This is a genomic window from Deinococcus alpinitundrae (assembly GCF_009982895.1).
In the GTDB taxonomy this organism is placed as follows: domain Bacteria; phylum Deinococcota; class Deinococci; order Deinococcales; family Deinococcaceae; genus Deinococcus; species Deinococcus alpinitundrae.
This window is the reverse complement of sequence record NZ_WXZL01000001.1, coordinates 109,971-164,592: the sequence shown is the minus strand read 5'-3', so window position 1 is coordinate 164,592 and position 54,622 is coordinate 109,971. Positions and strand designations below refer to the sequence as shown.

General features: G+C 65.6%; 58 protein-coding genes and 1 tRNA gene (2 of these 59 only partly in view). 28 read left to right on the top strand and 31 right to left on the bottom strand.

The features are described 5' to 3' along the window. A protein-coding gene (locus GUI70_RS00855; RefSeq protein WP_237724613.1) for an N-acetylmuramoyl-L-alanine amidase family protein crosses the window boundary here: on the top strand, positions 1–668 show its 3' portion. It extends 463 nt beyond the left edge of the window; 668 of the gene's 1,131 nt are visible here — the last part of the coding sequence; its start codon lies off the left edge, out of view; the stop codon is at positions 666–668. A gap of 67 nt (positions 669–735) precedes the next feature. Here the strand turns inward: GUI70_RS00855 and GUI70_RS00850 are convergent, their stop codons facing one another. Continuing rightward, a complete protein-coding gene (locus tag GUI70_RS00850; RefSeq protein WP_161880379.1) occupies positions 736–1,971 on the bottom strand; it encodes an aminotransferase-like domain-containing protein in 1,236 nt (411 codons plus the stop codon). A 201-nt stretch (positions 1,972–2,172) separates the two neighbouring features. Here GUI70_RS00850 and fba point away from each other — a divergent pair, with 201 nt between their 5' ends. From fba to GUI70_RS00830, 4 genes are all read left to right on the top strand, one after another. Continuing rightward, a complete protein-coding gene (gene fba / locus GUI70_RS00845) occupies positions 2,173–3,090 on the top strand; it encodes a class II fructose-1,6-bisphosphate aldolase (protein ID WP_161880378.1) in 918 nt (305 codons plus the stop codon). A 122-nt stretch (positions 3,091–3,212) separates the two neighbouring features. Beyond that, on the top strand, positions 3,213–3,608 hold the full coding sequence (locus GUI70_RS00840) for a DUF805 domain-containing protein (protein WP_161880377.1): 396 nt from the start codon (positions 3,213–3,215) through the stop codon (positions 3,606–3,608). Between the two features lie 125 nt (positions 3,609–3,733). Next, positions 3,734–4,903, top strand: a complete 1,170-nt coding sequence (locus tag GUI70_RS00835; RefSeq protein WP_161880376.1) for an MFS transporter — start codon at positions 3,734–3,736, stop codon at positions 4,901–4,903. A 351-nt stretch (positions 4,904–5,254) separates the two neighbouring features. Then, positions 5,255–6,940: an adenine deaminase gene (locus GUI70_RS00830; RefSeq protein ID WP_161880375.1), complete on the top strand. Its 1,686-nt coding sequence runs from the start codon at positions 5,255–5,257 to the stop codon at positions 6,938–6,940. On the opposite strand, the gene GUI70_RS00825 is transcribed toward GUI70_RS00830, so the two are convergent. The 3 genes from GUI70_RS00825 to GUI70_RS00815 all read right to left on the bottom strand — a co-directional run bounded on the left by GUI70_RS00825 (position 6,937) and on the right by GUI70_RS00815 (position 10,061). Beyond that, positions 6,937–7,887, bottom strand: a complete 951-nt coding sequence (locus tag GUI70_RS00825; RefSeq protein ID WP_161880374.1) for an aldo/keto reductase — start codon at positions 7,885–7,887, stop codon at positions 6,937–6,939. The two genes, GUI70_RS00830 and GUI70_RS00825, sit on opposite strands and share 4 nt — an antisense overlap. A gap of 245 nt (positions 7,888–8,132) precedes the next feature. Further along, a complete protein-coding gene (locus GUI70_RS00820) occupies positions 8,133–9,293 on the bottom strand; it encodes a hypothetical protein (RefSeq protein WP_237724612.1) in 1,161 nt (386 codons plus the stop codon). Positions 9,294–9,323: 30 nt separating this feature from the next. Then, positions 9,324–10,061: a metallophosphoesterase family protein gene (locus tag GUI70_RS00815; protein WP_161880559.1), complete on the bottom strand. Its 738-nt coding sequence runs from the start codon at positions 10,059–10,061 to the stop codon at positions 9,324–9,326. A gap of 76 nt (positions 10,062–10,137) precedes the next feature. Here GUI70_RS00815 and dcd point away from each other — a divergent pair, with 76 nt between their 5' ends. Both dcd and GUI70_RS00805 read left to right on the top strand, forming a co-directional pair. Further along, positions 10,138–10,698: a dCTP deaminase gene (gene dcd, locus GUI70_RS00810; RefSeq protein WP_161880373.1), complete on the top strand. Its 561-nt coding sequence runs from the start codon at positions 10,138–10,140 to the stop codon at positions 10,696–10,698. 64 nt (positions 10,699–10,762) lie between these two features. After that, positions 10,763–10,984: a hypothetical protein gene (locus GUI70_RS00805; RefSeq protein ID WP_161880372.1), complete on the top strand. Its 222-nt coding sequence runs from the start codon at positions 10,763–10,765 to the stop codon at positions 10,982–10,984. A 64-nt stretch (positions 10,985–11,048) separates the two neighbouring features. Here GUI70_RS00805 and GUI70_RS00800 read toward each other — a convergent pair whose 3' ends face one another. The 3 genes from GUI70_RS00800 to GUI70_RS00790 form a co-directional block, all read right to left on the bottom strand. Continuing rightward, complete coding sequence (locus tag GUI70_RS00800) at positions 11,049–11,387, bottom strand: YraN family protein (protein ID WP_161880371.1); 339 nt, start codon at positions 11,385–11,387, stop codon at positions 11,049–11,051. 97 nt (positions 11,388–11,484) lie between these two features. Further along, positions 11,485–12,033 carry a hypothetical protein gene (locus GUI70_RS00795; RefSeq protein WP_161880370.1) on the bottom strand — a complete coding sequence of 183 codons (549 nt, stop codon included), beginning with the start codon at positions 12,031–12,033 and terminating at the stop codon, positions 11,485–11,487. Positions 12,034–12,153: 120 nt separating this feature from the next. Continuing rightward, entirely contained in the window at positions 12,154–12,660 is a 507-nt protein-coding gene (locus tag GUI70_RS00790) for a GNAT family N-acetyltransferase (RefSeq protein ID WP_161880369.1), read from the bottom strand. 186 nt (positions 12,661–12,846) lie between these two features. Between GUI70_RS00790 and GUI70_RS00785 the strand changes: the two genes are divergently transcribed. Beyond that, positions 12,847–13,314, top strand: a complete 468-nt coding sequence (locus GUI70_RS00785; protein ID WP_161880368.1) for a hypothetical protein — start codon at positions 12,847–12,849, stop codon at positions 13,312–13,314. 79 nt (positions 13,315–13,393) lie between these two features. Beyond that, entirely contained in the window at positions 13,394–13,858 is a 465-nt protein-coding gene (locus GUI70_RS00780; RefSeq protein WP_161880367.1) for a methylglyoxal synthase, read from the top strand. Positions 13,859–13,941: 83 nt separating this feature from the next. Here GUI70_RS00780 and GUI70_RS23915 read toward each other — a convergent pair whose 3' ends face one another. Continuing rightward, a complete protein-coding gene (locus GUI70_RS23915; RefSeq protein ID WP_202630353.1) occupies positions 13,942–14,115 on the bottom strand; it encodes a hypothetical protein in 174 nt (57 codons plus the stop codon). A gap of 208 nt (positions 14,116–14,323) precedes the next feature. Here GUI70_RS23915 and GUI70_RS00775 point away from each other — a divergent pair, with 208 nt between their 5' ends. The 3 genes from GUI70_RS00775 to GUI70_RS00765 are packed head-to-tail and all read left to right on the top strand — an operon-like array spanning position 14,324 to position 17,213. After that, the gene (locus GUI70_RS00775) at positions 14,324–15,046 is read left to right on the top strand and encodes an SRPBCC family protein (protein ID WP_161880366.1); all 723 of its coding nucleotides are present in this window, start codon (positions 14,324–14,326) and stop codon (positions 15,044–15,046) included. After that, the gene (locus GUI70_RS00770; RefSeq protein WP_161880365.1) at positions 15,043–16,236 is read left to right on the top strand and encodes a zinc-dependent alcohol dehydrogenase; all 1,194 of its coding nucleotides are present in this window, start codon (positions 15,043–15,045) and stop codon (positions 16,234–16,236) included. The genes GUI70_RS00775 and GUI70_RS00770 overlap by 4 nt, the downstream gene beginning before the upstream one ends. Before the next feature lie 38 nt (positions 16,237–16,274). After that, on the top strand, positions 16,275–17,213 hold the full coding sequence (locus GUI70_RS00765) for a LysR family transcriptional regulator (protein ID WP_237724611.1): 939 nt from the start codon (positions 16,275–16,277) through the stop codon (positions 17,211–17,213). Between the two features lie 50 nt (positions 17,214–17,263). Here the strand turns inward: GUI70_RS00765 and GUI70_RS00760 are convergent. Both GUI70_RS00760 and ffh read right to left on the bottom strand, forming a co-directional pair. Next, a tRNA-Lys gene (locus tag GUI70_RS00760) sits at positions 17,264–17,339 on the bottom strand. Between the two features lie 92 nt (positions 17,340–17,431). Continuing rightward, entirely contained in the window at positions 17,432–18,817 is a 1,386-nt protein-coding gene (ffh, locus tag GUI70_RS00755) for a signal recognition particle protein (protein WP_161880364.1), read from the bottom strand. Positions 18,818–18,894: 77 nt separating this feature from the next. On the opposite strand from ffh, the gene GUI70_RS00750 reads away from it, so the two are divergent. Together GUI70_RS00750 and GUI70_RS00745 are read left to right on the top strand one after the other, a co-directional pair. After that, positions 18,895–19,470, top strand: a complete 576-nt coding sequence (locus tag GUI70_RS00750) for a peroxidase-related enzyme (protein WP_161880363.1) — start codon at positions 18,895–18,897, stop codon at positions 19,468–19,470. Between the two features lie 189 nt (positions 19,471–19,659). After that, positions 19,660–21,468: an alpha-amylase family glycosyl hydrolase gene (locus GUI70_RS00745; protein WP_306468247.1), complete on the top strand. Its 1,809-nt coding sequence runs from the start codon at positions 19,660–19,662 to the stop codon at positions 21,466–21,468. A gap of 50 nt (positions 21,469–21,518) precedes the next feature. Here the strand turns inward: GUI70_RS00745 and GUI70_RS00740 are convergent, their stop codons facing one another. The 4 genes from GUI70_RS00740 to GUI70_RS00725 are packed head-to-tail and all read right to left on the bottom strand — an operon-like array spanning position 21,519 to position 24,850. Beyond that, on the bottom strand, positions 21,519–22,058 hold the full coding sequence (locus GUI70_RS00740) for an NADPH-dependent FMN reductase (protein WP_237724610.1): 540 nt from the start codon (positions 22,056–22,058) through the stop codon (positions 21,519–21,521). Positions 22,059–22,062: 4 nt separating this feature from the next. Continuing rightward, a complete protein-coding gene (locus GUI70_RS00735) occupies positions 22,063–22,362 on the bottom strand; it encodes a FeoC-like transcriptional regulator (RefSeq protein WP_161880362.1) in 300 nt (99 codons plus the stop codon). Then, on the bottom strand, positions 22,359–24,596 hold the full coding sequence (gene feoB, locus GUI70_RS00730; RefSeq protein ID WP_161880361.1) for a ferrous iron transport protein B: 2,238 nt from the start codon (positions 24,594–24,596) through the stop codon (positions 22,359–22,361). The genes GUI70_RS00735 and feoB overlap by 4 nt, the downstream gene beginning before the upstream one ends. Beyond that, positions 24,593–24,850, bottom strand: a complete 258-nt coding sequence (locus GUI70_RS00725) for a FeoA family protein (RefSeq protein ID WP_237724609.1) — start codon at positions 24,848–24,850, stop codon at positions 24,593–24,595. Before GUI70_RS00725 ends, feoB begins: the two co-directional genes overlap by 4 nt. A 112-nt stretch (positions 24,851–24,962) precedes the next feature. On the opposite strand from GUI70_RS00725, the gene GUI70_RS00720 reads away from it, so the two are divergent. The 3 genes from GUI70_RS00720 (at position 24,963) to meaB (ending at position 27,839) form a co-directional block, all read left to right on the top strand. Continuing rightward, positions 24,963–25,790: a hypothetical protein gene (locus tag GUI70_RS00720; protein WP_161880360.1), complete on the top strand. Its 828-nt coding sequence runs from the start codon at positions 24,963–24,965 to the stop codon at positions 25,788–25,790. Between the two features lie 662 nt (positions 25,791–26,452). Further along, positions 26,453–26,794, top strand: a complete 342-nt coding sequence (locus GUI70_RS24180) for a Type 1 glutamine amidotransferase-like domain-containing protein (RefSeq protein ID WP_237724608.1) — start codon at positions 26,453–26,455, stop codon at positions 26,792–26,794. Between the two features lie 67 nt (positions 26,795–26,861). Next, positions 26,862–27,839 (top strand): methylmalonyl Co-A mutase-associated GTPase MeaB, encoded by a 978-nt coding sequence (gene meaB / locus GUI70_RS00710; protein ID WP_161880359.1) that lies wholly within the window; start codon positions 26,862–26,864, stop codon positions 27,837–27,839. On the opposite strand, the gene GUI70_RS00705 is transcribed toward meaB, so the two are convergent. After that, on the bottom strand, positions 27,836–28,450 hold the full coding sequence (locus GUI70_RS00705; RefSeq protein ID WP_237724607.1) for an MOSC domain-containing protein: 615 nt from the start codon (positions 28,448–28,450) through the stop codon (positions 27,836–27,838). The genes meaB and GUI70_RS00705 overlap by 4 nt on opposite strands. A 146-nt stretch (positions 28,451–28,596) precedes the next feature. On the opposite strand from GUI70_RS00705, the gene hpf reads away from it, so the two are divergent. Then, a complete protein-coding gene (gene hpf / locus GUI70_RS00700; RefSeq protein ID WP_161880358.1) occupies positions 28,597–29,154 on the top strand; it encodes a ribosome hibernation-promoting factor, HPF/YfiA family in 558 nt (185 codons plus the stop codon). Between the two features lie 48 nt (positions 29,155–29,202). Here the strand turns inward: hpf and GUI70_RS00695 are convergent, their stop codons facing one another. From GUI70_RS00695 to GUI70_RS00680, 4 genes are all read right to left on the bottom strand, one after another. Next, positions 29,203–30,108, bottom strand: a complete 906-nt coding sequence (locus tag GUI70_RS00695; RefSeq protein ID WP_161880357.1) for a bifunctional riboflavin kinase/FAD synthetase — start codon at positions 30,106–30,108, stop codon at positions 29,203–29,205. 2 nt (positions 30,109–30,110) lie between these two features. Continuing rightward, positions 30,111–30,686 carry an NUDIX domain-containing protein gene (locus GUI70_RS00690; RefSeq protein ID WP_161880356.1) on the bottom strand — a complete coding sequence of 192 codons (576 nt, stop codon included), beginning with the start codon at positions 30,684–30,686 and terminating at the stop codon, positions 30,111–30,113. A gap of 80 nt (positions 30,687–30,766) precedes the next feature. Then, entirely contained in the window at positions 30,767–31,834 is a 1,068-nt protein-coding gene (ftsZ, locus tag GUI70_RS00685; RefSeq protein ID WP_161880355.1) for a cell division protein FtsZ, read from the bottom strand. 176 nt (positions 31,835–32,010) lie between these two features. Further along, entirely contained in the window at positions 32,011–32,613 is a 603-nt protein-coding gene (locus GUI70_RS00680) for a C40 family peptidase (protein ID WP_161880354.1), read from the bottom strand. A 408-nt stretch (positions 32,614–33,021) separates the two neighbouring features. Here GUI70_RS00680 and GUI70_RS00675 point away from each other — a divergent pair, with 408 nt between their 5' ends. The 3 genes from GUI70_RS00675 (at position 33,022) to GUI70_RS00665 (ending at position 35,824) form a co-directional block, all read left to right on the top strand. After that, positions 33,022–33,678 carry a hypothetical protein gene (locus tag GUI70_RS00675; RefSeq protein ID WP_161880353.1) on the top strand — a complete coding sequence of 219 codons (657 nt, stop codon included), beginning with the start codon at positions 33,022–33,024 and terminating at the stop codon, positions 33,676–33,678. A 178-nt stretch (positions 33,679–33,856) separates the two neighbouring features. Next, complete coding sequence (locus GUI70_RS00670; RefSeq protein ID WP_161880352.1) at positions 33,857–34,531, top strand: HAD family hydrolase; 675 nt, start codon at positions 33,857–33,859, stop codon at positions 34,529–34,531. 186 nt (positions 34,532–34,717) lie between these two features. Beyond that, a complete protein-coding gene (locus GUI70_RS00665) occupies positions 34,718–35,824 on the top strand; it encodes a 3-deoxy-7-phosphoheptulonate synthase (protein WP_161880351.1) in 1,107 nt (368 codons plus the stop codon). Between the two features lie 61 nt (positions 35,825–35,885). On the opposite strand, the gene GUI70_RS00660 is transcribed toward GUI70_RS00665, so the two are convergent. The 7 genes from GUI70_RS00660 to GUI70_RS00630 form a co-directional block, all read right to left on the bottom strand. Next, complete coding sequence (locus tag GUI70_RS00660) at positions 35,886–37,019, bottom strand: bifunctional 3-deoxy-7-phosphoheptulonate synthase/chorismate mutase (protein ID WP_161880350.1); 1,134 nt, start codon at positions 37,017–37,019, stop codon at positions 35,886–35,888. A gap of 95 nt (positions 37,020–37,114) precedes the next feature. After that, positions 37,115–37,888 (bottom strand): twin-arginine translocase subunit TatC, encoded by a 774-nt coding sequence (gene tatC, locus GUI70_RS00655; protein ID WP_161880349.1) that lies wholly within the window; start codon positions 37,886–37,888, stop codon positions 37,115–37,117. 14 nt (positions 37,889–37,902) lie between these two features. Then, the gene (tatA, locus tag GUI70_RS00650; RefSeq protein ID WP_161880348.1) at positions 37,903–38,076 is read right to left on the bottom strand and encodes a twin-arginine translocase TatA/TatE family subunit; all 174 of its coding nucleotides are present in this window, start codon (positions 38,074–38,076) and stop codon (positions 37,903–37,905) included. A gap of 175 nt (positions 38,077–38,251) precedes the next feature. After that, positions 38,252–39,733, bottom strand: coding sequence for a bifunctional UDP-N-acetylglucosamine diphosphorylase/glucosamine-1-phosphate N-acetyltransferase GlmU (glmU, locus tag GUI70_RS00645; protein ID WP_161880347.1), 1,482 nt, complete (start codon positions 39,731–39,733; stop codon positions 38,252–38,254). A gap of 139 nt (positions 39,734–39,872) precedes the next feature. Next, on the bottom strand, positions 39,873–40,817 hold the full coding sequence (locus tag GUI70_RS00640) for a prolipoprotein diacylglyceryl transferase (protein WP_161880346.1): 945 nt from the start codon (positions 40,815–40,817) through the stop codon (positions 39,873–39,875). Between the two features lie 47 nt (positions 40,818–40,864). Beyond that, positions 40,865–41,098 carry a glutaredoxin family protein gene (locus GUI70_RS00635; protein ID WP_161880345.1) on the bottom strand — a complete coding sequence of 78 codons (234 nt, stop codon included), beginning with the start codon at positions 41,096–41,098 and terminating at the stop codon, positions 40,865–40,867. Continuing rightward, the gene (locus tag GUI70_RS00630; protein WP_161880344.1) at positions 41,095–41,592 is read right to left on the bottom strand and encodes a DUF456 domain-containing protein; all 498 of its coding nucleotides are present in this window, start codon (positions 41,590–41,592) and stop codon (positions 41,095–41,097) included. Before GUI70_RS00630 ends, GUI70_RS00635 begins: the two co-directional genes overlap by 4 nt. Before the next feature lie 188 nt (positions 41,593–41,780). Here GUI70_RS00630 and rpsP point away from each other — a divergent pair, with 188 nt between their 5' ends. The 4 genes from rpsP to trmD all read left to right on the top strand — a co-directional run bounded on the left by rpsP (position 41,781) and on the right by trmD (position 43,779). Continuing rightward, on the top strand, positions 41,781–42,026 hold the full coding sequence (gene rpsP, locus GUI70_RS00625) for a 30S ribosomal protein S16 (RefSeq protein WP_161880343.1): 246 nt from the start codon (positions 41,781–41,783) through the stop codon (positions 42,024–42,026). A 115-nt stretch (positions 42,027–42,141) separates the two neighbouring features. Continuing rightward, positions 42,142–42,378 carry a KH domain-containing protein gene (locus GUI70_RS00620; RefSeq protein ID WP_161880342.1) on the top strand — a complete coding sequence of 79 codons (237 nt, stop codon included), beginning with the start codon at positions 42,142–42,144 and terminating at the stop codon, positions 42,376–42,378. Between the two features lie 2 nt (positions 42,379–42,380). Next, complete coding sequence (rimM, locus tag GUI70_RS00615) at positions 42,381–42,950, top strand: ribosome maturation factor RimM (protein ID WP_161880341.1); 570 nt, start codon at positions 42,381–42,383, stop codon at positions 42,948–42,950. Positions 42,951–43,011: 61 nt separating this feature from the next. After that, entirely contained in the window at positions 43,012–43,779 is a 768-nt protein-coding gene (gene trmD, locus GUI70_RS00610; RefSeq protein ID WP_237724637.1) for a tRNA (guanosine(37)-N1)-methyltransferase TrmD, read from the top strand. Here trmD and GUI70_RS00605 read toward each other — a convergent pair. From GUI70_RS00605 to GUI70_RS00585, 5 genes are all read right to left on the bottom strand, one after another. Beyond that, on the bottom strand, positions 43,776–44,105 hold the full coding sequence (locus GUI70_RS00605; protein WP_161880339.1) for a hypothetical protein: 330 nt from the start codon (positions 44,103–44,105) through the stop codon (positions 43,776–43,778). The two genes, trmD and GUI70_RS00605, sit on opposite strands and share 4 nt — an antisense overlap. 200 nt (positions 44,106–44,305) lie before the next feature. After that, positions 44,306–45,139 (bottom strand): DUF1963 domain-containing protein, encoded by an 834-nt coding sequence (locus tag GUI70_RS00600; RefSeq protein WP_161880338.1) that lies wholly within the window; start codon positions 45,137–45,139, stop codon positions 44,306–44,308. 38 nt (positions 45,140–45,177) lie between these two features. After that, complete coding sequence (gene fumC / locus GUI70_RS00595) at positions 45,178–46,572, bottom strand: class II fumarate hydratase (protein WP_161880337.1); 1,395 nt, start codon at positions 46,570–46,572, stop codon at positions 45,178–45,180. Positions 46,573–46,662: 90 nt separating this feature from the next. Then, the gene (locus GUI70_RS00590) at positions 46,663–48,144 is read right to left on the bottom strand and encodes an Ig-like domain-containing protein (RefSeq protein ID WP_161880336.1); all 1,482 of its coding nucleotides are present in this window, start codon (positions 48,142–48,144) and stop codon (positions 46,663–46,665) included. 189 nt (positions 48,145–48,333) lie between these two features. After that, positions 48,334–49,152 (bottom strand): hypothetical protein, encoded by an 819-nt coding sequence (locus GUI70_RS00585; protein ID WP_161880335.1) that lies wholly within the window; start codon positions 49,150–49,152, stop codon positions 48,334–48,336. Positions 49,153–49,365: 213 nt separating this feature from the next. Between GUI70_RS00585 and GUI70_RS00580 the strand changes: the two genes are divergently transcribed. The 3 genes from GUI70_RS00580 to GUI70_RS00570 all read left to right on the top strand — a co-directional run. Further along, positions 49,366–51,822: a tetratricopeptide repeat protein gene (locus GUI70_RS00580; RefSeq protein WP_161880334.1), complete on the top strand. Its 2,457-nt coding sequence runs from the start codon at positions 49,366–49,368 to the stop codon at positions 51,820–51,822. Between the two features lie 82 nt (positions 51,823–51,904). Beyond that, positions 51,905–53,551, top strand: a complete 1,647-nt coding sequence (locus GUI70_RS00575; RefSeq protein ID WP_161880333.1) for a S8 family peptidase — start codon at positions 51,905–51,907, stop codon at positions 53,549–53,551. A gap of 318 nt (positions 53,552–53,869) precedes the next feature. After that, positions 53,870–54,622 carry the 5' portion of an AraC family transcriptional regulator gene (locus GUI70_RS00570; RefSeq protein ID WP_161880332.1) on the top strand. The gene runs 93 nt beyond the window's last position, so 753 of the gene's 846 nt are visible here — the first part of the coding sequence; its start codon is at positions 53,870–53,872; its stop codon lies off the right edge, out of view.

Here is a 54,622-nt window from a genome sequence, read left to right as displayed (position 1 = left end):
TGATCGATCCGGGGCACGGCGGTGTGTTTCCGGGGATGTCCAGCCGCTGGATCACCGAGAAGGCCGTGACCCTGGACGTGGCCCTGCGGGTACGGGCCAAGTTGCAAGCGCGCGGCATCCGGGTGATCATGACCCGCACCGGCGACACCCAGATCAGCGCCGATCTGACCCAGGACCTCGACGCCCGCTCCCGGCTGGCCAACAACGGTCAGGTGGGGGCGTTTATCAGTATTCACGTCAACTCGGGGCCAGACAGCGCCCAGGGCATCGAAACCTACTACTTCGGCGCGCCGCTCTCGGGCACCAGCCGCAGCACAGCGGTCTTCGAGAACGGCGGCGGCAGCCTCGGCCAGGAGCTGACCAAGCGGGCCAGCACCACCGCCCAGAACCTGCTGGGCGACCTGGTGGCGCAGGCCAAGCTGGCCTTCTCGCGCGACCTGGCCGCCAGGGTGCAGCAGAGCCTGATCAAGGCCACCAGCGCCACCAACCGAGGGGTCCGGTCCGACGCCTTCTACGTCATCAAGAACCCCACCACCCCGGCCATTCTCACCGAGATCGGCTTCGGCAGCAGTCCCACCGAAGGCCCGCTGCTGGCCTTGCCCGCCTACCGTGACCGGATTGCCGGAGCGATTGCCGACGCGATTGCCGGGTATCTGCACACGCCGTAAAGAGCAGAGAGGCGAGCAGGCCGGGAGCACTTTTCAGCCCCCGGCCCGGCTTGCTCAACCCCCGGCTTTAGCTCAGCGCTTCGGCAAACGTCTCGCCCAGCGCCTTGATGCCGCGCTCGATCTGCTCGGGCGTGGCGTTGGAGTAACTCAGCCGCATGGTGTTCTCGCCGCCGCCCAGCGCGTAAAAGGGGCTGCCCGGCACGTAGGCGACCTTGCGCGCCACCGCTTTGCTCAGCAGTTCCACCGTATTGATGCCCTCGGGCAGCGTGACCCACAAGAACATTCCGCCTTGCGGCACGGTGTGCTGTGCGCCCTTCGGGAAGTGTTGGCTGATCTGGCCGAGCATCTGACGGGCGCGCTCGCCGTAGGCTTTCTTGACGATCTCGATCTGGCGCGGCAGGGTGTCTTCGAGCAGTTCGGCGATCATCATCTGGTTGAGGGTGGGCGTGTGCAGATCTGCGCCCTGCTTGGCCTGAATCAGCTTCTGGATGATCGGCATGGCGGCCTGCACCCAGGCGTCACGCAGCCCCGGAGCCAGGGTCTTGGAAAAGCTCGACGAGTAGATCACGTTGACCTGTTCGGGGTCGCCGCCTGCACGCTCCAGCGCGATCTGGTAGAGGCTCGGCAACTCGCTGCCGGTAAAGCGTAACTTGCCGTAGGGATCGTCCTCGATGACCATCACGCCGTATCGGTCGGTCAGTTCGACCAGACGCTGGCGGCGCTCCAGGCTGAGGGTGCGCCCGGTGGGGTTCTGGAAGTTCGGCACGGCGTAGAGCAGCTTGGCCGGGGTACTTTGCAGCAGCGTCTCCAGCGCGTCCACGTCGATGCCCTGCTCGTCGGTGGGCACCTGCACGTAGCGCGGCAGGTACGGCTGGAAGCTCTGCAAGGCCCCCAGGTAGGTGGGACTTTCGACCAGCACCACGTCGCCTTCCGAGATCAGCACCTTGCCGAGCAGGTCGAGGCCCTGCTGGCTGCCGGTCATGATCTGCACGTTCTGGGGCGGAATGTTCATCTGCGCGCCGATCCACTCGCGCAGCGGCAGGTGGCCCTCGGTGGTGGAGTACTGCAGCGCGGCGGGGCCGTACTTTTCCATCACGGTGGCAAAGGCCTGCTTCATGGCGTCGAGCGGAAAGAGTTCCGGGGCCGGAAGGCCGCCCGCAAACGAGATGATGTCCGGCTCCTGGGTGATCTTCAGGATCTCGCGGATGGCACTGGCGGTCATGATCTGAGCGCGGCTGCTCAGGCGCGAATTCCAGTAGGCGGCGTTCCAACTCGTCGTGGCCGGTCGCTCGGTGGTCGTCATGCTGCATGCTACTCCCCGGCCCCCTGAGAAGGCCAAAGAAAACTGGGCTGCGCTGCCCGCGCTTCATCCGACTATTTCGGAATGTGGCTGGGATGCGCAGCGGTGCGGGGCCACCTATGTCACTTGCCGGGCCACCGCGCCGCGCTTGCTATGGTGGTGGGCGCAGTCGCTCCAAGCTTTACCCACCCAGGAGGAACACCTATGCTCGTCACCGGCTCAGACATTCTGGTTCCCGCCCGCGCAGGCAAATACGGCGTCGGCGCGTTCAACACCAACAACATGGAAATCACCCAGGCGATCATTCACACCGCCGAGAAACTCCGCTCGCCGGTCATCGTGCAGATGAGCGAGGGGGCCATCAAGTACGGTGGACAGGACCTGGCCAATATCGTCAGGGACATCGCCGCCCGCGCCACTGTGCCGGTCGCCCTGCACCTCGACCACGGCTCCTCGTACGCCAGTGCCCTAAGTGCCATTCGGATGGGCTTTACCTCGGTCATGATCGACGCCTCGCACCACGGCTTCGACGAGAACGTGAATGAGACCCGCCGGGTCGTCGAAGCCGCGCACGCGCTGGGCGTCAGTGTGGAAGCCGAAATCGGTCGTCTGGGCGGCATTGAGGAGAACATCATCGTCGATGAGAAAGACGCCTTCCTGACCGATCCTGAGGAGGCGGTGCGCTTTATCGAGCAGACCGGCACCGATTATCTGGCGATCGCCATCGGCACCTCGCACGGCGCATACAAGGGCAAAGGCCGTCCCTACATCGATCAGGCCCGCATCGCCAAGATCGGCGAGATGACCTCGATTCCGCTGGTGGCGCACGGTTCGAGCGGTGTGCCTGCCGAGATCGTGAAGCGCTTTCGCGACGCGGGCGGCGAGATCGGCGAGGCGGCGGGCATTGACGACGACGATCTGCGTCAGGCCTGCCAGCACGGTATCGCCAAGGTGAACGTGGACACCGATCTGCGACTGGCCAGCACGGTGGGCATCCGTGAGGTGCTGCACGCCAACCCCAAGGAGTTCGACCCCCGCAAGATCCTGGGCCTGGCCCGCGACGTGATGGCCCAGGTCATCGAGCACAAGATGCGGGTGCTGGGCAGCGTCGGCAAAGCATAAGGACTGTACTCGAACATGAAGGCCGCCTCCGCTGTGGGGCGGCTTTTTTGGGTAAGAGTTTCGTGAGAGATAAAGATAGTTTTCCATTATCTCAGCATTTTCTTAAGAGATGAAGGAAGGTCATGACTGATTTTCTGAACGCTGTAAAGAAATACGCTGTCTTCACGGGTCGCGCCCGCCGCCATGAACTCTGGATGTTTCAGCTCTTTTACTGCATCCTTTCGCTGCCGTTCATGCTTATCGACGTGCTTCTTCTGACTCCCGGTAACAGTCAGGGCACGCCAGTACCTCTCCTGACTTCTCTGTTTTCGCTTTCCATGCTTCTGCTGTCGCTCGGTGTCAACCTCCGTCGCCTTCATGACGTGGGCCGAAGCGGCTGGTGGTTCTTTCTCGCTTTCATTCCGCTGGTGGGGCCAATCGCGATCCTTATTTTTCATGTTGCAGATAGGCAGCTGGGCCGCAACAAGTGGGGCGACAGTCCCAAACAGATGCCTTACGGCTCCAATCTGATGCACTGAAGAGGTAGCGCTCCTCGTACCCTGAGCCGTTGTCAATACCGCATTGTGCCTAGGGCCTCCGCCTGCCTGCGTGTTAGCTTGACTTGAATCGAGTCGGGCCATGTCGGGCAGCAGAGGCGAAAACAATGAGCACAGGAACAGTGACAACGCGCGCTTTTCAGGGTGGAGCTGCCATCGCGACGGCGGTGACGCTGGGGCACCTGATCAACGACGCCTACGGCGCGATGTTGACCCCACTGGGACCGGCGCTGCAAAGCAAATTTGGCGTCAGCATCGCAGCCATCACGCTGCTTTCCAGCATCTTCTCGCTGACCAGCAGCGTGTTGCAGCCCCTCTTGGGCGTGATCGGCGAGCGCCTGGGCAGCCGCCTGATGGCCGCCTTCGGGCCGGTCTTCACCGGGCTGGGCCTGACGCTGGTCGGTTTTGTGCCCTGGTTCGGGGCGCTGCTGCTACTGGTGGCGGTGGCCGGCCTGGGCAGCGGATTTTTCCATCCGTCTGGCGCGGCCTACGTGGCGCGCTCCAGCCCGACCAGTCAGCGCGGATTGTGGGCCAGCTTGTTCAGCGCGGGCGGCACGGCGGGCATGGCGCTCGGCCCGGTGTTTGCCAGCGCGGGCCTTCAACACCTCCACTGGTTCGGCTTGATTGGGCTGGTCATCGGGGCCATCAGTTACCTGATTACGCCCGACTACCATCCCACTGCCAAGCGCCTGACCCTCAAAGCTTACCTGGGCATCTTCAGAGGCCCGATGGTGACGTTGTGGAGCATGGCGGTGCTGCGCAGCCTGGCCAGCATCGGCTACAACACCATGTTGCCGTTCATTCTGGTGGAGCGCGGCTACGGCCTGCGGGAAGTGGCGATCACGCTGGCGGTGTTCGCAGTGGCCTCAGCGCTGGGCGGCATTGTGGGCGGGCGCATCTCGGACAAGATCGGGCGTGTGCCGGTGCTCCGGAGCGCCATTCTCGCGACCCTGCCGCTGTTTATCGCCCTGATCTACTCGAACCCCGGCCAGTGGTGGTTTTACCCGCTGACCTTCCTGGTCGGCGCGGCGGTCAACTCCAGCGTGCCGGTGGGCATCGTCACCGCCCAGGAATACGCGCCGGGGCACGTGGCGGTGGCCAGCAGCATCATGATGGGCTTCTCGTGGGGCTTCGCGGGCCTTTTGATTTTCCTGGTGGGCTTCCTGGCCGACGCGACCTCGCCCAGCACCGCTGCTTTGATCGCCGTGCTGCTGCTGCTGCCCAGCGTGTATCTGGCCTATAAGTTGCCGGAGCCGCCCAAGCAGCAGTTCGGGTAAGCGGGGAGGGGCTGACGCTGCTCGATGAGCGCAAGCCAGTGGACGGATGGGTAACCGCTGCGTTTGCTCACGTCCTCTCGCGACTCGTTTCCTAATGGGTAGGAGCACGAATACTGCCTTCCGACTTGGCAGGCCCGTCAGGCCTTCGGCGCAGCGCCCACAGCCTGATTGCCTCATTTCACGGTCTGAAGTGTTGGTGCAGGAAGCCGCCAGCTATGCAGGAAACTCCATGCCGAGCGAAGCGACTTTGCTCTCCCGACCCCCTGGGGCGAGGGCTGGAGGGTGGGGGAGCAAAAGCGAAAGCCACAGGCCAATGCCCTCAACTTGATACTCGGTGCATTACATTGGCGCATGCCCGAAATCTCCTCTGAAACGTCCCTGCGCCAGCGCCTCGTGCGGGTGGCGCTGCGCCAGGAACCTGCCGATCTGGTGATTCGCGGCGCACAGATCGTCAGCGTGACGACTCGCGAATTGCTCAGCGGCGACGTGGCCATCGCGGACGGCTCCATCGCGGCGGTGGGGCCGGGCTACCAGGCTACCGAGGTGTACGACGCGGGCGGCAAGTACCTCTCACCCGGTTTCATTGACGCGCACATTCACATCGAGTCGAGCCTGATGACCCCGGCCAGCTTCGCGCGCGCCGTGCGGCCACGCGGCACGACTGGGGTGGTGGCCGAAGCCCACGAGATCGTGAACGTGCTGGGCGAGGCGGGCTTGCGCTGGATGCTGGACGCTGGAGCCGCTAGTGGCCTGCGGGTGTGGGCCTCACAGCCGTCGTGCGTGCCCGCCAGCGTGTTCGAACAGGGCGGCGTGCGGCTGGAACCTCCTGACATCGGGCGCGGGCTGACGGTGCCGGGGGTGCTGGGCCTGGCCGAGATGATGAATTACCCCGGCGTCCTGGGCCAGGACGTCGCCGTCTGGGCCACCCTGGAAGCGGCGCGAGGCAAGCGCATCGACGGCCACGCAGCGAGCTTGAGCGGCGAGCGGCTGCAAGCCTACGCAGCGGCGGGCATCCATTCCGACCACGAGGCGACCACCCCGGCCGAGGCCCATGACCGTCTGCGTGCCGGGCTGTGGCTGATGGTGCGCGAGGGATCGGCGGCGCGCAATCTCGCTGCACTCACGCCGGTGCTGCGCTCTATGCCGCGCCGCGCCCTGCTGGTCAGCGACGATATCGGGGCCGATTGGCTGCTGGAGCGCGGCCATCTCGACCACCAGCTCCGTCATCTGGTGGCCTCGGGCCTCGATCCGCTGTATGCCTTGGGGCTGGTCACCTGCAACCCCGCCGAGTACTGGGGCCTGTTTGATGTGGGTGTCATTGGCCCCGGCTTCCGCGCCGATCTGGTGCTGCTCGAAGACCTCACGGGTTTCGAGGTGGCTGAGTGCTGGCTGGGAGGGCAACCGCTCTCGGCGCTCGGCACGCCTGCGCCGACCCCGCACCTGCCCGGTGGGAGAGTGAATGTGGTGGGCTTGGAACGAGCCGACCTGAGTGTGCCGCCGCACTGGCCGGTCATCGGGGTGCGGCCCGACCAGATCGAAACATACGCTGCCGTGCCGGGCAGCGGTGACACCAAGCTAGTCGTCGCAGACCGCTATGGGCGTGGGTTGATCAGTGCCGCCTGGACCCAGGGCATCGGGCTGAAGCGCGGCGCGGTGGCCCTGAGTGTGCTCCACGATGCCCACCATCTGGTGGTGGCCGGGGCTGCCGGGCCGCAGGGCGACGCCGATATTCGGGCTGCAGGATTGGCAGTGCAGGCGCTCGGTGGCGGCGTGGTCGTCGTGGACGGCGGCGAGGTGATCGCCAGCTTGCCACTGCCCCACGGCGGCCTGATGAGCGATCTGCCGCCCGTTGAGGTGGCCGCCCGGGTACAGGGCATCCAGACGGCCCTGCAAGGGCGCGGTTGCTTACTGCCCGAAGCACTAACCACCCTCAGTTTTCTGGGCCTGAGCGTCATTCCCGACCTCAAGCTGACGCCTGCGGGGCTGCTGGACGTGCCGGCCTGGGCTCTGCTCCCCGAAGAGGAAGCGGAAGGTTAGGCTGTCGCCGCCGTCTGCTTGCCGGTGATTCTGTCAATCTCACTGAGGTCCTCGGCGCTGAGTTGCCAGGAAGCCGCCGCCACATTCTGTTCAATCTGCTGCGGGCGCGTGGCTCCGGCGATCACGCTGCTGACCACCGGCTGCGCGGCCAGCCAGCTGAAAGCCAGTTCGAGCAGGCTGTGGTTCCGGGTTTCGGCGAACGAGCGCAGCGCGGCTACCTTCTCCCAGTTCTGCGGGGTCATGTAGCGGTCCTGCGCGCCCGGCGACGAGGCGAAGCGGGTGCCCTCGGGGATCTGCCCCGGCTGGTACTTGCCGCTCAACAGGCCGCTGGCCAGCGGGAAGTACGGCAGTAGGCCCATCTCCAGGTCGCTCAGCACTGGAATCAGTTCGGCCTCAATGTCTCTGACCAGCAAGCTATATTCGTCCTGGGCACAGATAAACGGCGTCTGCGCCTTGTCCCTGGCGAGGCGGGCGGCTTCCTGCACTTGGGCGGCGCTGAGGTTCGAGCAGCCCACCGCCCGCACCATACCCTCCTGGACGAGCTCATCAAGGGTGCCGAGGGTGTCGGCCAGCGGCGTCTCGGGGTCGGGGGTGTGGAGCTGGTAGAGGTCGAGGTAATCGGTGCCCAGGCGCTTGAGGCTGGCGGCCAGCGCCTTGCGGATATACGTCGGGGCCGCCCCTTTCCCGGCCTCGCCCATGTCGTGCCCGAACTTGCTGGCCAGGATGATGGCCCTGCGCTCCTGGCCCAGCGCTTTGCCGAGCATCTCCTCCGAGCCGCCCCGGTTGCCGTAGACGTCGGCGGTGTCGAACAGGGTGACGCCCTGCGAGAGCGCGGCGCTGACCACCGCGTTGGTGGCCGCCTGATCGAGACGCGCGCCGAAATTGTTGCAGCCCAGGCCCACTGCCGAGACTTTGGGGCCGTTCTTGCCGAGTGTGCGTTGTTCCATGCCTTCATGCTGAGCCGCCGGGATGCGCCGGGCGTGAGCAGGGTCTAAAAGAATCGGGTCCGTGACTACTTAGCACGCAAACCACCCTAATTTGATAATAAATTGCTGTAATTTTGGAAGTAGATTTCGCAGAACTGAGTCTAATGACAGAATATAGTACTAAAATTCTGACAGAATCGTACTCCATGTCGGTTTTTTGCCGTGTTCATCGTGCTGAGTAGTTACTCGGGTCCTGTTGACGCGGCTCAGCGGGGGAACAGGTCGGCGAAGTAAGCCCCGCGGGCATCGGCCAGGCCGCGCAGCTGCGCGTATGTCAGCGTCACCGGGTCGGCGCAGGCGGCGGTCACATGCGGCAAGAAGGTCGGCACGAGCGTCAGCCCCTGGGGAGTCAGCCAGCCGGTGAAGGTGGGGCCGTCGGCGGCGCTGGGCGCACCTGTCTTGATGGCGTCCAGGCACTCGTCGTCTCCCGGCGTTCTGGGATACCCGGCGAGGTAGCGCCTGAGCTGCTGGACCGCGCTCAGGCCGGGCCACAGCGCCGTGAGCGTCAGGGTCTTGCCGCTGCGCCGGTCGAAAATCAGGCCAGTGTCGAAGCTATCGGGGTGTGCGCCGCCGCAGTAGAAACTGGCGCTCTCGTGCAGACTCACGAGTTTAGGCGTCAGGCGGGTCACGACGGCGTCGAGCGTGAAGCCCTCATTCTCGGCGGAAGCGCTGTTGCCAAGCTGCGTCTGGCAATCCAGGGTAGCGGCGGCGGCCAGCAGTTGCCGGTCTTGCAGCGCGCCGCCGAGGGCCGCCGTTTCTCCGGCCACGCGCGGGTAGACCACGCCGGTCAGCGGCTCGCGCAGGCCACCGGCCACCTTAGTCCAAGCCGTGTTGAGCTTGAGAAACGTCAGCGGCTGCTCCGCGCGCAACTGACGCAGGCTCGGTGTGCCCAGCAGCTTGAGCGGCAGCGTCTGCACCTTCAGCGGTGTGAGGCTGACGGTCAGGCGTTTGGCGGGTGTTGCTTTGCCCTGTGGCGTCTTCCATTCTCCCGTGAGTCGCGGCCCCGTACCCCGGGTGAGGATCAGGCAGCCGGTGGTTTGCAGCCCCTTCTCCGGGCCGCCCCAGATCTCCTCGGCCAGCACCAGCGCGCCGCCTGTGTGGCTGCCGCGCAGGGTCAGGTCGATCTGGCGAGAGGCGTAAAAATATGCCCCCACCACATCGTCATCGGTATCAGGTGTTTCGAGTTGCAAGGTGACGCGCTGAGCGCCGAGCGTGCCGCTGTAGACGCCCGGCGTGAACCAACTGGGCAACCCCGCCTGACCGCCGCACTGGGGCGCGGGGGTGGGCAGGGCGGCCTGCGCGGGCGAGCACCAAACCGGCACGGTCAGCGCCGCGCCGAAGATCAAGGCCGCCGCCAATCTGAACATGCTTGCAGTGTAGCGCCGCCCGCTTCGCCCTTAGCCCGCATCCCCGCGCACGGTCATCTCACCGCTTTCCAGCAACTCTGCCGCGCCCTCACCGAAGGTGCTGTGCTGCCCGGCCCAGCGCACCGCCGCCGCGATGTCGTAGGGCACCGCCCGGAAATCGGCGGTCCAGTGCCCGCTTCGGCGCTCCAGCAGGGTCCAGCGGGCGCGGGGATCGCCGTCGACCTGATCTGAAACGGCCCCAGTGTTGACGACCAGGGTATCGCCCACCCGCGTGCTGCCGGGGCGGTGGGTGTGGCCGCAGACCACCACGTCTGCGGCGAGCGGCTCCAGCATCCGGCGCAGCTCACGCGGATCGCGGCTGCGGTAAAATCCGCCCGCCGCGTCCGGCTGCCAGACCCACAGCAAACTGTCCCAGGCCGAGTCGGGCGTACCGTGACAGGCCAGCACGCCCTCGACGCGTCCCGTCAGCGGCAGCGCGGCCAGATGCGCCAACGCTGCCGGGGCCAGCTGGGTTCCCAGCCACGCGCCGTACTTGAGGCTCAGCGGACTGCGCCGACCGTCAGGCCAGAGCTTTTCCTCATTGTTACCGCGTACTTCCAGCGCGCCAAGTTCGGCTTGCAGGGCATAGGCATGGGCCGGGTCGGCGGCTCCCTCCACCTGATCGCCCAGATTGAGGATGAGGTCCGGCGCGGCGGCGCGCAGCTCGTGCAGCACCGCTTCGAGGGCGAAGGCGTTGCCGTGAACGTCGCTGATCAGGGCCAGGCGCAGCGGCGAGGCGGGCAGTCGCGGAGGCAGAACAGACACGCTGCCCAGCCTACCCGCTGAGGCCCGTTAGACTGCTGAGATGAGTATCCTTCCCGATTGGCGGATTCGTGAGCTGGCTCTGAGCGGCATGATCGAGCCGTTCGAGGACCGCCTGGTCCGCACGGCCGAGAACCAGCAGGTCATCAGTTACGGGCTAAGCAGCTTCGGCTACGATCTGCGCTGCGCCGACGAATGGAAGATCTTTACCAACGTCAACAGCGCCATCGTCGACCCCAAGCATTTCGACGAGCGCAGCTTCGTAGACGTGCAGGCCAGCGAGATCATCATTCCGCCCAACTCGTTCGCACTGGCCCGCAGCCTGGAATACCTGCGGATTCCCGACAACGTGATGGTGGTGGCGCTCGGCAAATCGACGTATGCCCGCTGCGGACTCGTCGCTAATGTCACCCCGCTGGAACCCGGCTGGGAGGGCCACGTCACTCTGGAGTTCTCCAACACCACTCCGCTTCCAGCCAAAATGTACGCCTTCGAGGGCTGCGTGCAGCTGCTCTTTTTCGAGGGCGAGCGCCCCGAGGTGACCTACCGTGACCGGGCCGGAAAGTACCAGGGCCAGCGCGGCGTCACCTTGCCCAAGCTTTAATTTCTGAACATGTCTTGGGCAAAGCGCCAGCGGGCACTCGGCGTTGGCCCCCAGACTGATCGGTATGCCTGACAAAGACGACAAGAACAAGGGCCACACCAGCCTGCCCGATCAGTACGACCGCACCAAGACGGAAGTCACGGAGATCGAGGACGGTCACAAGCCTTCCTTCAAGTCGGCCAACGACCGCGAGGCCGAAGCGCCGCGCAACAACGAGCACGAGGGCGTCAAAGAACAGAAGGACCTGCAGGAAGCCCGCAGTGTTCCCGCCAGCAAGCAGGGCTGAACCCACTTCATTGTCCAGCCGAGCGCTCCTCACGGGGCGTTTTTTGCTGGCTCCTTTTTTCCGGCTACTCGATGAGTGTGATACTCAGCACGCCACTGGCCGCCGTACCCTCGATACTGACGACTTGCAGCCGGCACGGCAGATCGTCGCGGCCCAGCACGTTGAAGAGGTAGGTCAAAGCGGCCCGCTGCATCAGCGCCAGCTTGCGCGGCGTCACGCTTTCTAGGGCGCTGCCGTAACGGGCACTGCGCCGCTGCCTGACCTCGCTGAACACGACCACCCCGTCCAGCCGGGTGATGAGGTCGATTTCGCCGCCGGGAATACGGTAATTGCGGGCCAGCAGCGTATGGCCCTGCGCCAGCAGGGCACTCAGGGCACGGTCCTCGGCGTCGGCTCCTTTCACGCCGCTCAGTCTAACCAAGCTGATCTGACCCGTACAGCCCAGCCAGACGAAGGCCCGCTTCCGCCGAGGGGACGGAGGCGGGCTGGGCGAAGGGGGTTTAGCGCTGGGGCGGCGTGCCGTTCCGGGAGCGCGAACCGCCGCGCCCGGCCTGACCGTCCATCCGCTGATCCGCTTGGCTGAGATCGATGATGCGTGCGCCGCCGTGGTCATCTTTAATTACGGCAAATCTGGCTCCCGCCGGGGCCCGGGCGGTCAGTGGGTTCGGGCGCGGCGTGGTTGCCTGAGTTCCTGCCGCCTGACTCCCCATCGCCCGGTTGCCGGCCACCGGCGCGCCCCGTGGCGGTGTCAGCCTGACGGTGCCGAGCAGCTTCCCGCCCGCCAGCGGGTCGCCGCTGTAGTAGCTGACGTCCAGGTTCGCCAGTCTGTCTGCTGGGCCGCGCGGGTTCATCTGGTCCGGTCGATTGCCCTGCGCCGGGGTGGCGCTTTTCTGCGGCTGCTTCTGGGCCTGAGGCAGCTGACCCTGGCTGCCTGACAGTGTGCTGGCGGCTAGAGTGGGCAGCCCCAGCACGCTGAAGCTGGCGAGCACCAGCACGGTGCGGGCGGCGCGGCTGCTGGCTGAGTTGCGAATTGTGGTGGGCTGAGTCATGGTGAACCTCCGTTGGGGTAGGGAAAGCCGCTGGCCTTCCTTGACCCTCACTGTGAAGTTCACGGGCGAAGACGCGCCGCACACGCCGTGGAGGTTTGGCGCAGGTTGGGGCGTTCGTCTTCACAACCGCAGCTGCATGTGCAGTTCAGTCAGCGGCTCTCCCGCTTGCCGCAGCGCGTCGGGTTGCACACCCCAGACGCTGAAGCCCAGCTTGAGGTAGAGCTGCCGGGCAGCCAGCTGCGGCTCGGTGACATTCAGGCCCAGCACATCCAGGCCCGGCAGCTGGCGCGCTTGCTGGATCAGTGCGCCGAGCAGACTTGTCGCCGCGCCCTGCCCACGCACTTCGGGGGCCACGTATACCGCCATCACGTCGGCGCGGTGGCGCAGCTTGAGCCGCCCGGCGCGGACCAGAGTCGCCATGCCGACGAGTTGTGCGCCTGCAAAAGCCCCTAGCGTGAAGGCCGTCTCGGTGGGAGCCAATTGCCCAGCGATCTCGGCCAGGGACCGGGCCGCGAACTCCTCGGGGCTGGTCAGGTAAGCGGCGGGGTCTTCGCTGAGGGCACACAGCCGCAGCGGGCGGTAGAGCGCGGCGTCTTCAGCTTGCAGGACGCGAATCATGGTCGGCATGTACCCAGTCTGCAGCCTGCCGATTAAATTCTCAGTCAGATTTTAAGGGGACAATCCACTTCTTATGCATGTTTCATGAGAAGCGCTGCAATAGTTTGGGGCTGGTTCCCTCTGCCGGGAACCTCTAAGGTAAGAGAAGTTCCGTTTCCTTCAACCTACCGCTTCTTTCTACAGGAGATCATTATCATGCAAAAAATACTCGCTCTTACTTTACTTGGCGCTTCACTTTCGGCCTGCACCCTGGTCGGCAACCCCACTACCAAGGATGTCAGCGGCAACCTGGTCGGCTTTCCCAGCGGCGCGAACCTGCGCCTCGCGGTGGTCGGCTACAGTAACGGCAACTACACCGCCGACGGCAGCGAATCGCAGGTCATTGACCCCTACATCACCAAGGGCTTCGTTCTGGACCTGCCCAGGACGCTCGGCTACGGCACCTACCGGGTGGTGGTGTTCAAGGACGCCAACAACAACAATCGCCTCGACACGGGCGACACGGTCGTGAGCCGTCCCAATACCAAGCTGCTGGTGCGTGCCCAGCGTGACGATCAGTACTACTCCGGCATCAAGACGGGCTGGAACGTCTACGACACCGGCAACGGCGGCTCGTCGAGCCTGGCTCTCAACAACTACGATCTGCAATACAACGGCAACTAAATCCTGTTGCCCCAACGCCCCGGAGACGTCAAGTCCGGGGCGTTTTGCTTTGGCGCGGGTTGTACCCGACAATGCCGCTATGACTGCTCCAGACACGCCGCCCGCTCAGCTCGCCGAACGCGGCGGCAAGCATCAGGTGGCGCTGATCGCCCACGACAAGAAGAAACTTGAGCTGGCGCTGTTTGCTCTCAGCCACCGTGAGCTGCTCGCCCGCTTTCACCTGGTTGCCACCGGCACTACCGGCAGCATTTTGCAAAAGCAAACTGGACTGAAAGTGGAGCGTGTACTTTCAGGGCCGCTGGGCGGCGATCAGCAGATCGGAGCCAGAATCGCGCTGGAGCAGGTGCGAGCGGTGTTTTTCTTCCGCGACCCGCTGACCGCCCAGCCGCACGAACCCGATGTGAGCGCCCTGGTGCGCCTGTGCGATGTGCACGACATCCCACTGGCGACCAACCCGGCCAGCGCCGAGGCCCTGATCCTGTGGCTCGCACGCGAGGAAGCGCAGGCGGATGCTGTTGAGCCTTTGCCAGGGCACACACACTGATCGCCTTCGGTTGCCGATTCAGCGTCTTGCCAGCCTGGCCTAGGTCGCTGAATCAGTGCAGGCCCTGCACCCTCCTCTAGAGCTTAACCATCCTCGTTGTCCGGCTCGTACTGACGACCACTTTCAGGATCGTTCAGGCCGTAGAGTCGGACGTGCGCCTCGGTGGGTGTTTCGTTGTCCCTGGACTCCGGGCCGGTGTCCACACCGCTGATCAGGATTTCGCCTGCCCGCTCGGGGGTCTCACTCGGTTGTGTCATGGGTTTACTCTACTCCCCGGCGGCAACTTATGGTGATGCGGGTGCAAGAAGTCTTCACCGCTGCTCCTCTGTTATGGCCGCAGCTTCCGTACCGATCAGGAAAACCGGAAAGCTAACTTTACTCCGACTCCACCGAGCGTTCAGCCAGTCTCAAGACAGTAAGCCAACTCCGGGTGGCGCGGCGCGCTGTCGGCGCACAGTAACCGCCATGACCAAACAGGAAACGCGGGGAGCGGTATTTCAGCCCACCGAGAAGTGGTTGCTGGTGGCCCTGGGTACGGGGCTGGCAGCACTGGGCGTTCGCGGTGGGCCGGGCAAGCTGGGGCTGGGGCGGCTGGCCCTGGCAGGCACAGGAATCACACTGGCGGGCGTGGCCCTGCGCGGCACCAATCCGCTCGGCACGGCCCTCAAGATCCGTGAGAACGCCCAGGGCGAGACATTGGTGAGCGACGCGGTCACGGTGGGCCAATCGCCCGAAGTGCTCTACGCCGTCTGGAGAAAGCTGGAGAACCTGCCCGCACTGATGAGTCACCTTCAGGAAGTCAAGATGCTGGAGGAAGGGCGCTCGCGCTGGACGGTCAAGGGGCCGCTGGGTGACGTGAGCTGGGACGCCGAACTCACCGCCGACGAACCGGGTCGGCGCTTGGCCTGGCAATCCCTGCCGGGAGCCGACATCTGGAACAGCGGAGAGGTGCTGTTCCGGCCCGCACCAGGCGAGCGTGGCACCGAGGTCGTGGTGCGCCTGACCTACAAAGCGCCGGGCGGCACGGCGGGGCCGATCATCGCCCGCATGCTGGGGCAGGAACCTTCCCAGCAACTCAGAGACGACCTGATGCGCTTCAAGCGCGAGCAGGAACTCGGCTTTCACCCGACCACCCAGGGCCAGAGCAGCGGACGGAGCGCCATGCCCGCCAGCGGAGGTAACAAATGAAGGCAGTCATCTGGCAATCGACCAACCACGTCAGCGTTGAGCAGGTGCCGGACCCGGAATTGCTGCTGCCCACCGACGCCATCGTGCGGGTGTCGTCCACCGCCATCTGCGGCTCGGACCTGCACCTGCTGGATGGCCGGATTCCCAGCATGGAAAAGGGGGACATCCTCGGCCATGAATTCATGGGCGAGGTCGTGGAAGTTGGCAAGGACGTCAAGACCCTCAAGGTCGGCGACCGGGTGGTGGTGCCGTTCAACATTGCTTGCGGAGTCTGCGATCCGTGCAAGCGCGGCTTTTACAGCGCCTGCGACAATTCTAACCCCAACCACCGCATGGCTGAGGCGCTCTACGGGGCGGTCAGCGGCGGCGGGTTGTTCGGCTATTCGCACATGTACGGCGGCTACGCGGGCGGGCAGGCCCAGTTCGTGCGGGTGCCGTTTGCCGATGTGGGGCCGTTCAAGCTCAGTTCAGCGTTGCCGGACGAGCAGGTGCTGTTTCTGACCGACATTTTCCCCACCGGCTATCAGGCGGCGGAAAACTGCCAGATCGTGAAGGGCCGCGACGTGGTGGCGGTGTTCGGCGCGGGGCCGGTGGGCCAGTTCGCCGCCCGCAGCGCCCAGATGCTCGGCGCAGCGCGGGTGATCATCGTCGACCGGGTCCCGGAGCGGCTGAAAATGGCCGCCGCCGCTGGGATCGAGACCATCAGTTACGAGGATGTCGATGTGCTGGTGGCGCTGCGTGAGGCGACCGGCGGGCGCGGTCCTGACCACGTCATCGACGCGGTGGGCATGGAGGCGCACGGGCATGGCCCGGGTGCGCTGCTCGACAGCGCCGAGCAAAAGCTCAAGATGACGTTCGACCGCATCACGGCCCTGCGCTGGGCCATCCTCAGTTGCGCCAAGGGCGGTACCGTCAGCATGCCGGGCGTCTACGGCGGCCTGGTCGATAAATTGCCGCTGGGCGCGGCCTTCGCTAAAGGCCTGATTTTCAGGATGGGGCAGACCCACACCCACCGTTACCTGGGACCGCTGCTCTCGCGCATCGAGGCGGGCGAGATCGACCCGAGCTTCGTCATTACCCACCGCGCCACGCTGGACGAGGCCCCGGCCCTCTACAAGACCTTCCGCGACAAGCATGATAGCTGTATCAAGGTGGTCCTCAATCCCTGGGGTCAGGCGACCACCGCCTGAAAGTGACCGGAGAGTCTATGAATCGCTAGACTGCGGGTGTGTCCACACCCAGGCCGCGCTTCTCGGGACCGCTATTCGAGGAAAAGTCGGCCATCACACTGGCGCAGCTTCGCCTGTTTGTGGCGGTGGCCGACGAGGGCAGCTTTTCCTCGGCAGCAGCAGGCCTGGGCATGTCGCAGAGCAGTCTCAGCGAGGGTGTGCGCGCCCTGGAAACCGCACTCGGTCAGGCGGTATTGCTGCGCACCCGCAGCGGTGTCAGTCTGACACCCACCGGGTTGCAGGTCATCGGTTACGCCCGCGACGCGCTGCTTGCGGTGCAGGATCTGCAACTGGCGGCCAATCCGGCGCTCACCCTCAGTGGGCAATTGACGGTGGCGACCTACCGCAGTATCGGGCAGCAATTGCTGGCTCCGGCCCTAGGGCGGCTGCATGCCGAGCACCCCGATTTGCACATCCGAGTGCTTGACGCCGGACGCGACGGCCAGGGCGGTCAGCGCTTCGTGCAAAGCGGCGAGGCCGATGTGGGCCTGATCGAAGCGCCTGACGCCGCTGGGGGCCTGCTGTTCGAGGTGCTGCTACGCGATCCATATCTGGTGGTCATGCGCGCTGGGCAGCCCACCCCGCTGACCTGGGCTTACCTGAAGGCGCAGCCGCTGCTGTTGCCCCCGCTGATCAATCCGGCCAACCAGCCGGTGCTGGAATTTCTGAGAAGTCATCAAGCGCTCAGCCGCAACATCACCGAGGTAGACGAGGACGACGTGATTCTCTCGATGGTGGAGTACGGCCTGGGCATCACCATCTTTCCACGCCTGGGATTGGCGGGGCTGCGGCCCGCGCTGGTGGCGGTGGCGTTCCCCGAGCCGCTGGAGCGCATCATCGGGCTGGTCATCCGACCGGGACGGGCCGCCCTGCCGCACGTGCAAGCGCTGGCTGAAGCAGTACGCGTCCAGGCCCGAGGAAGCGCCGAGCCAGCATAATTGGAGAACGAAAAAGCACCGTACCAGACGGTGCTTTTCTGTTTGAGCTGTGGTGGGACGTGTAGGGCTCGAACCTACGACCCGATGATTAAAAGTCATCTGCTCTACCAACTGAGCTAACATCCCACATCTTTCGCCGCGCCGCAGTGTCACAACGGGCGAAAGGGAGTATAGGCGGCAGGCGGCGGCCCTGTCAAACCATCAGCAGAACCGGCGATTCAGCGACGCGAGTTCGGTAGCTTGGGCGGCAGCTGACTGGGCTGCAACCCGCGTCCGCCTTTCATGCCCGCGCCGAGCTTGCCCATCCCGCCGCCCATGCCCTTGCCACCGCTCATGCGCTGGAGCATCTTCATCATGTCCTTCATCTGCTCGTGCATCTTGACCAGCTTGTTGATCTCGCTGACCTGGGTGCCCGCGCCCGCCGCGATGCGCTTGCGGCGTGAGGCGTTCAGAATCTTGGGATTGCGCCGCTCCTTGAGGGTCATGCTGGAGATCATCGAATCAATCTTGTGAATCTGCTTTTCGTCGATAGAAAATCCCTCGGGCAGAGCGCGACTCATGCCAGGAATCAGCTTGATAAGATCGCCCAGCGGGCCCATTTTGCGAATCTGGCGCAACTGGTTGAGCAGGTCTTCGAGGTCGAATTCCTCGGCCTTCTTGGTTTCCATGCTCTGCAAATCGGCCTGCTGTGCCCGCTCGATCAGGCCCAGTACGTCGCCCATGCCCAGGATGCGGCCCGCCACCCGGTCGGGGTAGAAGGGTTCCAGGCCGGTCAGTTTCTCGGAGGTGCCCGCAAAATAAATTGGCTTACCAGTCACGAACCGCGCCGAGAGCGCCGCTCCGCCGCGCGCGTCACCGTCCATCTTGGTGACGATCAACCCGGTCAGATTGACCCGCTCGTCGAAGGTCCTGGCGACGCTGAGTGCTTCCTGCCCGGTCATGGCGTCGACGACCAGCAGGGTTTCCGTGGGCGTCAGCGCGGTCTGGAGGTCGGCGAGCTGGTCCATCAAGTTCTCGTCGATCTGCAGTCGTCCCGCCGTGTCCACGATGACCAAGTCGCGGAAATCGGTTTGCTGAAATTCGCTCAGGCGCTGGCGGGTCTGGGCGGGCGTCTCGCCGTTGGCGACTTCCAGCACCGGCACGCCGACTTGTGCGCCGAGCGTGCGCAACTGCTCGCGGGCGGCGGGGCGCTGGGTGTCGGCGGCGATCAGCAGCACCCGGCGGCCCTTTTCCTTGTAAAACTTGGCGAGCTTGCCAGTGCTGGTGGTCTTGCCCGCACCCTGAAGGCCCACCATGAACACCACGTTGCCCTCGGTCTTAAGGACCGGCTGCTTCGATTCGCCGCCCAATGTCTGGATCAGCTCGTCGTGAACGAGCTTGACGACCATCTGCCCGGCGTCCAGGCTGCCCAGCACTTCCTGGCCCACTGCCTTCTCGCTGACCCGCGCGACGAACTCCTTGGCCACGCCAAAATTCACGTCGGCTTCCAAGAGGGCCATCCGGATCTCGCGCATGGCGGCTTTGACCTGCGCGTCGGTCAGGGTCTTCTCGCGCTGGAGGCGTTCCAGAATGTCTTGCAATTTGTTGCCGAGGTTCTCAAACATGGCTGTAGGCTAGCAGGTTAGCCTCTGCCAAACGCTTGAAGAAGCGACAAAGCCGCATGTCGGTCTAGACTCGTGCCATGACCACAATTCCGGACCGAATCTCTTTTCTGCCCGTCCCCACCGAAACGGAAGTGCCTGAGGGCGTCGCCAAGCTGTGGAAGAAAGCACAGATCAACCTGGGTTTCGTGCCGAACGTCTTCAAAGCGCAGGCGCTCAACGGCGAGCAGTTTCAGGCGTGGTGGAGTTATTTCAACCTGCTGCTCAACAAGGAAGGCCACCTCAGCGGGCAGGAGCGCGAACTGGTGGCGGTGGTGGTGAGTTCGATCAACGCCTGCCTGTACTGCGCGGTGTCGCACGGCGCGGCGCTGCGGCTCGCAGGCATGGACGCAGCCAAGGCCGACGCGGTGGCCGTCAACTGGCGGCAGGCCCCGCTGACGCCGCGCGAAGCTGTGTTGTGCCGCTACGCCGAGCAGCTCACCCGCGATCCCGCCAGCCTGACCCAGGCCGATCTGGAACCGCTGCGGACGGCGGGCCTCGGCGACCACCAGATCATGGAACTGGTGCAGGTCATCGGGATGTTCAACCTGACCAACCGGGTGTCGAGTGCCCTGGGCTTCGTGCCGAATGCGGAGTATTACGCGGCGGGCCGCTGAGACCCGAACCGGGCAGGCTTGAATCCGGGCCGGTTGCGGCTTTACTCTGGGCCAAATTCACAGGCAACGTTTGCCCGATCACGTCTGCGGCACGACCTTCCCCTTGCTGGAGGCGTGCCGTTTTTGCTGCGCCGCTCGGTTCTGAAGCCCAACCCTGAAGCTCGCCATGCACCCCAGGAGCCTGACCCGATGATGCATCCCACCACTGCCCGCCACGACCACACCCCCGCCTTTACTGCCGTCCTGGGGCTGCCGCAGGGTGAGCATGTCACCGTGCGTGTCTGGACGGCGTTGCCCGTCACCGGCGTGTCGCTGAAAGTCGTGCGGGTGGGCGAGATCGAGTACCTCCCAGCCCGCCCCGTCACCCTCGCCGCCTTCTCGGGGAAGGGCCAGTGGTTCGAGGCCGAACTGCCGGTTCACGCAGCCAGGGTGCGCTACGCCTGGGAACTGCGGCTGCCGGATGATCACCTCAACCTGACGGCGGCGGGCCTGACGCACGGGCGGCGCGGCTTTCGCAGCTGGTTTCCGTACCTGGCCGGGCATGTCGCGCCCGAGTGGGCCTGGCAGAGCGTCTTCTATCAGATTTTCCCAGACCGCTTCCGCGACGGCGATCCGGCCAACAACGTGCGTGAGGGTGAGTACGAGTACCAGGGCCGCTCCATCGAGACCCGGCCCTGGGGCGCGCCGATTGACAAGCAGGGCGATGTTCACGCCCATTACGGCGGCGACCTGCGCGGCATTCAGGAGGCGCTGCCTTACCTGGCCGACCTCGGCGTCAACGCCCTGTGGCTGACCCCGATTTTCGTTTCGCCCAGCAACCACCGCTACGACATTTCCGATTACCGCCACGTCGACCCGCATCTCGGTGGTGACGCGGCCTTCGATGCGCTGACGCAGGCCGCCCACGCCGCCGACTTCAAGGTTGTGCTCGACGGGGTGTTCAACCATGTCGGCAACGAACACGCGCTCTTTCAAGCGGCGCTGGCGGGGCAGGAACGTGAGCGAGCGATGTTTACCTGGCGCGAGGGCCACGAGCTGCCCTACCACGCCTTTTTCGACGTGCCGACCCTGCCCAAGCTCGATTACCTGAGCGGCGAGGCCGAGCAGGAGTTTCTGGCGGGGGAAACGAGCGTGGTGCGCGAGTGGCTGCGCCGGGGAGCTGACGGCTGGCGGCTCGATGTGGCCCACATGATCGGCAAGGGCGGCACCGACGAGGGCAACCTCGAACTGCACCGTTCGCTGAAGCGGGCAGCCCGCGCTGAGAAGCATGACGCCTACGTCTTCGGCGAGCGCTTCTTCGACCCGGAAGCGGCGTTGGACGGCCAGGGCGAGGACGGGGCGATGAACTACCACGGCTTCGGCCTGCCGCTGATGCAGTGGCTCTCGGGGCACAGTTACACCTTCACGCCCAGCCGTCTGGGTGGTGAGGAACTCTGCACCTTGCTCTCGGACACTTACCACGCCCTGCCGCCGCAGGTGGCGCTGAGTATGTTCAATCTGCTCGACTCGCACGACATTCCCCGTGCGCTGTTCCGGCTCGGCGGCGACACCCGCAAGCTGCGCGCCGCCTTGACCCTGCTGCTGGCCTACGCGGGCGTCCCTTGCCTGTACTACGGCACCGAGATCGGGTTGTCGCAGACCGAGCCAGGTGCGATGCCCTGGTGTCGCGCCTCGATGCCCTGGGACGAGGCCGACTGGAACACCGGGTTGCGGGCCGAGGTGCAGCGGCTCATCCAGGTGCGCCGCCGTTCGCTGGCCTTGCAGCAAGGCAGCCTGCGTTTCGTGCTGCAAACGCCGGACGCGGTCGGCTTCGTGCGCGAGTACACCGCCGGGAGCGGCCACACCGAGGCGGTGCTGGCGCTGGCCTCACGCACGCCCGAACCCGTGACGCTGACCCTGCCGGACGGCGACTGGACCGATCTGCTCAGCGGCGAAATCCTCAGCAGCAAGGTGCAGCTTGACCTCAGCGCCGGGCGGCTGCTGGGCCGGGGGCAGTGACGGCGGGCTTCACATCTCCCAGGTGGAGCGGTACTCGCGGCCCCGCAATCTTATCTTTCCGAGAGTTCCAGCGCCACCGCCAGCGTCTTGTCCAGCCGCGCTTCAACTGGCGGCTTGAGCGTGTCGCCCTCCCAGTCTTCTCCAATCGCATAAACATGGTACGGATTGAGGAGGCACTTGAAGTCGGTCATCAGGCCCATGGCCAGCGGGTGATGCGAGACGTAGCTGTGCATCAGGCCGCCCGCCACCAGAAAGGTCACGATCTTGTCGAACCACACCGCACTCAGGCCACGCGTGGTGCTGTGCGAACCCGTCAGCTCAATCAGGTTCTTCGCCCCGCTGCCGGTGGCCCAGTTGTAGACCGGCAACGCCAGCAACACCCCGTCGGCCTGCTCGATGGCCTGTCGGTAGAGTTGGACGTTGGGGTGCTGGTAGGTCTGGTCGTCGTTGAAGGCGGGCAGCGGCGTGTCGCGCAAGTCCAGCAGCGTGATGTGGTGGCCCTGTGCGCTGAGCCGCTCGGCAGCAAGTCGCGCTAGCACCCGGCTGCGGCTCTGGGGACTGAGACTGGTGGACAGGACAGTGAGTTGCACGCCGTCAGGGTACAGGCTGCGGAGCAATGCGGTTCAGGTACTTCTCGCCGCGCTCGGTCAGCCGCAGCAGGTGAAATTCGGGCGTCTCGTCACCGAAATTGCGGCACATGCTTTTCAAGCTGCATCCGCTACACGAGCAGTCGCCCTGGTTCTGGACGGCCTCCTGCACGTAGCCCCCAGCGTAGAGGGTTTGCAGCATCCCCTCCAGCGCCTGCGGGCTGCTGCCCAGACTGCGCGAGAGTTCCGGCAGGGTGCGCGGCGTGCCCGCCAGGCTGCCAAGGATGGTCGCCAGGGGAGAGGTCACAGGAAGTGCCTCGCGATCTGGTACACGATCAGGCCTGCGACCCAGGCGATGCCCATCTCATAGGCCACTGTCAGCCAGGCCACCCGCCGCCCGTGCTCAGCCTGCATGGCTCCGATGGTGGCGACGCAGGGGGTGTAGAGCAGCACGAACACCAGGTACGCCAGCCCCGCTGCGGGCGTGAAGGCCCTGGCCAGGGCGGCGGCCAGCGGCGTCTTCTGCTCAGCGCTGGAGTCGGCTCCGAAGCTCGGCAGCGCGATCAGGGTGGGCAGCGCCTGCACCGAGGTTTTCACGGCGTTCCAGGTCGCCAGCGCCGTCTGCTCGACGCCTTGGGCGAAGCCCAGCGGCGCGGCCCGCTTGGCCTCCTCGCCCAGATAAATCTGCCCCAGCGTGCCCACGACAACTTCCTTGGCGATGAATCCCGGCACCAGCGCCCCGGTGGCCTGCCAGTTGCCGAAGCCCAGCGGCGCGAACACCGGGCTGATGGCCTGACTGACCCGCCCGAAGAGGCTCTGGGCCGGGGCCACCTCGCCGAAAGCCTGCCCGCTGACGGCGGGAATCGAGAGCAGCACCCAGACCACAGCGACGGTCGCCAGCACGGTGGTGCGTGCCCGCTTGGCAAAGCTGGCGGTGCGGCGTGCGGCGTGGGTCCACATGACTTTCCAGGCCGGAAACCGGTACGGCGGCAACTCCAGCAGCACGCCGCTGCCTTCCGCCGGAAGTGAGGTCTTGCGCAGCACCCAGGCAAAGGCGAACGCCACCGCCATGCCCAGCACATACATGCTCCACACGATCCACGCGCCCGCGTGGGGAAACAGCGCCGCCGAGAAGATGACGTAGACCGGCAGCCGGGCCGAGCAGCTCATGAACGGCAAGATCATGCTGACCAGCACCCGGTCCGATTTGCGCTCCAGCGTACGGGTGGCGTACACGGCAGGCACGTTGCAGCCGAAGCCCAGGATCAGCGGGATGAAGGCCCGGCCGTCCAGCCCCAGCCCGCGCATGCTGCGGTCGGCCAGGAAGGCGGCGCGGGCCATGTAGCCGGAATCTTCGAGAAAGCTCATGGCCAGATACAGGACGAGCAGGGTGGGCAGGAAGCTCAGCACCGTGCCGACGCCGGGAATGATCGCGCCCACCACGATATCTTTCAAGAGCGGTGCCCAACCCAGCAGACCCGCCGCCCAGCCGCTTGCCACGTCCTGCAAGGGACCGCCGATCAGATCCACGAAGGGAGCCGCCACCGTGAAGGTCAGCCGGAACACCGTCAGCACCAGCGCCAGAAAAATGGGAATACCCAGCCAGGGATGCAGCGCCAGCTTGTCGAGCTTCTCGGTGAGGGTCAGCTTGAGTTCGGCCTGCGGCACGGCCAGCCGGGCAATCTCCCCGGCGCGGGCGTATCTGGCCTCGGCAATCTCGATCAGCGGATCAAGGCCCGCGAGTTCGAGCGCGGCGCGGTGGGCATCGGCAGCGTCGAGCAAATCCGTGTGGCCGGTGGCGCTCAGGCGGCCCCGCAAGCTCGGATCGCCTTCCAGCAGTGAGAGGGCCAGGTAGCGGTGGGCGTGCGGCGGCAGTGTGCTCAGATTGACCATGCGCCCCTCCAGTTCGGCAGCGGCGGCCTCGATGGCGTCGGGGTAGCGCAGCACCGCGCCCACCTGCGCGCCGCTCAGGGTGGCGTCGAGCAGACCCGCCGTGCCGAGCGACTTGACGCCCACCGTCTCCACCACCGGCACGCCGAGTTGCGCGCTCAACGCGCCCGCATCCACTTCCAGTCCCTTGTTTCGGGCCTCATCCACCAGATTCAGGGCGATGGTCAGCGGCACCCGAAATTCGAGCAGTTGCAAGGTGAGATACAGATTGCGCTCCAGGTTTCCGGCGTCCACGACATTGAGCAGCACGTCCGGGGCCTCGTCGAGCAGGGCCGTGCGGGTGATCAGTTCCTCGGGCGTGTGCGGCGAGAGCGAGTACGCGCCGGGCAGATCGAGCAGGTGAATCGTCTGCTCGCCGCGCTTCAGGTGCGCCTCGCGCTTTTCCACGGTGACGCCCGACCAGTTGCCGACTTTCAGGTGGGTGCCGGCCACCGCATTGATCAGGGTGGACTTGCCGGTGTTGGGATTGCCAACCACCAGCACACGCGGCTCGCGGTGGGCGCGCAGCCGGGCGACGGTGGCGGCGCAGGCGACCTCGTCTACACGCGGCGCAGTCGGCAGGCGCGGTGAGGGGGGCGGGGAAGCGGTCACACGCCCCCCTGCACGGCCCGCACCGTCACACCGTGCAGATCGGCGGCCCGCAGCGCCAGGTCGGTGCGTCCCAGCCGCAGGTGTACCGGGTCGCCCAGCGGCGCGAAGCGCATTACCTCAACCCTGGCACCGCGAATGAAACCAAGTTCGAGCAGGCGGCGGCGCAGCGGATGCCGGGCATCGAGGGCGACCACGTGCGCCGCCGCGCCGGGCTTGAGGGTATCGAGCGTCACGTCTCCCATAAACCCGATCATTTTACTCGGATTAGTGTGGAATACAAGGTGCATTGGGAGTGCCCCGGCCAGGTCGCTTCGCCGTGACGGGTCTCTTCACTGTCACACGTTCGGCAATGCTACAAAGAAGTCCATGCGCAAATTTCTCACCCTGACTGTTCTCGCTTCCGCCCTTGCGGCCCCGTCCGCCCACGCCGCCGACATCCGGCTGGGCCTCAACACCAGCGCTGCGCTCGGTTGCCAGATCGTCGGCGTGCGCGCAGGCGTGCAATCGGACCGCATCAGCGTGTACGGCCAGGCGTCGTACTGCAATGCCCAGAACGCCAGCGGCGCTTCGTTCGGCGCGGGCGTGAGCTACGACGTGGCCAAGTTCAACAACCTCAATCTGTACCTGCTGGGCGGCATCGACACCCTGCCGTCCGGATCGCTGGCGGCCAGTGTCGGCGCGGGCGTGCGCTACAGCACGCCGCTGCTGCCGGTCGAGGGCTACCTTGAGGCCGGAGCGCAGTTCATCCGCTCGTCGCTGGTGACGGTGCCGGGGCCGCGTCTGGCGCTGGGCATCAACTACCGCATCAGCGTCGAAAACCTGCAAGGCAGCATGGTGCCCGATCCCAAGCAGGCTGACGCTACCAGCGTCCAGTACGCGGGCAGCGCGCCTGCCGAGTGCAACCTGACCCAGGAGCAGGACGTGGCCTCGGCGCGCGCCACCGCCCGCAGCGCGGCATCCTCGGGCCTGAGTGACGCGGCGGGAGCCTACGGCGCGGTCTACAGCGGCATCAGCTACACCGTCACCGTGGGCGGGGTCAGCATCAGCGGTGGCAGCGCCAAGGTCAGCGGCAGCGTCAAGATCAGCGCCACCCAGCGCAGCAGCGGTGAGAAGGTCGGCGGCACCTTCGGCGGCACCATCAATCTCACCCGCAGTGGCTGTGGATGGCGTGCCACTGGTTACACCCAGGGCTGAGTGCCACTTTGGACGCGACCGGCGGCAGCGCACAGAGAGGCGTTGCCGCTTGCCGTTGTGGTGCTGTCTCTTTTGCCTTTTGTCTCTGAGACGTCTCCAAATCAGAATTAGCATAAAATGGCGGTATTTTCTGCTATTGACGTAACAATAATTGCGGCTTAAACATCTGTTCTCCTCGATTGGTTAGGCTGGACAGACCTCATCACACCGCAGCCGCCCTGTGACGTCCATGCTCCGCTCCTCAATGCCAGAGTGAGCAAATATCTGCTCTGGATGACCGCACGGTCCAGCATAGCGGCAAGATCTTGCTGACGCCACCTGTTTACCCTGCTGCAGCGCCGGGGATAGCATCGTGAAGTTACTTCTGACTTCCGCTGGGAGCAGCAACGCGAGCATTCATGGCGCGCTGGTCGGGCTGCTGGGCAAACTGGTTGCCGAGGCCCATGCCCTGTGCATCCCCACGGTGATCTCTCCCTTCCCCGGCGGGCCTGCGCCTACCGCTTCATCAGCGGATCGACCGCCAACCCCATATATGAACTGGGGTGGAAGTTGCTGGTTGTGCTGGAAGTCACGGCCCTTCCCAGTATCAAAAAAGAGGATTGGACCACTGCCAAGCTGACGCCCTGCTGGTGTACAACGACGTCTGGTACTTGAATTGCTTGATGCAGGAGTCCAGACTGGCTAACCTGCTACCGTCCCTACGCGAGTCCATTTATGTTGGGATAAGCGCCGGGAGTATGGTGACGGCTCCCATCTTCGGCGAGATCTGCGACGACCCGGAGCCGCCCTTCGTCATCGGTAAAGGCCGGGGACTGGTCGACTTTGCGCTCCTGCCGCACCTGGATCATCGGAACCACCCGGAAAGTTCCACGGCCCATGTGGTGAGAATGGCCGCCGGAGTTCCGGTGCCGACCCACGCGATTGACCATCAGACCGCCATCAAAGTGATGGACGGCACCGCTGAAGTCGTCCCCGAGGGGCGCTGGCAGCTGTTTATGCCCTAGCCCTGGGAAAGAATCCGTTTCCGACGTTCGGCCCTGCGGGTATGGGGCGTTCTCTATGATTGGCCCTATGCCCGCTTATCCCCTCGCCGCGCCGCTGCGCTCGGGAAACCGCCGCGCCCTGGCCCGCGCCATCACGCTGGCCGAGTCGTCGCGGCCCGAACATCTACTGGAAGCCCAGCGCCTGCTGGCCGAAGTGCTGCCGCATACCGGGCGCAGCGTCCGGGTGGGACTGACCGGGGTGCCGGGGGTGGGCAAATCCAGCTTTATCGAGGCGTTGGGGCTGCGGCTGGCCGACGCGGGGCACAGGGTGGCGGTGCTGGCGGTCGATCCCAGCAGCCAGCGCACCGGCGGCAGCATCCTCGGCGACAAGACCCGCATGCCCAAGCTGGCGGTGCATCCGGGGGCCTTCATCCGGCCCAGTCCCAGCAGCGGTGCGCTCGGCGGCGTGGCCCGGCGCACCCGCGAGGCGGCGCTGCTGTGCGAGGCGGCGGGCCACGACGTGATCCTGATCGAGACGGTGGGTGTGGGCCAGAGCGAGACTCAGGTAGCCGCCATGACCGACGTGTTCGTGCTGCTGACCCTGCCCAACGCCGGAGACGAACTCCAGGGCATCAAGCGCGGGATCATGGAACTGGCCGACCTCTGCGTGGTCAACAAAGCCGACCTCGATGCGGCAGCGACCCGGCGGGCCAAAAGCGAACTCGCCGCGGCCCTGCACCTGCTGACCCCGCGCTCGGCTTCCTGGCAGCCGCGGGTGCTGGCTGCCTCGGCACTCACTGGGGCGGGGTTGGATGAGGTCTGGGCGGTGGTGCAGGCCTGCGTGGCCGACGGAGCAAGGGTGCAGGCTCGTCGCCAGGCGCAAACCGGCCAGTGGTTCGAGGAATTGCTGCGTGAGGCCGCCTGGCAGGCCCTGGCCTCCCGGCTCGACGCGGCTGAACTGGGCCGGGTGCGTGCAGGGGTGAACGCGGGCGAGTTGACCCCGGTGCAGGGCGTCTCGGCGCTGCTGGAAGCGGTGAATCCGGACCGACGCAGGGGGGGTGGCTAGACCCGCTCCAGCGCTTGCCAGGGCAGGGGAGGCCGCTCGGCCCGCACAGAGTCGCCCGCCCGCACCTCACCGCCCACCAGCACCACCCCCATGACGCCCGCCTTGCGAATCAGCTGCCCGGCGGCGTCCCAGTCCAGCACGGCGGCCAGCAGTCCGCTTTGCCCCTGCGCCAATCCGAACGCCTCGATCTGGGCGCAGGGATTGCGCAGTCCGGTCAACTCGACCACTGCCTCCGTGCCGAGCTGCAACCGGGTGCCGACCGGGAGAGCCAGCAGGTCAAGACCGCGCGTGGTCACGTTCTCGCCGAGTTGCCCGGCCCCGACGCTGAAGCCCCGCACGGCCAACTCGTCAAACAGTTCGGCGGCAATCAGGTGAACCTGGCGCAGATTCGGCTGACTGGGATCGGCGGCCACCCGCGAGCGGTGCTGCACCCTGACGCCCGAGTGCGCGTCATGCTCAACGCCCAAGCCCGCCAGCAAGCGGACGGCGGGCTGCACGACCTTGCTGAAGCGGTGCGCGCCGTCACGGCTGACGGCCTGCACCCGAGCTGTGGGTGCGGCGGCAGGTGACTCGACTGGCCCCGCCACATTGTCCTGAGTGTGCGCCTTCATACCGCTCTCCAGTATCTTCTTTTCCCTGAGCGGATGCCGTGCCTTTTTGCCTGACGCTCTCATGACTTGAGGCTTATCATAGGGTCACCGGCAGGAGCCGACAATTCACGTTCACTCCAACTTCTGACCGGGAAAGAGGTGACCTTGTGCATATCTACAAGCTGAGCGGACGCAACGTTGACGTGACCGACGCCCTGCGCGACTACGTGGAGAGCAAGCTGACGCGGCTCGACCGGTTTAGCGGTCAGATCACCGACGCCCGCGTGACCCTCACCGTGCGCGATGTGAGAGACGCCGCGCGCCGCAACCGCGTCGAGGTTCAGCTCAATGTGCCCAACGGCATTATTCGCGCCGAGGAGCACCACTCGGACATGTACGCTGCCATCGACAAGGCTGGTGACGTGCTGGAGCGCCAGCTTCGCAAATTCAAGACCCGCATCATGCGCCACCGCTTCGACGCGCCGATCGAGGCCCAGTCGACCACGCCCGGAAACGAGGTCAGCGGCGACGACGTGAGTGAATTCAAACCCGAGATCGTGCGTCAGAAGCGCTTCGACATGCGCCCGATGTCCGCCGAGGACGCCGTGACCCAGATGGAGGCGCTCGGCCACGACTTTTACGTGTTCATGAACATGACCACCCAATCGTGTGGGGTGGTTTACCGCCGCAAAGATGGCCATTACGGCTTGATCGAACCGAGCTGAAGGCAGCCAGGCCCCCTGGGTGCGCCATCAAAGTGGCTTCCAGGGGGTCTACACTTCCGCCAGCAGTGCCCGCGCCGTGTCCTGGTCGCGTAGAAGCTGGGCCTTAAGTTCGTCCAGGCCGCCGAATTTCTGCTCGGCGCGGATGAAGTGAAAGAATTTGACCTGCAGTTCCTTGCCGTAGAGGTCGTCTCCGAAGTCCAGCAGGTTAACTTCAAAGCGTGTCTCCAGGCCATTCACGGTGGGCCGGGTACCGACGTTGGCCATGCCGCCGTACGTCTCGGTGACGCCGCCCGACTCGACCTGCACCCGCACTGCGAACACGCCCCGTGGCAGCGCCTTGCCACTGGCCACCTGCACGTTGGCGGTGGGGAAGCCCAGGGTGCGTCCCAGCTGATCGCCCTGCACCACCACGCCCTGGGCGCTGTAGTGGCGGCCCAAAAAGCGCCGCGCGCCATCCACGTCGCCGACGCGCAAAAATTCGCGGATGCGGGTGCTCTTGATGTCCTCGCCGCCCAGACTGTGCATCGGCAGCGCCGTCACGTCGCGGGTGATCTGGCGCAGGTCGTCCACGCTGCCGCCCCGGTCCTTGCCGAAGTGGAAGTCCTCGCCGACCACCACCGCCAGCGGGCGCAGGCTTCGCAGATCGTCCAGAAAGTCGCTCTTGGGCCGGGCTGCGAACTCGGCGGTAAACGGCACGGCGATCACCTCGTCGACCCCGTAGCGAGAGAGCAGTTCGAGCTTTTCCGGCAGCGTCGAGAGAAATTCGACGCCCTGGGTGAGCACCCGGGTCGGCGGGTCGAAGGTGTAGACCACGCTCGGCACGTGGTGAAAGCGGGCACGCTCGCGCAGGCGGGCCAGCAGTGCCTGGTGCCCCAGGTGCAGGCCGTCGAAGGAACCGATGGCCACGGCGGTCGCGGTGTCGGGGCGCTGGCTGGCTGAGAGGTAGGTCTTCAAAATCAGTGCCGACCCTGCTGCTCGCCTGCGTGCCCACCTTGTTGGTCGCCGCCCTGCTGGTCGACCGTGCGGCCCATGTTAGGAGCGGGCGGCGCACCGGTGAGGGCCAGCAGCGCCGCCGTCACGGTGGCCGCGCTGCCCTTCAGCGAGCCGTCGCGCAGCCCGCGCAGCAGCGCCTCGGGTTTGAGCCACAGCACCTCAATGTCCTCGTCGTCGTCCATCGGCAACCGCGACTCGCGGGGGTTCGCGGCCCGGAAGATGAACAACTCCTCGTCGCAAAAGCCGGGGCTGGAATAAAAGCGGGTCAGCAGCGTCATGTCGGCGTCCAGGCCCGCTTCCTCCTGGAGTTCGCGGCGGGCGGCGGCCTCAGGGGTCTCGCCCTCGTTGATCAACCCCGCCGGGACTTCCACGGTGTAGGCGTCGATAGCGCGGCGCAACTGACGCACGCACAGCAACTCGCCCGCCGCGTTGAGCAGCAGGATCGAAACGGCAGGCGCGTGCCGCACGATCTCCCACTGGCCGTCTTGCACGTCCAGGCTCACGATGCGCCCGCTGTAGATGGTCTCGGTATCGGTCATGCGGGAAGTCTAGCAGGCGACACGAAAACCCCCCGGCCCTGTCCAGCAGCCGGGGAGTCAGAAGTGAGGGCTGGGGGAGCTTAGCCCCGGTCCACCTGGCGCAGGAAGGCTGGGATGTCGTAGTCCTTGGGGTCGTAGTGGCTCTGGCCACGTGAGGTCCGCACCGAGGAGGTGGAGGGAATCGGGTCGAGCCGCCCGCCGCCCAGGGCGTTCTGGGTTTCGTTGAAGCCGGTGGCGATGACGGTCACGCGCACTTCCTCGCCCGCATTCTCGTCGAACGACACCCCGAACAGCATGTCGGGGTCCTCGTGGCCGGTGGCGTCGCGGATCTTCTCGACGATTTCGTGGGCATCGTTCATCGAAAGGTCGTAGCCGCCGGTCACGTTAACCAGGATGCGTCGCGCGCCCTCGACGCCGCGCTCAAGCAGCGGACTGTTGATGGCGCTGGCGGCGGCCTCGTCGGCCAGCTTGTCGCCCCGCCCCGAGCCGATGCCCATCAGGACCGCGCCTGCGCCTGAGAGTAGGTTCCGCACATCGGCAAAGTCCACGTTGATCATGCCTTCCACGTTGATCACGTCGCTGATGCCCTTGACGCCGTAGTACAGCACCCGGTCGGCGATCAGGAAGGCGTCGCGGATAGAAACTTTCTTGTCGACGGCAGTCAGGAGTTTTTCGTTGTTGACGACGATCATGCCGTCGACGCGCTCCTGCAACTTCAGGATGCCGTCCTCGGCGACCTTGCTGCGGCGCGGCCCCTCAAACTTGAACGGCTTGGTGACGATGCCCACCGTCAGGATGTTCATCTCACGGGCGACCTCGGCTACCACTGGAGCCGAGCCGGTGCCGGTGCCGCCGCCCATGCCCGCCGTGATAAAGAGCATGTCGGTACCCTCTAAGTACTCCTTGATGCGCTCGCGGTCTTCCATCGCCGCTTTCTCGCCCACCTCGGGATTGGCCCCGGCCCCCAGGCCGCGTGTCAGACGGTCTCCGAGCTGAATCCGGACTTCGGCGTGGCTTTTGGCCAGCACCTGTGCGTCGGTGTTTCCGGCGATAAATTCCACGCCTTCCAGGCCCGACTCAATCATGCGGTTGACGGCGTTGTTTCCTGCTCCACCCAGGCCGATCACGCGAATTCTGGCCGCTTGCATCAATTCTTCTCCTTCATCCCGGCAAAGTTTAGGCCCGCCGTGCTTATCTTAGCTTGACCCAAGATACAGCCTGCATCGGTGGGGAGATGAGGGTCAGTTTATTGTTAGAGGCCCCAGGGCAGCAAAAAAGTCCCGGGCGCATGCGTCCAGGACCTTGGGAGGAGCCGATCCTGCACTTAGATCACCCGGCGGGCACCGATGTAGCGGCTCGACCAGTAGGGGTTGGAGAGGTTGTCGATCATGGTGCGCCCGTAATAGCTGTTGGCGTTGGCGAAACTGCCGTTGCCCAGATAAATCGCCACATGCGACACGCCCCGGCCCATGGTGTTGAAGAACATCAGATCGCCCGCTTGCAGGTTGCTGCGGCCCACCGCGTAGCCGCTGCGAAACTGCGAGGCGGCGGTGCGGGGCAGCGAGACGCCCATCGAGCGGTAGACGGCCTGGGTGTAGCCGCTGCAATCGAGTCCCCAGTTGCTGCTGCCGCCCGCCGCGTAGCGGATGCCCAGAAAGCGCAGTGCTGCAGTGCGAATGGTGGTGTTTCCGCCCGAGGTGGGAGCGGCGGCAACGATGGCCTTGCCGCTGCCCGTGCCCACGTTGAGCTTCTGGCCGACTTGCAGGGTCGTAGTCTTCAGACCATTGAGCTGCATCAGCTTTTGCGGCTGCAAGTTGCTTCGCTGCGCCACGCTTGAAATGGTGTCTCCGGCTCTGACGGTGTAGGTGGCGGCGGCAGCGCTGCCGCTCAGGGCAACTACGGTCAGGAACATTCTGAAGGCATTCATTAACGCCTTGAAGTTTATCAGCCCTTTAACTTTCCCCTATTCACCCTCGTCTTAAGGTTGGGTTTCTGCTGTCGGATACGTCAAAAAAGGCAACTAAAGCCTCTCCTCATGCTCGGGGAAATCTTGAGCTACTGCCATAATTCTCATTTGCTTTCTCACTTACGACTTTTCTGAGTTGGCTGTTTGGCACGGGAGGCGCAAGTGGGATCCAGCTTCCAAGTATCCTTTTGCTCATGATTCACATTTGCCGCAGCGCTTGAAACGGCTGCTGCGAACCCGAGCCTGCCGAAAGTTCGAAGAGTCCACCAGAGAGGGCAGTAACGACCCGCCTTTGCTGAAGAGTGAGGCCGCCTTCACCCCCAAAGTATTGAGATACACCCCCCGGCAAGCTAGGCTGGTACGCAGGACATGCGCCGCTTGAGAGTCGTTCTTCCCCTGATGCTGATTGGAGTGCTGACGGCTTGCCAGTCAACGCCCGCGCCCCGCAGCGTGGCGGCGCAGATTTTGAGTTTCAACACGCGGGTGGCTGCGCTCCAGACGGCGGTGCAGGCCGAACTGTCGGGCCAGCCCAGCACCCTTGGCGGCGAGAGCCGGGCGCGGCTGGGGGCGCTACGCACCTGGCTCGGCGATCTGCCGGGGCCGCTGCAGGTGGCCGAGGCAGCGCAACTGGTGACGCCCAGCCAGGTGCAGACCGTGACGCCCGATCTGTGTGGGGTGCTGGTGCTCAGTGTTCCCGCCGATACCCCCGACGGCCTGACCTGGGCGGCCACCGTCACAGTGGACGTGAAGGCGGGTACCGTGCTGACCAGCGTGGCCAACACCGACCTGACCCAGCCGTACCACCCGGCCAGGGTCAGCTACGCGGCCCAGCAGGGAACCGCGCCGCTGCTGCGCTTCGTGGCTGCCACGCCGGGCGTGTATCCGCCGCGCGTGTCGCTCGGCACGCTGGTGACCATGCGCTTGCCCGCATCCGGTTCACTCGCTGTTCAGGCGACGCCCCCGGCCAGCGACACTGCCACAGTGGCCGAGTACTCGCCGACCGGTACGCTGCTGAGCGTTCGTTGATCTCAGCGCAAGGGTGGTGGATGACTCTGGAGCGTTTGGCCGTCACCTTGCCTGGCGAAAGCGCCCAGTCAACACCGCTGTCTTGGGCAAAGTGACACCTGTAGAGGGCCTGCCCGCTCACTCCCGCTCGGATGCGAAAGTGAGGAATCTTTTGCGTCAAACGCTCTAGAATCCGCGCATGGTTTCTTCCATTTCATTCCCCTTCACTCCGGCGGGCGTGCTGTTCGACATGGACGGCGTGCTGACGAGCAACAACGTCTTTCACCGCCAGGCCTGGCGCGAGGTGGCCCTCTCACATATGGGCCTGAGTCTGACCGAGGATGACCTCGACACCAAGGTGGACGGCGGGCGCAATCCTGAGATCATGCAGCGCCTGACCGGACGCCCGCCCAGCCCCGAGGAAGCCATGATTCTTCATACTGCCAAAGAAGAGCGCTACCGCGCCCTGGCACGCGGGGCGCTGCGCGAGGTGGCGGGCCTGAGTGCTTACCTCGACGTGCTCTCGGCCCGGCAGATTCCCTACGCCCTGGTCACCAGCGCCGACAGAATCAATGTCGAGTTCGGGCTGGAGGCGCTGGGCCTCTCAGAGCGGTTCCCTCAGCGGATTCTGGGTGAGGACGTGATGCGCGGCAAGCCCCACCCCGAGCCGTTCGAGCTTGGGGCGGCGCGGCTCGGCCTCGACCCCCGGCACTGCCTGGCCCACGAGGACGCGGTCAGCGGTGTGATGAGCGCAGCAGCGGCGGGCTGCGCGGTGGTAGCACTCAGCACCACCCAGACGGACGCGGCGCTGCTGGCGGCGGGCGCGGCGCTGGTCGTTCCGGATTTTCAGAACTGGCCCGGCTGGCTGGCGTAGGTTGTGCGGAGATCAGTAGTCTAGTCCGGCCTGCATACGGCCTCGCCGCCGCCGCGTACAGTGAGCAGCATGTTCAGCCAGGCGACGTTTTTTTATTGGTTCGGTATGGTCCGGGCCTAGAACGCGCTGCGTCTGTTTCCCCGCCCGGAATCCACTCCGGCGCGGGGTTTTTCATTCGGGAGAGCCATGTCAGAAAGAGCCGTTCCAGCCCAAGCCGTTTCAGAACCCGTCATCGCCAATACCCATGTGTCGCGTTTCGACCCGCTGACCTCGCCGCGTGACCTCAAGGCCGAGCTGCCGCTGACGTCGCAGGCCGAGCAGACCGTGACCCGCGCTCGCCGAAACGTGCAGCGCATCGTGCACCGGCAAGACCCGCGGCTGCTGCTGATCGTGGGGCCGTGCAGCATCCATGACGAGGCGCAGGCGCTGGAATACGCCGCCCGGCTTGCCCATCTCCGCACCCAGTACGCCGACCGGCTGGAGATCGTGATGCGCGTCTACATGGACAAGCCGCGCACCACCGTCGGCTGGCGCGGCTACCTCAACGACCCGCACATGAACGGCCAGAATGATTTCAACTTGGGCCTGAAGATGACCCGCCGCCTGATGCTCAAGATCAACGAACTCGGCGTGCCGGTGGGCACCGAGCTGCTCGATCCGTTCGTGCCGCAGTACATCGACGACCAGCTCAGCTGGGGAGCCATCGGCGCGCGCACCACCGAGTCGCAGACGCACCGGGCGATGGTCAGCGGTGTCTCGGCCCCGGTGGGCTTCAAGAATGGCACCGGCGGCAACATTAAGCTGGCGGTGGACGCCATCGTCAGCGCCGGGAAGCCGCACACTTTTCTGGGCATCACCGACGAGGGGCAGGCTGCTGTCGTCTCGACCCGTGGCAACCCTGACGGCCACGTGATTCTGCGCGGCGGGCGCTTCGGCCCCAATTACGCTGCCGAGCACGTGCAGGAAACCCTGGGTCTGCTGGCCGATGCGAAGGTCACGGCGGGTCTGGTCGTGGACTGCTCGCACCACAACAGCAATTACCAGTTCGAGAAGCAGCTCGACGCCTGGCACGACGTGATCTCGCAGCGGGTGGCCGGTAACGACGCTTTGATCGGCCTGATGCTGGAGAGCAATCTGTTTGAAGGCAAGCAGAGCATTCCAGCGGATCATGCCGACCTCAAGTACGGCGTGTCGGTGACCGACGCTTGTGTGGGCTGGGAGCAGACTGAGGCGTTGCTGAAGTGGGCCTACGAGCAGATGGGCGCGGTGGTGGGCGTAGCGGCCGTGCGCTGAAGTCTTGGGCAACGGGAAGCGGGCCGCCCTCTGACTGGGGCGGCCCGCTTATTGGAGTGGCTTAGAGTTTGACGTTCAGCGCGCCCATCAGCGGCTTCAGGGCAGCCTCGAACGCCTCGTACCCGGCGAAGTCGAGCTGCTGCTCGTTGTCGCTGAGCGCCGTGGCGGGGCTGGGATGCACCTCGACGTGCAGGCCGTCCGCGCCCACCGCCAGGGCCGCCTTCGCCAGGGGAATTAAGAGGTCGCGCCGCCCCGCCGCGTGGGTCACGTCCACCAGCACCGGCAAATGGGTTTCCTGCTTGGCCAGCGCCACCGCCGAGAGGTCGAGGGTGTTGCGGGTCCACTTCTCGAAGGTGCGGATGCCGCGCTCGCAGAGCATCACCTGTTTGTTGCCCTCGGCCAGAATGTACTCGGCAGCGTAAAGCCACTCCTCGATGGTGGCGGCAAAGCCGCGCTTGAGCAGCACCGGCATGCCGCTGCGGCCCACCTCGCGCAGCAGGGCGAAGTTGTGCATGTTTCTGGCCCCGACCTGCAAGATGTCGGCGTGCTCGGCCACCACTTCCACGTCGCGGGTGTCCATCACCTCGGTGACAAACAGCATGTTGTGGTCGCGTGCCGCGCCTGCGCCCAGAATCAGACCGTCGATGCCCATGCCCTGAAAGCCGTAGGGACTGGTGCGCGGCTTGTAGGCCCCGCCACGCAAAATTCTCACGCCCTTGGCGGCCAGGAACGAGGCCGTGGCCTCCATCATCTCCTCGCCCTCGATGCTGCACGGCCCGGCGATCATGATGGGCGGCGCGTCGCCCCCGATGCGTACCCCCTTGATGTCCAGTACGGTGTCGGCGCTCTGTACCTTGCGGCTGACCAGCAATTGCTTCTTGTCGTTGGCTTCCTCAAGGTCGAGGCTGGCCCGGAAAATCTCCTTGAAGATGCTCTTGAGGGCCGCCGCCGAGAAGGGGCCGGGGTTGACCTCCTCGATGTACTTGAGCTGACGCTCCTCGCGAGCGGGGTCGTAGTGGTGCGGGCGGCCTTCCAGGGTCTTGACATGGCCGATCTCGGCGGCCAGTTCGGCGCGGCGCGAGATCAAGCGAATCAGGTCGTCGTTGATCAGATCGATCTGGGCGCGCAGGCCCTCGATGCTGGCGGGCGAGCTGATTCCCACGTCGTCCGGCACAGGCAAATCGTTGTGATTCATCTTTACAGTGTAAAAAGCGCGCCCGGCCAGGAGGCGGGGCGCACTAGTCAATTGACAGGTTTTTCGAGCGGGTGTCCAGGAACGGCGAACCGGGATCAGACGGGGTTGCCCGACTCCAGCGAAGCCTCAGGACGCACCCGGAAGACCCGCGAGAGCAGCACGCCGAGTTCGTAGAGCACGTAGAGCGGCGCGGCAGCGATACTCATGTTGATCGGGTCGGGGGTGGGGGTGATGATGGCTGCCAGGATCAGGCAGACCAGGAAAGCGTACTTGCGGACCTTGCCGAGCGTCACGTGGTTGACGATGCCGATGCGCGTCAGGATGACCGCCAGAATCGGAATCTCGAAGCACAGCCCGAACGAGATCAGCAGCGTGATGATCTGGCCCATGTACTGACCGATCGAGAAGATCGCCCCGACGGTGCCGTTCAGGAAGTCGACCAGAAACTTGACCATCGGCGGCAGGATCATGTAGTAGCAAAAAGCCATGCCCGCCAGAAAGCTCAGGCCCGCACCCACGATGAAGGGACCGCCGTACTTGCGCTCGTTGGGATACAGCCCCGGCGCGATGAAGAGCCACACTTGATGCAGGATAAACGGCAACGCCAGCGCCAGCCCCGCCCACAGGGCGATGGTAAAGCTGAAGATGAGCTGCTCGGTTAGACCGGTGGCGACCAGTTGCAGCTGATGGTTCTTGTACAAGTTGGTGTAGGTGAGCGGCTCTTTGAGCAGCAGGATGATCTGCGGTACTTTCATCCAGGCCACCCCGGCACCTATCACCAAAAAGAGCAGGCTATAGATGATGCGGCGGCGCAGTTCTTCCAGATGGTCAAAGATCGGGGCGCTGGCGTCGGCGTTGAGTTTGGTCATGGCCCGCGCCCGGTTTAGACGTCGCTGTCGCGGCGTGGGGTGATGACTGTGGTGTCGGTGGTGTCCTTGCTGGTGGATTTGAATTCCTTGATGCCCTGGCCCAGGCCCTTGGCGATCTCAGGAATCTTCTTGGCCCCGAACAGCAAGACGACGACCAGCACGATCAGAATCAGTTCTATCGGTCCCATAAAGCTCCTTTGAGCGCCCACAGGCGCGTTGATGTGAGAGGGTAAGTGCAGCAGGGGAAAGGCTTCAACTGGTTATACGCGCCCCAGCTCCAACTGGATGTAACAAAGACAGTCTAAGACTCCAACATAAAGAAGCTTTGAAGACGCGCTCAGCTTGCACAGATTCACTGCCGCTCTAGCTCTGGCGCGTGAGCCAGCTTGCCAGCCAGGGCAGCTTGCGGGCCAGCTGGCTCTCCGGTTGGGCCGCCAGCTGGCGCCAGTAGCGCAGGCTCCAGCCCTCGACGTTGCGCTGCACGCTGCGGCTTACGGCCATCGCGCCCTGGGGCACATCGCTGCTGACCGTGCTGCCGCCCGCCACAAAGGCTGCGTCGCCCAGCGTCAGCGGCGCGATCAGGGTGGCGTTGCTGCCCACGAAGGCCCCAGCCCCGATCTCGGTGCGGTGCTTGTTCAGGCCGTCGAAGTTGGCGATGATGGTCCCGGCCCCGATGTTGCTCTCAGCCCCGATGCTGGCGTCGCCCAGGTAGGCCAGATGCCCGGCCTTGACGCCGCTGGCGAGGCGGCTGTTCTTGACTTCCACGAAGTTGCCGACATGCACGCCCTCCTCCAGCACCGCGCCGGGACGCAGGCGGGCGAACGGTCCCACGTCGCTGGCTGCGCCCACCACCGCGCTCTCCAGGACGCTGTGCGGCTTGATCTGCACCTGGGCGGCCAGGCGGCTGTCACTCAGGTGGCTGTACGCGCCCACCACCACGCCGGACGCGATCTCGGTCTGGCCGCGCAGCACCACGCCGGGTTCGATGACCACGTCGGGGGCGATGAGCACGGTGTCCTCGATGTAGCTGGTGGCCGGGTCGCGCAGCGTCACTCCGGCGCGCATATGGCGTTCGTTGATGCGCCGCTGCATCAGCCGGGCGAGTTCGGCGAGTTGCACCCGGTCGTTGGCCCCCATGACCTCGCTGGGATCAGGAATCTTGAAGGCGGCGACCCGGCTGCCCTGCTCGCGGTAGAGGGCCAGCAGATCGGTCAGGTAATACTCGCCAGCGGCGTTGTCGTTGCCGATCTGGGCAGTGAGTTCCGGGGCGCGGGCGTCCATCAGGTACACGCCCGAGTTGAACTCGGTGAGGCGCAACTCCGATGGACTGGCTGCTTTCTGCTCCACGATGCGCTCGACCTGGCCACCCTCGCCGCGCACGATGCGTCCGTAACCGGTGGCGTCGGGCAACTCGCTGGAGAGTACCGTCAGGGCGTTGTGTTCCTGGAGGTGAAAAGCACGCATGGCATTCAAGGTGTCCACGCTGAGCATCGGGCTGTCGCCGTAGAGCACCAGCACGTCGGCGTCGCCGCGCAGCTCGGCGGCCCCCAGCAGGAAAGCGTGTCCGGTGCCGAGCTGACGGTCCTGGCGGGCAAAGCGCACGGCGCTGGGCGCGAGGGCAGCCTCCACCTGCGCCGCGCCGTGGCCGGTGACGACCACGATGTCGCGTGCCTGGAGGTCATGGGCGGTCTTGACGGCCCAGGCGACCATCGGGCGGCCACACACCTCGTGCAGCATCTTGGGCAGGGTCGAGCGCATCCGGGTTCCGGCTCCGGCAGCCAGAATCACCACGTCGAGCGGGCGCGCGGCGGGCAGATCATGAAAAATGGGTGTTGGCAGGGTCATGGGATGGAGTTAGTCTACCTGCCGGGCGCTGGACGCGGGTCAGGTGCGCTGCAACCCTGGAGTGGCCATACAAGAGCCGCGCCGCCAGGATCAATTCCGGCGGCGCGGCTCTCTGCGTGGTGTTCGGTTCCGGTACGGCTCAGCTCCGCTCCGTCTCCGATTTGATCGGCTGACCGGCGGCTGGAGCGGGCTGCCCGAACGGAATTTCCGGCTGCCGTGCTACCCGCCACAGCATGTAGATGGACAGCAGAACCAGCGGGATGCTCAGCACCTGGGTCAGCGTCAGCAGGCCGATGCCGGGGTTACTGAGGCCCTCGTTGAGGTAGAGGTTGGGCGAGAGGGGATTGAGGCGGAAGGTCTCTTCCCACCCGGCGCGCAGGATGCTGTACCACAGCCAGAACTGCCAGAAGGCCCAGCCGGGGTGGCGCGAGCGCATCCAGAAGGCCGAGGCGATGATCAAGATGATGCCGATGATGATGCCGTAGACCTGGGTGAAATGCACCGGGGCGGTCATGACCTGCTGACCGCCAATGGTCTTGCAGTACTGCACCAGATTTTCCTCGGTGGCGGGGTTGCACATGGCGTCGTGAAAGCCGCGTGCCCAGTCGGGCCAGCGGTAGCCCACCGCCCAGTCGGTGACGCGCCCCACCGTGTCGGAGCCGTTCATGATGTTGCCCAGCCGCCCGCCCACGATGGCAAAGCCGATGCCCGGCACGAACATGTCGGCGTACTGGTAGAAGTTGACGCGGTGGCGCCGGGCCATGTAATAGAGCATGCCCACGCCCGCGATCAGGCCGCCGTGAATGCTGATGCCGCCCTGGCGGATGTTGATGATGTCGTAGAGCAGCGCGAGGCCCGACTTGTCGCTGAACAATTCCCAGGAGGTTGCCACGAACAGCAGCCGCGCGCCGATGAACCCGACGACCAGCGGCCAGAGGATCATGTCGGAAAAGAGCTGCTCGTTGAGGCCGCGCCGCCGCACCATCCGGGTGCCGATGACGGCCCCGATGAAAATGCCCAGCGTCATCAGGACGCCGTACCAGGCAATCGAGAAGTTGCCGATTTGTAAGAAGACTGGATGCATAAGTCGGAATCAGTTTAAGCCCCCGGCGTGAGGAACGGGGCAGCGTCTCACAATTCCAGCACCTGTCGCAGCCGTGCCCGGCCCAACACGCCCTTGGCCATCACAGCCCCGCCACGCGTCAGTACCGGCACGTCCCAGCCGTAGAGGCGCTCCAGTTCGGGGTTGCCGCTGATGTCGATGCGTTCAAACGGTTGTCCCAGCGCTTCCAGAGTGGCCTCGGCGTCTGCGCAGAGGTGGCAACCGGTGCGCGAGTAGAGGACCAGAGATTCGGTGGGGGTCACAGCAAGCTCCCCGCCGGGTTCCACAGCCGCCACAATTCCCACAGACCGATCAGAAGGTGCAGCACGAACTTGGCCGCCACGCCGCCCAGTACCCCCAGCACCGTGCCGTAGGCGGACTTGAGTGCGGCCAGCGGGGGCTTCCTGACGACGAGCAGTTCGGCCAGAAGCGCGCCCAGCAGCGGCCCCACGATCAGGCCGAAGGGAATGAACAACCCCACCAGGCCGCCGATCAAGGCTCCCCAGGCCGCCTGTTTGCTGCCGCCGAAGCGCCGCGCGCCCCAGGCCGAGGACACGTTGTCGACCATGGAAATCAGCAGCGTAAGCACACCGAAAGTAATCAGAAACGGCAGGTCGGGCCAGGCCTGAAAGCCGCCGAGGAAGGTGGCGGCCAGCGCGCCGGCAAAGATGATCAGGGTGGCCGGAACAATCGGCACAAAAGTGCCTACCATGCCGACGAGCCACGCCAGCAAGAACACCACGAAAGGCCAGTTCATAAGGTCGTCACGCTCCAGGGTACGCGCCCGGCCCGGCTAGGGTTGCCCCTTGCTGGCGGCGGCACCCATCTGATACACTCCTGCGGTGCGCTCCGGCTGGCTGCTGACGGGCGTAAACGACGCCACGAGCGTGGCCCGCCGAGGAAAAGCGGAAGCATTACCCTCAACCTTCCAAGGAATACACTCACATGGTCAAGATTCGCCTTTCCCGCTTTGGTTCGGCCCACAACCCCCACTACCGCATCGTGGTCACCGATGCCCGCCGCCCCCGCGACGGCGGCTACATCGAGAACCTGGGTCACTACGACCCGCGCAAGACCACCGAGAACTACATCAAGGTGAACGTGGAGCGCAGCCAGCACTGGCTCGCCAACGGAGCGCAGGCCACCGACACGGCCCGCCGCCTGCTCAAGTCGCAGGGCGTGAAGTTCTAACACTTCAGCACAGCTGACAAAAGCCGTCTCCTTGTGGGGCGGCTTTTGCTTTTAGGTTGCTGCCCAGCGGCCCGGCGTCATTTCCCGGCAAGAAGGGCTGCGCTAGAATGCGGGCATGAGTGATCCCGTGAATATGGCGCTGTTTCTGGCGCAGAGCGTCGTTGATCAGCCTGCCGCCGTAAGGGCCACCCTGCGCGGTCCCACCATCATGCTGCGGGTCGCGGGCGGCGAGGAGGGCCGGGTCATCGGGCGGCAGGGCCGGGTCATCAGCGCCATTCGCACGCTGGTGCGCGCTGCCGATCCGCAGGGCAAGCTCGGCGTGGACCTCGACGCGCCGCGCCGCGAGCGGTGAGCGTGCCGAGCGGATCGGCTCCCGACCAGACCACCCTGATCGGCACCCTGCTGGGGCCGCACGGGGTGGCCGGGGCCATCAAGTTGCGGGTCGTCGGCTCGGCGCAGCAGCTCGCCAAACTCAAGCGCTTCTATGTGGAGGGCCTGGGCTGGACGCGGGTGGCGAAGTATGAGCTGCACGGCGCGGGTCCGGCCCTGACGCTGGTGGGCATCACCGACCGCACCGCCGCCGAGGGCCTGCGCGGGCGGCAGGTCTACGCCCACGACCGCGAACTGCCGGGATTGCCGGAAGGCGAGTACTACTACCACGAGCTGCGTGGCCTGCCGGTCCGGGACGCCGAGGGAACAGTGCTGGGCGAGGTTGTGGACGTGACCGACGCCGGGCATCAGGACCTGCTGGTGGTGCGCTCAGAGACCAGCGGCGGCCTGATTCCGCTCCAGGCTCCTTACGTGCTGGTCGAACGCGGTGCGTCCATCGTGCTGACCGAGGACGCGCCGCAAGGGCTGCTGGCCGACGACGCGGTTGAAGAAGACCCGGAGGAAGAAGAAGACGGCGGTGAGGCACGCGACTAGCTTCACCGAGAATGCGCCTACCGCGACTGGACCCACCCCGGCCCGGCTCACCTTCAGCGTCCTGACTCTCTTTCCCGAGTTGCTGCGGCCCTTTACCCAGGAAGCGCTGCTGGGCAAGGCGCGGGAGAGAGGAGTGCTCGACTACCGCCTGATTGATCTGCGGAGCTACGCGGCCAACAAGCACCACAAAGTCGACGACACGCCTTACGGGGGTGGCGCGGGCATGGTCATCCGGGTGGACGTGGTGGAGCGGGCGCTGACGGCCCTGCAGGCGGAGGACCCGCCCGACGAGGTCATTTTGCTCTCGCCCGCCGGGCCGCGCTTCGATCAGCGCACCGCCGAGGAACTTTCCGGCAAGCGCCACATCGCCCTGCTGTGTGGCCGCTACGAGGGCTTCGACGCCCGTACTGACTCACTGGTCACCCGCGAACTGAGCCTGGGCGACTTCGTCATGATGGGCGGGGAGGCCGCCGCCGCCTGCGTGCTGGAAGCGGTGGGCCGTCTGGTGCCGGGGGTGATCGGCGACGAGGAGAGTCACCGGCAGGACAGCTTCTCCAGCGGGTTGCTCGACTACCCGGAGTACACCCGGCCCACCGAGTGGCAGGGTCAGGCGGTGCCGGAGGTGCTGCTGGGCGGCAACCACGCGGCCATTGAGGGCTGGCGGCGGGGTCAGGCGCTGGAGCGCACGCTCACGCGCCGCCCCGATCTGCTGCCGCAGGCGAGGCTCACGCCGCAGGACAGCGCTGCACTCCTGGCCCTGGGTGTCAGTGCCGAGCAACTCGGTGATTGGGGTGCGCCTGCGCCGCCGAAAGCCAAGCGCAAGCGTTAGGGTTCAGCCGGGGGCCGTGTCTGACGCAGAATCACCTCGACCCAGTTGGCCGCGACGTAAAGCGGCATGAAGGCGAGGGCCAGATTGAGCAGACTGAAAAGGGCCAAACCGACAAAGCCTCCATCCGCGAGCATTGAGAGGCCCATGAAGCCTGGCGAAACGAGCAGCGCTTCGCACAGGCTGATCAGAGCCAGCGTACCGAGCGTGCCCCACATGCCGCGCATCCCCAGATCGCGCCGCTTGCGCCAGACGCCCAGCACCAGAATCAGAGCCGCCGCCAGGACGGCGAAGCTGAGGCCTGCGCCGCTCACATTGATGGTGTTCACGGGAGGAGCTTAGCAACTCTGCTCGGCTATTCGCAAAGCATGCCCCAGCCGCAGGGAACCAGTACCGCTGCCTTGAGATCGGGGGTCGCGGCCTCCACTCGGCGGCACGGTCACGAAGGAATGTGGGGCCGGGCTGCGCCGGAACCAGAGGGGGCCGGTGAAGTCAAACAGCAGGATCTGTCTGCCCTTGGGATGAGCGCTCAACTCGTTTCCACGGCGGCGTAGATCTGCCCAAACTCAAGGGTGGCCAGGTCGCTGTCCTTGATCAGAAATTGCAGGTAGCCCGCGTCCCAGATGATCAGGTCCAGGGCATTGATCGAATTCAGCGTCAGCAAGTGCTGCCAATGCTCGGCCAGGTTCAGGTCCAGTTCGACACGCCGGGCGAAATCGTCGACCCCCATGCCGGGCACCTCGCGGGAGATGTAGGCGTCCTGGCGGGGGTCATGACCGATGCCTGCCGCGTAACCGAGCAGGCGGCCCACCGTGCCCTTGGGTTCCAGTTCCCGCAGCAGCGCCCAGTACTGACTCTGCTGTTCGCTGCTCATGGCCTGGGTCAACCGGTCTTCCTGGGCCGTTGCCCAGCGTGGCAGGTCCATGCCCAGTTCCAGCTTGAGGTGGTGGGGCACGACCTCGCTGAGCATGTCGCTTGTGCGGGCGTTCTCGGGAAGCGGACGGGGCGCGAGAACCGATTCGGCTTCGAACAGAAAAACACGCTGCGGCACGTCCCAGGCAGATTCGTCCAGTCCCACGAAGACGCTGAGCAGTCCGCTGCTGGGAAAGGGATTGCCCGCAAACACCGGGATGTCTTGCAAGCTGAGCTGGAGGAGTGGCGTCAGGGGAGCGCCGTCTTCGTCGCTGGGCCAGTCCAGTTCGGCGGGCAGATCAGGACGACCTCCCAGGCGGCTGTGCGCCAGGCCCTCGCCCGCCGCGCCCAGGGTGAAGTAAACGGCAGGGCGCAGCAATTCGAGAATAACCTGGGTGTGCTCGGTTAACTGATGGGCCGCGATAAGCTGAAGCACACCTTCTTCTGTCATGCACAGAATTTAATCCCTGGGATTTTGTGAGTCAATGCTCAGTTCCGCGTCATCTCCAGTGGCACGACCCACTTGGCAAACTCCGCCTCAGTTACGTGGCCCAGGCTGATTGCCGCTTCCTTGAGGCTGCTGCCTTCCTTATGTGCCTTCTTGGCAATCGCGGCGGCCTTGTCGTAGCCGATGTGCTTGTTGAGCGCTGTGACCTGCATTAAGTTGATGTCGAGGTTGTGCTGAATCTTCTCGCAGTTGGGTTCGATGCCGACAGCGCAGTTGTCGTTGAAGGCCAGCGAGGCGTCACTGATCAGCCGGATGCTTTCCAGCACGGCATGAACCATCACCGGCTTGAAGACATTCAACTGGAAATTGCCCTGCGACCCGGCAAAGGCGACGGTGGCGTCGTTGCCAAAGACGCGGGTGGCGACCATGGTCATGGCCTCCGATTGGGTGGGGTTGACCTTGCCCGGCATGATGCTGCTGCCCGGCTCGTTTTCGGGAATGGTGATCTCGCCGATGCCGTTGCGCGGGCCACTCGCCAGCCAGCGCACATCGTTCGCCATCTTCATCAGCGCGCCCGACAGGGTACGGATCGCCGCCGAGACCTGCACCAGCGCGTCGTGGGCACTCAGCGCCGCAAATTTGTTCTCGGCTGATCGGAAGGGAAAGCCGGTTTCCTCGGCGTACTTCTGGGCCGCCAGACCGCCGAACTTCGGGTGGGCATTCAGGCCGGTGCCCACCGCCGTGCCGCCGATCGCCAGATCGTACAGCCCGGTTTCGGCGTGTCTGACTTCCGAGAGAGCGAAGTCGAGCTGTGCCACCCAGCCGCCGATCTCCTGGCCCAGGGTAATGGGCGTGGCGTCTTGCAGGTGCGTGCGGCCCACCTTGACGATTCCGGCAAATTCCTCGGCCTTGGCGTGCAGGGTGGCGCGCAGCTTGCCGACGCTGTCGTAGAGCCGCTCGTTGAGTTCGAGCACCACGGCGATGTGCATGGCGGTGGGGAAGGTGTCGTTGCTGCTCTGGCCCCGGTTGACGTGGTCGTTGGGGTGAACGGGCTTCTTGCTGCCCATCTCGCCGCCCGCGAGTTCGATGGCCCGGTTGCTGATGACCTCGTTGGCGTTCATGTTGCTCTGCGTGCCCGATCCGGTCTGGAACACCACCAGCGGGAAGTGATCGTCGAGCTGGCCGGAGATGACCTCGTCGGCGGCCCGGACGATCAGATCGGCCACGTCACGCGGCAACTCGCCCAGGTCGGCGTTGGCCTGAGCTGCGCCCTTCTTCAGAATGCCCAGCGCCCGGACGATCGGTCGGCCCATCACGAAGGTATCGCGGCCAATCGGGAAATTGTGGATGCTGCGCTCGGTCTGCGCGCCCCAGTAGCGGGTGCTGTCCACTTCGAGCTGGCCCATGGTGTCGGATTCGGTGCGGGTGGTGGTCATGAATCAAGTTTACCCAGGCGAAGCTGTCACGGGCGAGGGAACGGGCCGGAGGACGGTGCCAGGTCCGCACCGTCCTGCCGACTGATCCGCTTACGGGTACTCGTAGCTGACGGTCAGCGAAGGATTCTCGTAGATCATGTAGTCGCGGTTCTTGTCCCAGTTGGTGTTGGGAATAATCGAGAGCCGCATCTCGCTGAGGTGGTTCATGGCGGCGCGCAGCTCCCAGTCCTTGCGAACGAAGTCCGTGACATTGAAGAAGTGGGGGGTGGCGTTCAGCGGCGCCGAAACGACGCCGAGGCGCGGCGTGGCGAAGCTGGCGTAAGTCGCGCTCAGCGTGGTGCCGAAGTTGACGCGTTCCAGCGTCACCGGCCCCAGCGACAGGGGCTGGCCGACCTTGCTGCTGACGGTGGGCAGGTTCAACTGGGCACTGACGATGGTCGCGCTCGAGGGCAGGCTGGCCGTCGAGAAGGTGAGGTAGGCGTGGTGGGTGTAGAGGTCGTCGTCGTAGCCGTCTCCGATCAACAGGTCGGGGCGGGTGTTGTAGGTCCGGCTGCTGCACAGCTGCTGGAGCAGTTTCGGATCGCGGCAGCGCTCCACCAGGGTTTTGGTCAGCGCCGCGTTGGGCGCGAGCGTCACCGTTCTGGCCTGGACAATCCGGAAGCTCTTGTTGACGGACCCGCTCAGGGCCGTACCCACCGCATTCCTGGCCCCGGTTCCGAGCGTCCACAGCACGTTGTCGCCGTTGGCAAAGCCCCCGGCCGGGCTGATCCTCACCAGTCGGCTGTCAGGGTTCCAGCTGGAAGTGAAGGCCCGCACGCTGCCGTTGATGCTCAGGGTCAAGGCCGCCTGCACACTGGCCCGGTCCATCGCCTCGCCGAAATCGAGCGCGATGTCGGTGCTGCGCGCCACCCCGCTGGCCGCCTTGGGTTCGTAGTTGCGCAGCGTGGGGGCGCTCAGCGTCAGCGTTTTGGCAACGACTGGCCCAGCTTTGGCCGAATGGTTGCCCGCCTCATCTTCAGCGTCGACGAACACCTGATAACTGGTCGCGTCGGTCAGTCCAGTCAGGGTGGCGCTGGTCTGGTCTTTTCCCCCCAACAGCGGCGCAGGCTGGTTCCCGGCACCGACCGGTAAGGCCGTGACCGTGTAGCGCAGCAGATCGCTCTCGGCGTTGGCGCTCCACTTGACCTCCAGCGTGCCGCGCACGGTGCCCGGCGTGACCTGAAGTCCTGCTGGTTTGGCGGGGGGTGTGGTGTCGGGCGGGCTGGGCGTGGGGGTTGGTGTCGGCGTCGGGTCCGGCGTGGGATTGGGGGTCGGCGTTGGATCAGGCGTGGGGACTGGGGTCGGGTCTGGGGTTGGATTTGGCGTGGGTGTGGGGTCTGGCGTCGGGTTGGGTGTTGGGGTGGGGTCTGGCATCGGATTGGGTGTTGGGGTGGGGGTGACCACCCCGCTGGGGCTGGGGGTCACCGGGGGCGAGCTGGAATTTCCGCAGGCGACAAGCGCCAGGACCAGGCTGCCGAGCAGCGCCAGCCGCCAGCGGGTCGGACGAGCCTGCACAGGGATGAGGTTAGACATGACGAATTCCTTTTGGAACGGTAGGAAGGCGGTGAGGAAGGTTGGCGGCGCTCGGTCGGGGTTGCAAAGACATGGGTTTCCCACCCTCCGCAGCGTTCGGCGGAGGCGTCGGTCTGAGGGCTGCGGCTCAGGAAGAACGCGGCGGCTGAACCGGGTGCGGTGTGCCGCGTTCAGGCTGAAGACGGTTTCCTAGAACGTCAGGGCGCTGGTCGTGCGCTCGGCTTCGATGTGATAGCGCACGTCGTAATCGAAGGAGTCGTACCAGCCATTCGCGTACAGGCGGGCCTTGTAGAAAATTTTGGGCACCATGCTGTAGCTGAGAACAGTCGACGCCACATTGATGTCGCCCAGCTTGTCGTCGTGATCGACGTAGCTGAGAATCGGATCGGCCACCGAAATCATGCCCTTGAGGATGCCCGCCACCACCACGCCCTTGGGCCCGAGCAGGGCGGCCCCGGAGGCAGCGGCGTTGGCGGCGGCGATCACTTTTTCCCGGACGCTGAGCCAGTCCTTGCTGAAGTCCTCGTCGAAGGCCGTCATCTTGCCGATCACGTCCGAGCCGGGCGTCACCACCTCGTTGAGGACCACCTGATTGAGCACGTGGGTCTGGCCCTCGTTGATGCCGAAGGTGGGAACCACGAGCGGCACCGACTTTCTGGACCCGTCCGGCTTGGACACCAGCAGGTCGCCCAGCAGGTAGAACTCGTCCACGCCGGTCCACTCAATGTTGTCACGGGCCGTGACGCTGTCGATGACGACCTTGAGCCGGATGTTGGGGCCGCTGCCGGGCAAGCTGGAGGCCGGGGGGGGTGGGGTGACCGGTGGCGTAGGCGGCAGCGGGGTGACGGGACTGGGACCGCTGCAATCATGGTCGGGGCAGTTGATGGCCTGGCCACTGAGGCTGGCGTCTGGGACGCTTGGAGCACTGGGGGTGGTGCCGCAGGCGGAGAGGGCGAGCAGCAGGGTGGTGCCGAGGGCCAGGCTGGTCATGGGGATGGGGAGCTTCATGGCTTTTTCCTCCGGTAAGACAGCGCCGACTTGAGCGGCGGGGCGAGAGGTGGCGGTGGGCCTCCGGGTGATCGGTGCGGAGCGGAGTGTGCCGCTCTTGCCCTGAAGGTACGGGCCACCCCTTTACCGGTCCATGATCACCAGCCATGATCAATCCCGCCCGCGCCGCTCTCAGAGGGCCGGACACTGCCTCCAAAAGGACTAAACTAAAGTGTGAAGCTCAACACGCTGGGGCGGCTGCGGCTTGAGGGCGAGAAGTTTCGCCGCGAAAAGCCCCTGCTGCTGCTGGCTTACCTCGCGCTGGAAGGCCCACAGCCCCGGCGCTTTCTGGCCGAACTGTTCTGGCCCGCTGCGCCCAACCCGATGAACAACTTGGCCGTGGCACTCGCCCACCTGCGAAAAATGAACAGCGCTGAGGCCGACGAGAGCCGGATGTGGGCCACCGCCGGGTGTGACGCCGCTGAACTCCGCGCCGCCCTGCGTTCCGGTCAGTTCGGCGTCGCCAGGGTGCTCTACGCCGGTGCCTTCGCCGATGGCGTGGGCGGTGACGAGATCGGTGAGGAACTCGAAGAATGGCTGCTGAATACCCGCGAGGAACTGGCCCGCGAGTGGCGCTCGGCACTGCTGCACCAGGCCGAGCAGGACGCGGCCTCGGCCCGCTTTGCTGCCGCCGCCGCCCACGCCGAGGCCGCCTACCGGGTGCCCGGTGCGCCACCGCTCGAACCCGAGGATCTGCCCCGCGTCTACCGCTTGCTGCGCGCCACCGATCACCCCCTGTGCGGCGTTCTGGAACGCGAGGCCCGCGAGCTGGACCTCCCGCTCAGCGCCCCGGCGGAGACCGTGCGCAGCCACCTGACACCGCCCTTTGCCGGACGGAGCGCCGAAGTGCGCCAGCTGGCGGCCCTGCACCCCGGTGAATGGGCCTGGGTTCGCGGCGGCGCGGGGCTGGGCAAAACCGCTCTGCTGCGCGAACTTTCGCTGGGGGGCGGCCTGCTGCTGAGCGCGCGTTCGGGCCTGCCCTACGCCACACTGGAGCCGCTGCTGGGCGATCCGTCCGGCGACGCGGCGACCTTGTTGCGCCGTCTGGCCCACGCGGCCGAACATTTGGGCGGCCTGCTGCTGCTCGACGACTGGCCGCAGATGGACCCCGAGAGCCAGGCCCTGCTGACCCGGCTCGCCCAGTTGCGCCCAGCGTGCGTGGTGGTGCTGACCGGGCCGGGTGAGGCCGCGCTGCCGGTCGATCTCAGCCTGGAGCTGGGCACCCTGAGCGCAGCCGAGCTGAGTGCTTTTCCCGGTGCCCACACGGCCACAGGCGGCGTGCCCGCGCTGGTCGGCGCTTTTCTGCGCGGCGAGGCACTGGAAAGCGAACTGGGTGCCCGGCTGCGGCGGCTAGGCGAGGACGAGCGGGCGCTCTACGCTGCCCTGACGCTGCTGCCCGACCCCGATCTGAGCGTGGCCCGCCAGGCCCTGGGCTGGACCGGCGCAGCGCTGGTGCAAAGCCACACCCGGCTGCTGGGAGCTGGACTGGTCGAACCCTCCGGCGCGGTGCGGGGGAGAGCGGTGGCGCTGGCCCATCTGGAAAGCGGGCCGCCGCTGAACCGGCAACTGCTGAGCCTGGCGTTGGCCCGACAGTTGCCGCCGGGTCCGGCGCTGGCCCTGTATCAGCAATCTCGCGCCCTCTGGGAGGCTCCGGACCTGCGCCGGGTGCAACTGGCCTACCAGGACTGGGGTCAGGAAATGCTGCGGCGCGGTTTTGCCCGCAAGGCTGCCGAGTTGCTGCGCGACGCCCCACCTTCCCCCACGCTGACGTTGCTGCGGGCCCGCGCCCTGGAGCGCGGCAACAGCTTCAAGCAGGCGCTGGAGCTGCTCGGTGAGCTGGGCAGTCAGGGCAGTCCCGACCCTGCGCCCAACCCCGCCGAGGTCGAGGCGCTGCGCTCGCGCCTGCTGTTCAAGCTGGGCTTTCCCGGCCCGGCCCGCCAGGCTGCTCAGGCCGCGCTGGGCGGCCCCTTGGAGGCTGAGGCCGAAGCGCTCAATACCCTGGGGGAACTCGAACTGCGCTCCGGCGACGGCGCGGCAGCGCTGGCCCTGTTCAGCCGCTCGGCGACGCTGTGGCAGGCCACCGGCCAGAGATCGCGCTGGTTGTGGTCGCTCAACAACCGCGCCGCTGCCCGCGTCGTTCTGGGGCAGCCCACTGCCGCCGCCTTCGCCGAGGTGCTCGAAGCGGCTGAAGATGACCTCTCGGCGCAGGCGACGGTACAGACCAACATGGGAAACGGGTACCTGGCCCAGGGTGATTTGGCGCAGGCGCAGCAGGCCTTCGAGCGAGGCATCGCGCTCGGCATGGAGAGCGGTGCCCTGACGCCCGCCGAGATTGCCTGGAACAGCCTGGGGGTGTTGTGGCACGCCGAGCAGCCGCAGCGGGCCAAGGACGCCTACCGCCAAGGTCTGGCGCTGTGTGAGCGAACGGGCGACATTCAGATGACGGCCATTCTGCTCGCCAATCTGGCCGAACTCGAACGTGACCTGCCCGCCTGGGAACAGGCCATCGAGCTGCTCGAACGCGGCGGTTTCGTGACCACGGCCGCCGAGTTCAGAGCTGATCTGGAAGCGTTCCGGCAGGGCCTGACGGGGCCAGCGCCGAGCCCGGTAGAAACGATCATGGGTCGTTAAGGGGTGAGAGGGCACACTGAGTTCAGGTATCCGCGTCCAGACTTCCGCTTCCCCGCTGTCAGCTCCGCCCAGGAGACCCAACATGCATAAAATGTTCACCAGTGTCGCCGCGCTGCTCCTGCTGACCGGGTGCCAGGCGGTCTTGCCGCAGCCCACTTCCGGCGCTGCGCCGGCGGCGCGGCTTGAGGGTATGGGCATGAACATCCAGCGCACCTTCACGCCTGCGCGGCTGCCCAAGTACATCACGCTGGGTAACCCGACCAGCGCCACCCTGAACTGGACTCCGATATCGCCGCAGATCTACATCGCGGGCCAGTTGCTGCCCTCGACCCGCGTCGGCAGTGTGGTGTCGTTCACGGTGCCGGGCGGGAGCAAGGGCGGTTGGGGCGGTCCCCAGACCCTGGAGATCCGGGACGGGCCGAATATGGCGGGCCGCACGACCTACGTGCTGGGACGCTCCTACCTGGCCGATCAGCCGGGCGGCCTGCTTTTTCTGCTCGCGCCGGGTCGGACGCAGGGTGACTTGCAGCGAATCCTTTGGAGCCACAAGCTGCAACCGAAGATCGACACGTTCATCCCGCTGTACCCCTCCTCCGCTTGCCAGGGATCGCTCGTCGAGGCCAGTTTCGGCGGGAGCGCTTCCGACTTCGAGGCGCTGCTGGAGCAGCTCGACCTTGACGCTGCCCAGTATCCGGGGGTGATCCTGGGGGTCAATCCGCGCACCATCAGCTCAACCGGTGCTTCCCCGACCCAGCCGGACCCCAGCCTGGTTCCGATGAAGGCCGCTGAGGTGATCGGCGCTCCCAAAGCCGCCGCCCGTGGCCTGAACGGCAAAGGCAGCTTGATCGCCGTCCTCGATACCGGGATCGGGATATCGGGGCTGGGGCTGGGCCTGAAGCCGTTCGGCTCGCGGCTGCTGCCCGGCCAGCAGTTCACCCGGGAAAGCCAGCTCAACCAGGATCTGGCGAGGGTCACCGACGACGATTTCAGGGTGGCGGGCGCTCCCACTGGGCACGGCACCCAGGTCGCCAGCCTGGCTGCGGGGGTGCCTTACGGTGTGGCCCCGGAAGCCAGTGTCCTGCCGCTCAAGGTCTGCAACGCGGCCGGGCAATGCCGGGTCGGCGATGTCGTGCGCGGTTTGTGCTGGGCCCTTTCCACGGCACAAACCCGGAGTCAACTCGGGTCACTGATCGTCAACCTGAGTCTCGGCGGCGATACTGGCGACTTCGAGCGTGACGTGCTGCGCAAGGTCCTGTCGCAGACTGCCAAATACGGCGTTCAGGTCGTCGCCTCGGCGGGAAACGACTGGACCGAGTACCTGAGCGGCGCGCTCTATGAAGTGCGGCAGTACCCGGCAGCGCTCGACCTCTCCAACCTGACGGCGGTGGGGGCCGCCGAGCAGCCTGTGGCCGACCCGGCCCACCTGCGGACTTCACGTTACTCGGTGCGGGGAAGCTGGGTGGACGTGCTCGCGCCCGGCACCCTGGTCTGGGCCAACGGCCCTGACGGCAAGGAAAGTTCAGCGAACCAGGGCACCTCGTTTGCCGCGCCCCAAGTGGCCGGAGCTTTGGCCCTCTGGCGTCAGCGCTATCCGACCGACACCGCCCCGGCGTTGCAGGAACGTCTGCGCCAGGCCGCCAGTGTGGAGCGGGTGCTCAAACCCGATCCTCAGGCCGAAGCCGACCTCTACCAGTTGACCCGGATGCTGGATGTGGGCAGCGCCCCCTGAAGCGAAAGAGGGTGGCCGCGCGTCGGGATGGAGTAACGAGCCGCTGTTCGACATGAGTGCGGTCTTTAGCCGAAGTGGGCGTCCCAGAAGGTTTGAAGCCGCCCCGACGTTGGGCAACAACAGGTCAGCGATTTTCGGTCGCGCCGCTGAACGCCAGGGGTAATCGTACGTTTCGTTGCCCCCATCAACATGGACGTTCCCCTTCTTCGATTGAAACGCTTCCGTCGCGCCGCTTGAACTTGTCTTGAACAGATCAGGCAGCCTGGCCCCCGCAGAACGGCGGATGCGCCCGCGCCCGCCGTCTGCCAGAGTGGGCGCGTGGCTTACCGCGAGTTTTTGCCCGACGCCCGCCTGCGCCCGCTGGTGCGCAATTACTTTCAGGTCTCCGACTTGCACCACGGCGACACCGAGGAACACCGCTTCTTGCCGGAACGCCTGGTCAGACTCACCTTCTCGGTCGGCTTCACCTGGCAGGGTTCGCTGCTGGACAAAGCATTGGAGCGGATGCCGGACGCCCTGCTCTCCGGGCTGAGCCTCACGCCGCTGCGAGCGGTGTCACAGGGCGTCAGCAGGACGCTGGGCACGGAGATTTTTCCGTGGGCGGCGCGGCAACTGTTTGGCTGGGAAGCCCACATGCTCACGCTTGACCTCAGCCTCCAGTATCCGGCGATCACCCGCACCCTCGTTGCCCTCGTGGAGCTGGGCGCGTGGGAGGAGGCGCGGCAGACGCTGGACGCCTGGCTGCTGGCCCTGCTCGCCGAGCGCGGCCGCGCGTTGGGAAGCGGCGTCAAAGCGGCGCAGACGCTGTATACCCGTCTGGGACAGGTCAAGCTGGGGACGCTGGCCGAGGAGCTGAACCTGAGCCAGCGCCAGCTGGAGCGCCTGTTCGCATCGGAAGTCGGCGTGAACGCCAAGACCCTCGTGCGGCTGATCCGCTTTGAGGAAGTCCATAATCGCCTGCTCGCCGATCCTGGCCTCTCGCTGGCGGGCCTTGCCTACGACCTCGGTTTTGCCGACCAAGCGCACCTGACACGCGAGTTCAAGGCGCTGTCGTTCATGACACCGGGCCTG

What these genes read in the sequence shown, in the direction of transcription:
- GUI70_RS00850 (WP_161880379.1), bottom strand. Translation starts at nt 1,971, where the DNA reads ATGACGACCACCGAGCGACCGGCCACGACGAGTTGGAACGCCGCCTAC.
- fba (WP_161880378.1), top strand. Translation starts at nt 2,173, where the DNA reads ATGCTCGTCACCGGCTCAGACATTCTGGTTCCCGCCCGCGCAGGCAAA.
- GUI70_RS00840 (WP_161880377.1), top strand. Translation starts at nt 3,213, where the DNA reads ATGACTGATTTTCTGAACGCTGTAAAGAAATACGCTGTCTTCACGGGT.
- GUI70_RS00835 (WP_161880376.1), top strand. Translation starts at nt 3,734, where the DNA reads ATGAGCACAGGAACAGTGACAACGCGCGCTTTTCAGGGTGGAGCTGCC.
- GUI70_RS00830 (WP_161880375.1), top strand. Translation starts at nt 5,255, where the DNA reads ATGCCCGAAATCTCCTCTGAAACGTCCCTGCGCCAGCGCCTCGTGCGG.
- GUI70_RS00825 (WP_161880374.1), bottom strand. Translation starts at nt 7,887, where the DNA reads ATGGAACAACGCACACTCGGCAAGAACGGCCCCAAAGTCTCGGCAGTG.
- GUI70_RS00820 (WP_237724612.1), bottom strand. Translation starts at nt 9,293, where the DNA reads ATGTTCAGATTGGCGGCGGCCTTGATCTTCGGCGCGGCGCTGACCGTG.
- dcd (WP_161880373.1), top strand. Translation starts at nt 10,138, where the DNA reads ATGAGTATCCTTCCCGATTGGCGGATTCGTGAGCTGGCTCTGAGCGGC.
- GUI70_RS00805 (WP_161880372.1), top strand. Translation starts at nt 10,763, where the DNA reads ATGCCTGACAAAGACGACAAGAACAAGGGCCACACCAGCCTGCCCGAT.
- GUI70_RS00795 (WP_161880370.1), bottom strand. Translation starts at nt 12,033, where the DNA reads ATGACTCAGCCCACCACAATTCGCAACTCAGCCAGCAGCCGCGCCGCC.
- GUI70_RS00790 (WP_161880369.1), bottom strand. Translation starts at nt 12,660, where the DNA reads ATGCCGACCATGATTCGCGTCCTGCAAGCTGAAGACGCCGCGCTCTAC.
- GUI70_RS00785 (WP_161880368.1), top strand. Translation starts at nt 12,847, where the DNA reads ATGCAAAAAATACTCGCTCTTACTTTACTTGGCGCTTCACTTTCGGCC.
- GUI70_RS00780 (WP_161880367.1), top strand. Translation starts at nt 13,394, where the DNA reads ATGACTGCTCCAGACACGCCGCCCGCTCAGCTCGCCGAACGCGGCGGC.
- GUI70_RS23915 (WP_202630353.1), bottom strand. Translation starts at nt 14,115, where the DNA reads ATGACACAACCGAGTGAGACCCCCGAGCGGGCAGGCGAAATCCTGATC.
- GUI70_RS00775 (WP_161880366.1), top strand. Translation starts at nt 14,324, where the DNA reads ATGACCAAACAGGAAACGCGGGGAGCGGTATTTCAGCCCACCGAGAAG.
- GUI70_RS00770 (WP_161880365.1), top strand. Translation starts at nt 15,043, where the DNA reads ATGAAGGCAGTCATCTGGCAATCGACCAACCACGTCAGCGTTGAGCAG.
- ffh (WP_161880364.1), bottom strand. Translation starts at nt 18,817, where the DNA reads ATGTTTGAGAACCTCGGCAACAAATTGCAAGACATTCTGGAACGCCTC.
- GUI70_RS00750 (WP_161880363.1), top strand. Translation starts at nt 18,895, where the DNA reads ATGACCACAATTCCGGACCGAATCTCTTTTCTGCCCGTCCCCACCGAA.
- GUI70_RS00745 (WP_306468247.1), top strand. Translation starts at nt 19,660, where the DNA reads ATGATGCATCCCACCACTGCCCGCCACGACCACACCCCCGCCTTTACT.
- GUI70_RS00725 (WP_237724609.1), bottom strand. Translation starts at nt 24,850, where the DNA reads ATGATCGGGTTTATGGGAGACGTGACGCTCGATACCCTCAAGCCCGGC.
- GUI70_RS00720 (WP_161880360.1), top strand. Translation starts at nt 24,963, where the DNA reads ATGCGCAAATTTCTCACCCTGACTGTTCTCGCTTCCGCCCTTGCGGCC.
- GUI70_RS24180 (WP_237724608.1), top strand. Translation starts at nt 26,453, where the DNA reads ATGCAGGAGTCCAGACTGGCTAACCTGCTACCGTCCCTACGCGAGTCC.
- meaB (WP_161880359.1), top strand. Translation starts at nt 26,862, where the DNA reads ATGCCCGCTTATCCCCTCGCCGCGCCGCTGCGCTCGGGAAACCGCCGC.
- GUI70_RS00705 (WP_237724607.1), bottom strand. Translation starts at nt 28,450, where the DNA reads ATGAAGGCGCACACTCAGGACAATGTGGCGGGGCCAGTCGAGTCACCT.
- GUI70_RS00690 (WP_161880356.1), bottom strand. Translation starts at nt 30,686, where the DNA reads ATGACCGATACCGAGACCATCTACAGCGGGCGCATCGTGAGCCTGGAC.
- ftsZ (WP_161880355.1), bottom strand. Translation starts at nt 31,834, where the DNA reads ATGCAAGCGGCCAGAATTCGCGTGATCGGCCTGGGTGGAGCAGGAAAC.
- GUI70_RS00680 (WP_161880354.1), bottom strand. Translation starts at nt 32,613, where the DNA reads ATGAATGCCTTCAGAATGTTCCTGACCGTAGTTGCCCTGAGCGGCAGC.
- GUI70_RS00675 (WP_161880353.1), top strand. Translation starts at nt 33,022, where the DNA reads ATGCGCCGCTTGAGAGTCGTTCTTCCCCTGATGCTGATTGGAGTGCTG.
- GUI70_RS00670 (WP_161880352.1), top strand. Translation starts at nt 33,857, where the DNA reads ATGGTTTCTTCCATTTCATTCCCCTTCACTCCGGCGGGCGTGCTGTTC.
- GUI70_RS00665 (WP_161880351.1), top strand. Translation starts at nt 34,718, where the DNA reads ATGTCAGAAAGAGCCGTTCCAGCCCAAGCCGTTTCAGAACCCGTCATC.
- GUI70_RS00660 (WP_161880350.1), bottom strand. Translation starts at nt 37,019, where the DNA reads ATGAATCACAACGATTTGCCTGTGCCGGACGACGTGGGAATCAGCTCG.
- tatC (WP_161880349.1), bottom strand. Translation starts at nt 37,888, where the DNA reads ATGACCAAACTCAACGCCGACGCCAGCGCCCCGATCTTTGACCATCTG.
- tatA (WP_161880348.1), bottom strand. Translation starts at nt 38,076, where the DNA reads ATGGGACCGATAGAACTGATTCTGATCGTGCTGGTCGTCGTCTTGCTG.
- glmU (WP_161880347.1), bottom strand. Translation starts at nt 39,733, where the DNA reads ATGACCCTGCCAACACCCATTTTTCATGATCTGCCCGCCGCGCGCCCG.
- GUI70_RS00640 (WP_161880346.1), bottom strand. Translation starts at nt 40,817, where the DNA reads ATGCATCCAGTCTTCTTACAAATCGGCAACTTCTCGATTGCCTGGTAC.
- GUI70_RS00630 (WP_161880344.1), bottom strand. Translation starts at nt 41,592, where the DNA reads ATGAACTGGCCTTTCGTGGTGTTCTTGCTGGCGTGGCTCGTCGGCATG.
- rpsP (WP_161880343.1), top strand. Translation starts at nt 41,781, where the DNA reads ATGGTCAAGATTCGCCTTTCCCGCTTTGGTTCGGCCCACAACCCCCAC.
- GUI70_RS00620 (WP_161880342.1), top strand. Translation starts at nt 42,142, where the DNA reads ATGAGTGATCCCGTGAATATGGCGCTGTTTCTGGCGCAGAGCGTCGTT.
- GUI70_RS00600 (WP_161880338.1), bottom strand. Translation starts at nt 45,139, where the DNA reads ATGACAGAAGAAGGTGTGCTTCAGCTTATCGCGGCCCATCAGTTAACC.
- fumC (WP_161880337.1), bottom strand. Translation starts at nt 46,572, where the DNA reads ATGACCACCACCCGCACCGAATCCGACACCATGGGCCAGCTCGAAGTG.
- GUI70_RS00590 (WP_161880336.1), bottom strand. Translation starts at nt 48,144, where the DNA reads ATGTCTAACCTCATCCCTGTGCAGGCTCGTCCGACCCGCTGGCGGCTG.
- GUI70_RS00585 (WP_161880335.1), bottom strand. Translation starts at nt 49,152, where the DNA reads ATGAAGCTCCCCATCCCCATGACCAGCCTGGCCCTCGGCACCACCCTG.
- GUI70_RS00575 (WP_161880333.1), top strand. Translation starts at nt 51,905, where the DNA reads ATGCATAAAATGTTCACCAGTGTCGCCGCGCTGCTCCTGCTGACCGGG.